Genomic DNA, 56,720 nt, shown 5'->3' on the forward strand with positions numbered 1-56,720 from the left:
GTCGCTAGAAAAATCGTCGTCCTCGCCAATCGCCTCGTTGCCGAAAATCGAACTTGGTCCCCAATCCATGCTTGACCAACAAGACAGATGCTCGACTTCGCTCGAAACGAACGGAGGTTGTGGTGAATGAAAAAAAAGGCCGGAGCAGGTTACCCCGCTCCGGCCTTTTTTCCGAAGTGCGACCCTCGGCTTTATTCCGCTTATTCCGCGACCGGCTGGTCGGGCAGCGCATGGGTCACTTTCGATCCCCATAGCGCGTAGAACAGGATGTAGAGTTCGCACGCTGCGGTCAGAAGGAACGACCATTGCAGGCCATATTCATCCGCCAGCTTGCCCTGCACCACCACCAGCGCGCCACCGGCGATCGCCATGATCAGCAGGCCGGATCCTTCCTCGGTCAGCGGCCCAAGCCCCTTGATCCCCAGCGTGAAGATGGTGGGGAACATGATCGAGTGGAACAGCCCGACCAGGATCAGCGCCCACATTGCCATCGGCCCGGTGGTGAACACCGTCACCAGCATGACGATGAACGCGCCGATCGAGAAGGCGGCCAGCACATGGCCTGCATCGAATTTCTGCATGATCGCAGAGCCGGCGAAGCGGCCGACCATCATCCCGCCCCACAGGAGGCTGAGATAATTGCCCGCCTGCTCATGGGTCAGATTGGCGATGTCGGGCTGGCTGACGAAATTGACGAACAGGTTGGCGACGCCGATTTCCGCGATCAGATAGATGAAGATCGCCGGGATGCCGAACACCAGATTGCGATGCGCCCAGAGCGAGTGCTTCTTGCGCTCTTCCTTGCTGTGGCGCGATGTGGCGTTGCCCATGGCGGGCAGCGGGAAACGGGCGATGATGACGGCCAGCACCACCAAAATGACGGCAACGATGATATAGGGCAGGATCACCGATTGCGCGTCGGCCAGACGTTCGGCTGGCGTGAGGACGACATCGCCCTGCGCCGTGCCGCCCTTTGATCGGCCCAGGATCAGATAGGCGCCGAACAAAGGCGCCAGCATCGTGCCCGCCGAATTCATCGCCTGCACCAGATTGAGGCGCGAAGAGGCAGTTTCGGGCTTGCCGACCACCGCGACATAGGGGTTGGCCGCGACCTGCAACAAAGTGATGCCACTGGCGATGACGAACAGCATGACCAAAGTCACGCCATAGGAGGGGATGGATGCCGCCAGCGTCATGCCCGCTGCGCCCGCCGCCATGATCAGCAGCCCGGTCACCATCGACTTCTGGTAGCCGACCCGCTCGATCAGCTTGGCCGACGGGATGGAGGCAAAGAAATAGGCGATGAACCAGACCGATTCTATCAGCGTCGTCTGGGTGTAGCTCAGGTCAAACACGCTGCGCAGATGCGGCAGCAGCGTGTTGTTGATGACCGTGATGAAGCCCCACATGAAAAACAGGCTGGCCAGCAGGCCAAGCGCCGGGCCGTAGCGCGTGCCGGGATTATGCGTCACCGTCGGCGCGGCGGTCGAGGAAACTGGTCCTGCCATTCATCCGTCTCCGTAAAATTCCAGTGCGGCACAGCCGCTTGAGGGGTTGCATCCGCTTATTTTGTCTGAGTATATTCCCTGAAACGACCCGTCAATGGGTCACGGTCACCAGAGGAAGCCCCATGCGCAACGTCGCTACGATCAAAACAACGCTGTCATACGCAGTTGCGCTGGCACTGACAAGCGTGTCCGCCTTCGCTGCCGAAGCCAGCCGCGCGCCCGCCGGCACGCTGGCGGACGGATCAGGGGTGGAGGTGATCAGCCTGACCAACAAGCAGGGCGTATCGGCGAAAATCCTGACCTATGGCGCGACGCTCCAGTCGCTGTCTGCGCCGGACAAGGATGGCAAGATCGCGGACGTGCTGCTCGGCTATGATGCCCTCAAAGACTATGTCGATCATCCCAATTATTTCGGCGTGACCGTGGGCCGCTATGCCAATCGGATCGCGGGCGGTGCCTTCTCGCTCGACGGCAAAACCTATCAATTGCCGCTCAACGACAAGACCAACACGCTGCACGGCGGCGGCAAGGGGTTTGACAAGCAGGTCTGGAAAGTCGCGTCGGTCAAGAGCGGACCGGTCGCAACGCTGGTGCTGACGCTGACCAGCGCGGATGGCGATTCGGGTTATCCTGGCAAGCTGGACAGCAGCGTCACCTATACGCTGGACGAAGCGGGTAATCTCGGCATCACATTCAACGCGAAAACCGACAAGCCCACGATCGTCAACATGACCAACCACGCGATCTTCAATCTGGCAGGCGAAGGATCGCCCGACGGTGCGCTCGGCCATCTGCTGACCATTCCTGCCAAGGCCTATACGCCGGTCGATGGCGCGCTGATCCCGACCGGCGAATTGAAGCCGGTCGACGGTGGCGTGTTTGATTTTCGCGCCCGCCGTCGCGTCGCTGACGGCATTCGCGACGGGCGCGATCCGCAGATCGTTGCCGGGCGCGGCTATGACCATAATTGGGCGCTGGACAAGGGCGTGACAAAGACGCCGGAATTGGCCGCGCGGCTGGAAGATCCGGCATCGGGCCGGGTGCTGGAGGTGCTGACGACCGAGCCGGGGGTGCAATTTTACGCGGGCAATTTCCTGGACGGCACGCTGGTCGGCAAGGGCGGGCATCTCTACCGTATGGGCGACGGCATCGCGCTGGAGCCGCAGAAATTCCCCGACGCGCCCAACAAGCCCCATTTCGTGTCGGCGCGGGTTGATCCGGGCAAGCCCTATCATCATGCGATGGTCTATCGCCTTTCGGTAAAGCGCTGACCCATGGCACAATGGCGGATGATCGAACGCGATGTGGCCGACACGCTGGGCGAAGGGACGCTTTGGTCGGCGCGCGACAATGCGGTCTATTGGGTCGATATCCTTGCGCCCGCGCTCAACCGCCTGTCGCTTGACGGCGGCGCGGTCGAACGCTGGGTGATGCCCGAACCGCTGGGCTGGGTGGCCGAGCGCGCGGGCGGCGGCTTTATCGGCGGCTTCAAGAGCGGTTTTGCCGCGGTCAGCCTGAACCCGTTGACCATCACGCCCATCGGCGACCCGGAACCTGACCTGTCCTATAACCGCATGAATGATGGCAAGGCCGATGCGAACGGATATATCTGGTGCGGCACGATGGACATGGAGGAAGAGCGCGACAGCGGATCGCTCTATCGCCTCGCCCCCGATTTGCGCTGGCAGCAAATGGACAGCGGTTATCGCGTCACCAACGGCCCGGCCTTCTCGCCCTGCGGCAAATGGCTTTACCATAGCGATACGTCGCGTCGGGTCATGTATCGCTTCACCCGGACGGCCGACGGGATCGCCGATCGCCAGCCCTTCATCCGTTTCACCGATGCGGACGGTTATCCCGACGGCATGACTGTGGACGCGGACGGGCATATCTGGGTCGCCCATTGGGGCGGCGGACGAATCAGCCGCTTTACGCCCGACGGCGCACTCGACCGCGCCATCGATCTGCCCGCGCGGCAGGTCACCAACATCACCTTCGCCGGACCCGATCTGGACCGCATGTTCGTCAGCTCCGCGGCGATCGGCCTGGACGCGACGCCCTTTGACGGCGGCTTCTTCGAAGTCGATAGCGGCGTGTGCGGTATGCCGACCAACCTGTTTGCGGGCTGAGGCGCGATCGACGCATGACTTGAAAAAAAAGGCGATTGAACTGGGCGCGGGAATCTGCTTAATATGCCTGGACAGCGTTGTCATGCCCTCTCCAATGCACACAACGCTGTAATCCCGGACAGCCATGCGGCGAACTGCACGCGCCAAAGGCTGTCCGGGACGATTTTTCCCTTCACATATGTCCGGCTCACTGTCGGTTTATCAGATCCATCGCCAGCGCGACCGCGCCCAGCGGCCCGGCCTGATCCCCCAGCACCGGCGTCCGAACGATCGTGGCAATGCTGCCGGCATCGACAAAGGGCAGGTAGCCGCCAAGCTGCGCGACCACCTTTGCCCGCACCCGGTCGAGCAGGTCGGCCCGGCCCATGCCCACGCCACCACCGATCAGCACTTGCCGTGCCGCCGTCGTCAGCAATATCGTGCCGACCAGTTGGGCGATGTCATGCGCCACATCGTCCCAGCGCGGATCGTCCGCCGCAATTCTGTCGCCCGGCACACCGAAGCGCGCCGCCAGCGCCGGGCCGCTCACCAGCCCCTCGATACAATCACCATGGAAGGGGCAGGCACCCGCGAAGCTGTCGCCCGGCGCCCGGCGGATCAGTATATGCCCCAGTTCCGGGTGCATCGCGCCATGCAGCGCTTTGCCATGCAGCGCAAAACCGCCGCCCAGGCCAGTGCCGATCGTCAAGTAGCATAAGCAATCGGACGGCGCGTCCGCTTCCGCGCCCGCCCCCCAGCGCGCCTCGGCCAGCGCCGCGCCGTTGACGTCGGTATCGATCGCCGCCGGGCAGGGCAGGGCAGCGATCAGCACGCCGTAAATATTCGCGCCGGTCCAGCCGGGTTTGGGGGTAGGCAACATATGGCCGAAATCGGCTGCGTTTCGGTCCAGCCGCAGCGGGCCAAACGACCCGATGCCCAGCGCCGCGAACGCCTCTTCCGCCTGCCAGCGGGTCAGCAGTTCCACCCCCGCGCCCAGTGTTTCCGCCGGACTGGTGGTGGGGATCGTCACCCGATCGACAATCTCCCGCCCGCGCGCCCGCAGCACCACCATCTTGGTGCCGCCCAGCTCAACCCCGGCGACCAGCGGGCCGCTCATGCCGCGACCCCTCCGCAATCCCCGTCCAGCCAGAGGCGCAGGAAGGGCGCAAAAGTGCCGCCAAAACGGCGCGCCTTACCACCACCCCAATTGTCGATGAAGCTGGTAACGCTCAGGTCCGGCAATACCATCCAGCTATAGCTTTGCGCCGGGGCAGCGGCCGGATTGGCGAACAGCAGTCCGCTGCCGTTGACCGGTCGCCAGGGACCAGACACCGCCGGGGCTACCATCGCATAAAGACCGGTGGGACCGGTCGGGCCGTCAGAATTGAACACATGGCGCTGGGTCGACCAGAAGAGATAATATTTTCCCTGATGAACGACCATATGCGGCCGTTCCAGTTCATTGTTCAGGCCATCAGCCGACAACAGCGGCGGCGCGATCACCCAGTCATCCGGGGTCGCCGGATCAGCGCGCGCCATGCCGACCACGCCATTATAGGCGCTGGCCGATCCGGCCTGCGACGCGGCGAAGAAGAGATAGTGGCGGCCATCGGCGGGATCGCGGAAATAGGCGGGATCGCGGAACGCCTTGATCGTGCCGATGCCACCCCCCTCGCGGGTCGACATATAATGATCCGGGTCGATCGTGACGATCTCTCGCAAATCGTGCCAGTCCGTCAGCCCACCAGCCTCCGTAAGACGGGCGCGGGCGCTGAACATCCGCTGTTCAAAACTGGGTGCGGCTTCGCCCTTGCGACCCGCTGCGGTGAAATAAAGGATTATGTCGCCGCTGGCCTCATCCCATATCGCCGAACCGGACCATTCGCGGCTGCCAGGCGAAAACCCATCCGGCATCGCCACGCCGACATGCGACCAGCGCTCGTCCAGAAAATGGAACAGATGGATCCGCGCATGACCATGGCGCTCGTCCGGGTCGGGGAAATGCGGGGCGGCCAGCGCCATCCACAACTGCGCGCCGTCCGCCAGTGTGATCGGCGTCCCGTCACGCTGTTGCACCGGCCATGCATCCCAAATGTCGAGATTGTCGGCAACCGGACGGACATGATGCGCGCCGATCATCGGCGCGGTCGACGCGTTGGGCGCGATGGCGGCGACATGCGCTGCGGTCCAGCTGCTCATTCTCTCAGGCTTCCTCTCAGGGCGAGAAGGAAGGCGCCCTCAAGCGTGCAGTCCTGCCGGCGCCTTCCTCCCCAATTCCAGCCAGATGGGCACCTGACCGAAATGCTCTTTTGGACCCAAACCTGTCGGTGGTTTCGGGCCATGGAGGATGCATATAGTGATTAGGCAAACGTTTGCAAGAGGAAAATTGGTGCGTGGTTCAGGCACGCCTTCCCGGCATTCGCGTCGGTGGATCGCGACGGGTCCAGCGCGGGGCGACACGCACCGGTTTCCAGAGATCGGGTCCCAGCAGCAGCAGCGTCATCCCCAGGCTGGCGCTGAGAAAGGCACTGGCGGCGACCGTGAACTGCGCCAATGTGACGCCAACCGACCGGTCGACCAGCTGGTGCAGCAGCCGCCCCTGCGGGCCAAGGCTGGCGATCAGGCCAAGGCCAAGCAGGCGCAGGCCGATCCGCGCGGCGGGACGGGGATGCCAATGGGACATGAAAACCAGCCTCTGCAATGTCGAACAAGGAGGCATCTCATTTACCGATGACCGCATAGCAAAACGAGAGCGGGAACGGGCAGGCCGCGTTGAAATTGCGTAGGAATTGGTACGTATAGCCATGCTATGGCGCAAAATCATACGCAGATACTATGCCAAAGCGCCGTTCCTGCCGTGGAGATCGAATGTATTTCCATGTCATGTCGGCGGTAACGGGTGGAACAAGGACATATGGCGATGCAATCGCAAGCGGACGGGATATTGGCCGAGGCGGCATCGGCCGAGCATAACGGACCGCAGGCTGGCCTGCCCACGCTGGCGCTGGGGGCGCTGGGCGTGGTGTTCGGCGATATCGGCACGTCGCCGCTCTATGCGCTCAAGGAAAGTTTTGTCGGCCATCATCCGCTCGCCGTCGATCCGCTGCATATTTATGGCGTCTTGTCGCTGATCTTCTGGACCATGATGCTGGTCGTCACGGTCAAATATGTGTTCATCGTCATGCGTGCCGACAATCATGGCGAGGGTGGCAGCATGGCGTTGCTGGCGCTGATCGGGCGGCGCATGGGGGAGACGCGCTGGACGCCGGCGATCGCGATGCTGGGCGTGCTGGCGACCGCGCTCTTCTATGGCGACGCGATCATCACCCCCGCCATTTCGGTGCTGTCGGCGGTGGAAGGGTTGACCGTGGTGCAGGCCAGCCTGACGCCGCTGGTGCTGCCCATCGCCATCCTGATCCTGATCGGCCTGTTCCTGATCCAGCGCCACGGCACCGCGAAGGTCGGCGCGCTGTTTGGGCCCGTGATGGTCGTCTATTTTCTGGTGCTGGCGGTGCTGGGCATCACCAATTTGTGGCGGCACCCGGAGATTATCGGGATCGTCAATCCGCTCTATGCCGTGCATTTTTTTACGCTCGATCCAAAGCTGGCTTTCCTGGCGCTCGGATCGGTAGTGCTGGCGGTGACCGGGGCCGAAGCGCTCTATGCCGATATGGGCCATTTCGGGCGCAAGGCGATCAGCCTGGCCTGGCTCTATGCTGCCCTCCCGTGCCTGCTGCTCAACTATATGGGGCAGGGGGCGCTGATGCTGGACGATCCGGCGACGGCGGCCAACCCCTTCTTCCTGATGGCGCCGGACTGGGCGCGGTTGCCGCTGGTGATCCTGGCTACGCTGGCGACGATCATCGCCAGCCAGGCGGTGATTTCCGGGGCATTTTCTGTGACGCAACAGGCGGTGCAGCTGGGTTTCCTGCCGCGTCTGCGTATCCTGCACACCAGCGCCAGCGCGGCGGGGCAAATCTACCTGCCGCTGGTCAACATTGTACTGCTGATCCTGGTCATCCTGCTGGTGCTGGGCTTTGGCAGCTCGACTAATCTGGCCGCCGCCTATGGTATCGCGGTGACCGGCACGATGGTCATCACCACCGCCATGATGGGGGTGCTGACGTTCGCAGTATGGCGTTGGCATCCCTTGCTCGCGGGCGGCCTCACCGGCCTGTTCCTGGTCATTGATGGCCTGTATTTCGCCTCCAACGCGACCAAGATTCCCGATGGCGGCTGGTTCCCGCTGCTGGTGGCGGCGGTGGCTTTCGTCATCCTGACCACCTGGGCCACCGGGCGGCGGATCATGCGGGAACGGCTGCGCGACGGAGCGATGGAGCTGGATCTTTTCATCCGGTCGACGCGCAGTTCGCTGCCGCGGGTGCCGGGCACTGCGATCTTCCTGACATCCACGCCCGAAGGCGTGCCGCCGGCCCTGCTCCACAATGTGAAGCACAACCGCATCCTGCATGAACGCAACATCATCCTGACAGTACGCACGCTTGGCGTGCCGCATCTGCCGCTCGATGGCCGGGTTCAGGTGGTGGATCATGGCGATGGCTTTTACCGCCTGATCCTGCGCCATGGTTTCATGGAGGAGGTGGATATTCCCGCCTCGCTCAAGGCGGTCGGCGACTGTGGCGGGCCGATCCGGGTGGCGGACAGCAGCTATTTCCTCAGCCGCCAGACGCTGATCGCGTCGCAACGGCCCGGTATGGCGATCTGGCGGGAAAAACTGTTCGCCTGGATGATCCGCAATGCGGAAAGCCCGATGGATTTCTTCAAGCTGCCCACCAACCGCATCGTCGAACTGGGTTCGCAGGTGGAGATTTGAGATAGGGGCGCAACCCCCTTCCCTGCGCGCGGCTTCCTGCTAAAGCGCGCCCATGCTCAATCTTAACGGTATCACCGTGCGCCTTGGTGGCCGCATCATCCTCGACCGCGCCAGCGCGGCGCTTCCCCCGCGCAGCCGGGTCGGCCTGATCGGGCGCAACGGCGCGGGCAAGTCCACGCTGATGAAGGTCATGATCGGCCAGCTCGATCCTGACGATGGCAGTTGTGACATGCCACGCGACACGCGGCTGGGCTATATCGCGCAGGAAGCCCCCAGCGGCACGGCGACCCCGTTCGAGACAGTGCTGGAGGCGGACAAGGAACGCGCCGCGCTGATGGCGGAGGCGGAGCATACCGAAGATCCCGATCGCCTTGGCCATATCTATGAGCGGCTGACAAGCATCGACGCCTATACCGCGCCCGCCCGCGCCGCGCGTATCCTGGTCGGCCTTGGCTTTGACGAGGAGATGCAGGGTCGCCCGCTCGACAGCTATTCGGGCGGATGGAAGATGCGCGTGGCGCTTGCCTCCCTGCTCTTCTCCAATCCTGACCTGCTGCTGCTCGACGAACCCTCGAACCATCTCGACCTCGAAGCGACGATGTGGCTGGAAAATTTCCTCAAAGCCTATCGCGGCACGGTGGTCGTCATCAGCCATGAGCGCGACCTGCTCAACAATGTCGTCGATTACATCCTTCATCTTGAGGGTGGCAAGGTCACTCTCTATCCCGGCGGCTACGATGCGTTCGAGCGGCAGCGGGCCGAGCGCCTGGCCCAGCTTGAATCGGCACGGGTCAAGCAGCAGGCCGAGCGGGAGAAGTTGCAGGATTATGTCGCGCGCAACTCCGCCCGCGCCTCGACCGCCAAACAGGCCCAATCGCGCGCCAAGGCACTGGCGCGGATGCAGCCGATCGCGGCGGCTATCGAAGATCCCACGCTGGCGTTCAGCTTTCCCAGCCCGCCCGAACTGCGCCCGCCGCTCATCACCATGGACATGGCGGCGGTCGGCTATGGCGAAACGCCGATCCTGCGCCGGGTCAATCTGCGCATCGACCCGGACGACCGGCTGGCGCTGCTGGGCCGTAATGGCAATGGCAAGACGACGCTGGCCCGCCTGATCGCGGCGCAACTCGCGCCGATGGAAGGGCAGATGCAAAGCTCGTCCAAGATGCAGGTCGGCTATTTCACCCAATATCAGGTGGAGGAACTGGACGTTACCGACACGCCGCTGGAACATATGACCCGCGTCATGAAGGGGGCGACCCCCGGCGCGGTGCGGGCGCAGCTGGGGAGGTTCGGCTTTTCGGGCGAGCGGGCGATCCAGAAGGTCGGCTCCATGTCGGGCGGCGAGCGGGCGCGGCTGGCGCTGGCGCTCATCACCCGCGATGCGCCGCATCTGCTGATCCTTGACGAACCGACCAACCATCTCGACGTCGACAGCCGCGAGGCGCTGGTGCAGGCGCTCAATGATTATAATGGCGCGGTGGTGATCGTCAGCCATGACCGGCACATGATCGAACTGGTCGCCGACCGGCTGGTGCTGGTCGATGGCGGCACCGCCCAGCCGTTCGACGGCAGCCTGGAAGATTATACCGACATCGTCCTGCGCAAGGCTGACGGCAATAGCAGCAGCGACGCGCCCAAGGTGGATCGCAAGGCCGACAAGAAGGCGGCGGCGGAATGGCGCGAAAAGCAGAAGGCGCTCAAAAACGCCGTGTCACGCGCCGAAAAGGAAATGGCGGCGCTGATCGCCGAGCGCAAACGGATCGACGCCGTGCTGTTCGATCCCAAGGCTGCGACCGGAGCCGAGGCGAAGATGACCACCAGCGAGTTGATGGTGAAGCGCGCGGCGGTGGAAAAGAAGCTGGAAGCCGCCGAAGAAGTGTGGATGGAAGCGGGCGCGGCGCTGGAGGCGGGCTGAGCCGTCAGCGCCCGACCAGAATGAACGGTGCCCAGATATAGGGTTGGGCCGCGTCGGATCGGTCTGATCGCATCAGTTTCAACATCGCCCTTTGCAGGGCAACCGCGCGCGGGGTTCCCCCATTGGCGGCTTTCACCGTCTCCAGCGTGACGAAGGCGCTGGCATCGTCGCGCACCGGCCAGTGCGACACCAGCAGCGATCCTGCTCCCGCATAGCGGAACGCCTGCGCCAGTCCCGAATAGGCCGGTGCCTGGGCGCTGTCGCCCGCCGCCGTGTTGCAGGCGGACAGGATCACCCAGTCCGCGCCGATCCGCATTGCCGCGACCTCCGAAGCGGTCAGCAACCCGTCGTCGCCGGTGCCGGGGGCGGGCGGGGACAGGACCAGCGCCGGTTCGGTCACCCCCTCCATCTGGCCGCTGACCAGCCCGTGGGTTGCAAACAGGATGACGGAATAGGGGGCCAGATCCTGTCCGCGCAGCGCCGCCTCGCTCGCCTGCGCGCCAACCAGCAGGGTGGCGCGGTCGGTGCCGAAGCGATCCGCCACGGCGCGCAGCTCGACCAGCGATCCGGGCAGCGGCGGCAATTCGGACAGCGCAGTTGCATCCGCCGTGCCACCGCGGAAATAATGGTTGGCGGCGAGCAGGATGGGCGTGGCTGGCTTGGTTGCGGCGGCAAAGGCGTCCGGCGCGCCGACGCCCAGAAAGCTCTGGTTGCGCATCGCGATCCGCTGCGGTGCCGCGGTGCTAGTAGCAAAGCCGGGCTGCACCTCGATCGCGAAGCGGCGAATCAGCCAGGACGTGTCCCGGCCCACCGCCACGACCGGCCGCTGCGGCAGCATCGCAAAGGGCAGCGAGGCGAAGGCACCGGTCGGTATGATACGCAACGCCTTGGCCTTACCCAGCCGGGCGAGGATCGTGGGCGTGAAAATCTGGGCATAGAGATTATGCGCCGCAGTCCGGTCGAAGCCGCTGGGGGTCATCGCGCCGCGCAGCCGGTCGATCAGCGCGACCATGGCGGCGCGCCCCAGCCCCGTGCGTTCGACGGTCGCGCCATCGGCATTGACCGCCAGCAGATAGACACCGTCAAAGGCCGGCATCACCGCCAGCAGCGCTTCATCCTGCGCCAATCCCGCGCGCAAGGTCGCAAGGTCGGGCCGCACGCCGCCGCGCGCCTCGACCCAGCGGGGATAGTCGCGGGCGATGGCGGCGCGTTCGGCCTCGGCGATGGTCTCCACCGTGGCGCGAGCCACGCGCGCGGCCTCGACATCCTTGTCGGTCGCCAGTGCCTTCAGCAACGCGCTGTCCGCGCTGGCCAGCGCCTTCAGTCTGTCCTGCAAGGTGCGGACCTGCGCGGCGAGGGCGGGATCGGCGACGAGACGTTCCGCGACCAGCCGGTTGGCCTGGGCAATGCGCGACCCCGCCAGGATCGCCATCGCGTCCAGCGCCAGCGCCGGGTCATGCGCCTGCACCGCGATCTTGAGGATGGTATCGAGCGCGGCGCGCTGATCTTCATTCAGGTCGCCATCATCGTCGAGCGACTGGCTTTCGCGCAGCAGTCCGGCCATTTGCCGCGCCGCCGCGACGGCATCGCCCCCCAGCGCCCAGGCCGCCAGCATCGCGGCATTGGCCAGCGCAAAGGCAGGCGCATTGTCGATCTGCCGGGTTTCGCGCAGATAATCGGCGGCGGCGACCCGTGCAGCATCCCCTTGCCCGGTGGCGATCAGCGCCGGGATCAGCAGGGGATAGACACGCTGGCCCATGTCGCGATCGCTGGCCGTCGGGGTGCGGACGCGGGCCATGGCCGTGCGCGCGCGCTCGATCGCTTCGTCCGGCCGTCCTGAAGCCGCGCTGGCGAGTGCAGCGAAGGCCAGCGCGCGGGCGCTTTGCGGGCTATTCTCCCCCTCGACCGCCCGAAAGCCGCGCTCGGCCTCCAGAAACAGCGGTTCGGCGTCGCTATAGCGTTCCATCGGCAGCAGCACGCCGGCCATATTATAGAGGCCGAAATGGTAGAAGAGGCTCTTCGTCCCCATCGTCTCACGCTTGATGGCGATGGCGCGCTCCATATAATCCAGGCTCTCGGCCCGTCGCCCGGTCCGCGCCAGCAGCAGCCCCAGCATTTCCAGCGACCGATGATAGCTGGGATGCTTGCGATCGACATGGTCGGTCGCGGTGTTGACCGCCAGCCGCGCATATTTTTCCGCCTCGACCAGCCGCGCCGCGCGATAGAGCATCTGCGCATAGGTGTAGGTAGAGGCAACCGTGTCGGGATGGTTGGGACCAAGGCTGGTGGTCCGCGCCTCCAGACTGGCGCGCTGGGCATCGACCGCCTCGCCATTGCGCCCCAGCCGGGACAGCGCCTGCGCATGGGAAAAGGCGATGTTGGACTTGAGCATATAGTCCGCTTCGCTGAGCGCCTTTGGCCCGACACGGGCGAAATAGCCGTCGGCATAGGCGCTCGCCTGCGCCAGCGTCTCCGCCCCGGCGGCGACATCACCGATCATGGACTGGACATAGCCCTTGACCGACATGCCTTCCAGCCAGGGGATGGGATAGGCGTCGCGGAACGGCGCGATCAGCGCCAGCCCCTTGTCGACATTGGCCAGGGCGGAGGGGTTCTTGCCCTCAATCTGATCCATCGACCCCAGCTTGATCAGGCCGACGCCCGCCGTCGGGTGCGGATGGCCCGCGACCCTGACCTTCATCCCCGCGTCGCGCAGCGCGGCCCAGGCGTCGCGGGTCTTTTGCGACATCGACAGAGCGAAATCGTCATTCTCGAACAGCGTGGTCGCTTTTTGGTCGAGCGCGCGCAAATGAGCGTGGCGCGGATCGGCGGCACTGAAGCCCGCGACCGTCTCGGCGGCAGCAGGCAGCGACGGCACCGCCGCCAGCGCCAGCATCATGGCTATCCTGCCTGCCCAAAGCCCCATCGCCCGTCCCCCGACTCTGCCCCTGCGACATGCTTTGCGGGCGCGGAGGCTTTGGCGTCAAGTTACAAGCGTGTGGGCCGGGATGTCACGCCAGGGTCAGACGCCAGTCCCAGCACAGGTGATCGCCGTCCATCACATCGACCCCGCGCGCGATCAGGGCGTCGCGTATCTCGTCCGACAGAGCGAAATCCTTGTCGGCGCGGGCGGCGTCGCGGCGTTCGAGTTCCGCGTCAATCTCCTCCGGCGTGATCAGCGCATCCTTGGGCTGGACGCGCAGGTCGGCGCGGGTGAGGGTCATGAGGTTGAGGCCCAGCGCCGCGTCGAAGGCCGCGATCAGGCAGAGTTTCTCATCCACCGGCACTTTCTTGAGCGCGATCGCCTCTTCCAGTAGCGGCAGTGCGCGCGGCGTCATCAGATCGTCGCTGATCGCTGCGTCAAATTGCTCCAGCAGCGGTGCCAGCTTGGGGTGCATATTGGCGCGCAGATAGTCGAGCCGGGGCGATTGCCACGTCACCCCTTCAGCGCGGGCCTTCAGACCCTCCACGCCCATGACCAGCCGCTTCAAACGGGTCAGCGCTGCGCCGACACCCTCCGCGCTGAATTCCAGTTCGCTGCGATAATGGGCGCCCAGGCACAGCAGGCGATAGGCCAGCGGATGCACGCCTGCGTCGATCAGGCTGAAGAGGGTGGTGAAACCGCCCTTCGACTTGCTCATCTTGCCGCTGCGATCAACGAGGAAATTATTGTGCATCCACCAGCGCGCGCCGGTGAACCCGGCTTCCGCCGCATCGACATCCGGCCCGCAGCAGGCATGAAAGGCCTGATTTTGGGCAATCTCATTGGGATGATGGATTTCGCGATGGTCGATGCCACCGGTATGGATATCGAACGGGTGACCAAGGCGCGCTTGGCTCATCACCGAACATTCCAGATGCCAACCCGGCGCGCCCGGCCCCCAAGGGCTGTCCCATTCCATCTGCCGCTGTTCGCCGGGCGGAGACTTGCGCCAGATCGCGAAGTCGGACGGATTGCGCTTGCCCGCGACCGGATCGATCCGGGCGTGCGCAGCATCGTCCCGCCCACCGGCCAGCGCGCCATAATCGGGCACGGTCGCGCTGTCGAAATAGAGCCCACTGTCTAGTTCGTAACAATGATCAGGAGCGATTTTCTCAGCAAATGCGATCATCTGCGGCACATAGTCGGTGGCGACCGTCCATTCGCTCGGCGCGAGGATGTTGAGGTCGGCGATATTCTGTTTGAACGCTTGCGTGTAATGGGCGGCAATGTCCCAGATGCTCTTGGCGCTGGCGCGCGCCGCCGCCTCCATCTTGTCATCACCAGCGTCCGCGTCGCTGGTCAGATGGCCGACATCGGTGATGTTGATGATATGGGTGACCGACAGCCCTTTCCACAGCAAGGTCCGCCGTAGCGTGTCGGTAAAGACATAGGCGCGCAAATTGCCCAGATGCGCATAATTATAGACGGTCGGGCCGCAGCTATAGACACGCGCATGATTGTCCTCGATCGGCGCGAAGGCTTCGATCGTGCGGGTCAGGCTGTTGAACAGGCGCAGCGGCGCTGTGATATGCTGGTCATCGGACATGGCGCAAAGCGATGGCGCGAAGCGGCGCAGGGGTCAATCCTCCCTGTGCGCCCACCCATTTGTAATAAAATGTTGCGTCGGGGTCCGCCCCTTGCACCTAAGCGTTCCTCCCCCAATATGATCGATGCGGGCCGGGCCCCTCTGACGCGCTGGACTTCCCCCCTTGTTCAGCCGTGATGTCGGACCGCATCGGGTGCGCCCGGTGCAGGTTTTGTGGCAATTTCCCCCTAAATGCCGCAGGAGACCGCACCGGGCCACTCGAACCACAATTTGATGGATGGAGTGACCCCAAGTGAATAATCGCGTTCCTTTGCCGGGCTATGGTGCGAGCCGCACGGCGCAGACCGACGCCGGGCTGCGCGCGCACATGCTGGGCGTTTTCCGTAATATGGGCCTGGGTCTGGTGATCACCGGCTTGGTCGCGGCGTTTATCGGCAATACGCCGGTGCTGGCCGCCGCCATCTTCGGCACGCCGCTCAAATGGGTGGCGATCTTCGCGCCGCTGGCCTTTGTGTTCTTCTTCAGCTTCCGCATCGAAAAGATGACGACCGCTGGCGCGCGCATGGCCTTTTGGGCCTTCTCTGCCGTGATGGGCGTGTCGCTGGCCAGCATCTTCCTGGTGTTCACCGGCGGCAGCATCGCGCAGGCCTTTTTCTCGGCTGCCGTCATGTTCCTCGGCATGGCGCTGTGGGGCTATACCACGCAGCGTGACCTGACGAAGATGGGCAGCTTCCTGATCATGGGCCTCATTGGCATCATCGTCGCCAGCCTGATCAACATCTTCATCGGATCGTCGGCGATGGCGATGGTCATCTCGATCCTGGGCGTGGTGATCTTCACCGGCCTTACCGCCTGGGACACGCAGCGCATCAAGTCGGACTATTTTGCTTATGCGGGCCATGAAATGGCGGCGAAGATGCAGGTGATGGGCGCGCTGTCGCTGTACCTGAACTTCGTCAACCTGTTCCAGATGCTCGTCAGCCTGACCGGCGAGCGGGAGTAAGCGGATGCGGGATCAAGCGGCCGTATCGGCCATGCTCTGCCCGGTCTGTCATGTCGGATTGGCAATGACGGACCGGCAGGGGGTAGAAATAGACTATTGCCCGCAATGCCGGGGCGTGTGGCTGGACCGGGGCGAACTGGACAAGATCATCGAGCGGGCAGCGGGCGACACGGTTGCGCCCGCCCGGCCAGCGCCCTTCGCCCAGCAAAGCTACCGCCCGGACCGCGACTATCGCGACGACGGGCGGGGCTACCCGAAAAAGCGCAAGAAGAGCTTTCTGGAAGAGCTGTTCGATTGATGGAAAGGCCGGTCCTGCGGGGCCGGCCTTTTCTGTCCCCCCCCACCCGTCATCCCCGCGCAGGCGGGAATCCAACTCGCGTCAGTCGCCGGGCGGGAGATGGGTTCCCGCTTTCGCGGGAATGACGGAAATGGAAGTGTTGGTCGTCTCCGTTTCAGCCGATCAATGCGCTGCGCCCCAACTCGGCCCCGTGCCGATCTCCACGCCCAGCGGCACGCTCAGCTTCACGATCGGCTCGGCGGCGCTTTCCATCACGCTGCGGATCACCGCACTGGCCGCGTCCACGTCGCCCTCCGGCAGCTCGAACACCAGTTCGTCATGCACCTGCAACAGCATCTTGACGCCCGGCAGGCCCGCTGCCTCCAGCGCCGGTTCCATGCGCGCCATGGCTCGCTTGATGATGTCGGCACTGGTCCCCTGGATCGGCGCGTTGATCGCGGCGCGTTCGGCGCCCTGCCGTTCGTGCTGGATCGATGCGCGGATGCGCGGGAACCAGGTCTTTCGCCCGAACAATGTCTCGGTATAGCCGCGTTCCCGCGCCTTCTCGATCGTCTCGTTGATGTAGATGCTGATGCCGGGGAAGCGTTCATAATATTTGGCGATCATCTCCTGCGCCTCGTCCGCGCTGATCTCCAGCCGCCCGGCCAGCCCCCAGCGGGAGATGCCGTAGAGGATCGCGAAATTGATCGTCTTGGCCCGACCGCGCGTGTCGCGATTGACCTCACCGAACAGCTCTTTGGCGGTCGCGGCGTGAATATCCTCGCCCGCGGCGAACGCATCCTTCAGCGCAGGCACATCGGCCATATGCGCGGCCAGCCGCAGCTCGATCTGGCTATAATCCGCCGCCAATATGACATTGCCGGGTTCGGCGACAAAGGCATGGCGGATCTGCCGGCCGACTTCGGTGCGGATCGGAATATTTTGCAGATTGGGATCGGTCGAGGAGAGCCGCCCGGTCTGCGCTCCGGTCAGCGAATAGCTGGTATGGACCCGGCCCGTATCCTTGTTGATCTGCGCCTGCAGCGCGTCGGTATAGGTGGACTTGAGTTTGGAAAGCTGCCGCCATTCCAATATTTTGCTGGCGATCGGCGCGCCCTGCGCGGCCAGTTGCTCAAGGATGGTGACGTCGGTGGAATAGGCACCTGACTTGCCTTTCTTGCCGCCCTTATAGCCCATCTTGTCGAACAGGATCGCGCCCAGTTGCTGGGTCGATCCGATCGCAAAGGGTTGCCCGGCCAGTTCGTGAATCTCCGTCTCCAGCGCCGCGATACCCGCCGTAAATTCGCCTGACAGCCGCGCCAGATGCTCCCGGTCCACCTTAATCCCGCGATGCTCCATCCGCGCGATCACTGGCACCAGCGGGCGGTCGACCAGTTCGTAAACCCGGTTTGCGCCCTCATTGGCGACCCTTGTCTTAAACAGTTTCCAAAGACGCAGCGTGACGTCGGCATCCTCGGCAGCATAGGCCGTCGCCTTGTCCAGCGGCACTTCGCCGAATGTGATCTGGCTCTTACCGGTGCCGACCACTTCCTTGAAGCTGATGCATTCATGGCCAAGATGCGTGCGCGCCGCTTCGTCCATGCCATGGCCCGACAGGCTCTGTCCGGCGTCCAGGTCGAAGCTCATGACGATGGTGTCGTCAAAGGGGGTGATGGCGATGTCGTGCCGCCGCAGGACGGTCATGTCATATTTCAGATTCTGCCCGACCTTCAGGACCGCATCATCCTCCAGCAGGGGTTTGAGCTTCGCCAGCACCGTCGCCAGCGGTAATTGCGCCGGCTTTTCGGCAAACATGTCGCGCCCGCCATGGCCGACCGGGATGTAGCAGGCCTTGTTGGGACCGGTGGCGAGGCTGACGCCCACCAGCTGGCAGGACACGCAATCGAGCATGTCGGTTTCGGTGTCGACCGCGACAATCCCCTCCGTCGTCGCCTGCGCGATCCAGCGGTCGAGCGCTTCCTCGCTCACCACCGTTTCGTAGAGGCTGCGGTCGATCGGCGGTTCCTGCGGCGCGACCGGGGTGGCGACCGGTTCGCCTGTCGCGGCGGCAGCGGTAGCAACCGCGACGGCAGCCGCGGGCGCGCCCAGTCGGTTGAGTAGCGTCTTGAAACCATGATGGGTCAGGAAATCCTGCAACGGTTCCTTGGGAATGCCCTTGAGCGCCAGATCCTCCAGCGGTTCGGGCAGCGCCATGCTGTCGTGCAGCGCCACCAGCCGCCGCGACAGCCGCGCCATGTCGGCATGGGCGATCAGATTTTCCTGCATCTTGGACTTCTTCATCGCGGGCGCGGCCTCCAGCGCCGCTTCCAGCCCGCCATATTCGACGATCAGCTTGGCCGCCGTCTTGGGACCGATGCCCGGCACGCCGGGCACATTGTCCACGCTGTCACCCATCAGCGCGAGGACGTCGCCCAGCAGTTGCGGCTCCACCCCGAATTTGCCGACGACATAATCTGCCCCGCGCCGTTCATTCTTCATAGTGTCATACATGTCGACGCCGGGCTGGATCAGCTGCATCAGATCCTTGTCCGAGCTGACGATGGTGACATGCCATCCCGCTGCAACGGCGGCCTTGGTGTAGCTGGCGATCAGGTCGTCCGCCTCATAGCCCGCCTCCTCGATACAGGGGAGGGAGAAGGCGCGGGTCGCGTCGCGGATCATGGGGAATTGCGGGACCAGATCTTCGGGCGCGGGCGGGCGGTTCGCCTTATACTGGTCGTACATGTCGTTGCGGAAGGTATGCGATCCCTTGTCCAGGATCACCGCCATATGGGTCGGGCCTTCCGCTTTGCCCAGTTCCTCGGCCAGCTTCCACAGCATCGTCGTATAGCCATAGACCGCGCCCACCGGCTGGCCATGCTGGTTGGTGAGCGGTGGGAGCTGGTGATAGGCGCGGAAAATATAGCCGCTGCCATCGACGAGATAGAGGTGATTCTGGGTCATGGGGAAGGGATAGAGCATCGCGCAGAAAAGTGGGAACCGCTTTTCTGCTTCGGCGATGCGACCATAAAATTGCCGGTTATGCCGTCTCCCTTCAGTCGTCAGGCCGACAGAAAGCCCGACCGCTGGAGCCGATCGACCGAATCGCGCGCCACCGGCACGCGCAGGCCATTGTCTAGCCGAATTTCCCGGTTGCGCCCGCTGCCCAGCGTTTCCGCCACCGCGTCGCGCGCCACCCACCAGCTGCGATGGGTTTGCTCGCCCGGCGTCGCATCCATTTCCGCAATGGCGTCGCGCAGCCGGATCAGCAGCAATTCGCTCTGCCCCCGGCCATGGACGCGGACATAATGATCCTCGCTTTCCAGCGCGGCAATATCGCCGGTAAAGCGCGGGCTGAGCCGGGCGTAGAGGCGTGGACGGCTGGCAGCCGGGACGCAGCCCTGCGGAGGCGTCGCGGCCGGGATGATGCGCCGGGACATGGTGCCATCGTAAAAGCGCAGCAGATGCGCGTCCGCCCGATCGGCCCAGGCGGCGACGACCATGATCAGCGCCGCGCACAGGGCGGTGAAGGGAAGCAGGCCGCTAAAGCCGCCCAGCTGGCGCACTTCCTCCATCCCTGCCCATTCCCACAAAAGCGCCATGGGAATGCTCGACAACATCAATCCGCAAAAGACGATGGTGCCGTGCGGCAGCGCAGTCGCGCGGGCCAGCCAGCTCCAGAAGATCATCGTCGGCCGCACGACAATATAGGCACCCAGCAACAACAGGCCCCAGCGCCCGGTGCGATGGACGAAGTCGCCGGCCAGATAGGTGCCGAACGGTCCCAGAAAGCCAGCGATCGCCGCGAGCGGCAGCATCGCCCATAGTTCCAATATCGTCCGCCGCAGCCGTTTCACGGATCGTTCCCTCCCGTTCGCGAAGCGCGAACCGCCACTGTCGCGCTTTTCTGCGGATTTTGAAAGGGAATCGCTGCGTGACGCAATCGGGCTTGCGCGCAAATCGCCGGGGCGCAGGAGCCGTCGGGCAACAGGGTGTCGCCGGATGGTCCGGTTACCCACATTATCAGAAGGATGGTTTCATGACCCAGTATCTCAAGCCCGCCAATATGCTGATCGCTCTTGGCGTCGCCTTCCTTGGCCAGGTCGCGATGTTCGCGCTGGTTCTCAACTGATGCGACAGGGCGGATAAGGGGCGGGCGTCATCCGACGCACGTCCCTTATCTCATTTCGGCTCGTGGTTCGCCGCGACCGCCTTGGCCACCGCCTGCATCAGCGCCCAGCGTTCGGGGATGCCGACAGTCGTGCTGCCGATCATCACCGCCACCGCATAGCTGGTGCCATCGGGCGCGGTCATGATGCCGATATCATTGAAACCGGTGGAGCGTGGCGGCAGGTCCTGCCCGGTCCCGGTCTTGTGCAGATAGGACCAGCCCGGCGGCACCCCGCCCTTGATCCGTTGCGGCCCGGTCTTGGCTTCCGACATGATCGACAGCAACAGGCGCGATGAGGCGGATGACAGCATCTCGCCCTGTTTCAGTTTGGCCAGCGCCTGGACGATCGAGGCGGGGGCCGCGCCGTCGGGCGGGCTGGCGAGATAATTGTCCAGCGCCTTCACCCGCGCCGCCATCGGCAGTTTGGCGCGGGCGGCGTAGAAGTTGCGCCCGATCGCATAATCCTGCCGCCAGTCGAGACCCGCCGTCGCCGATTGCAGCAGCCGTTCGCCCGGACCAAAGCGAATGTCCCGGATCATCCGCCGCGCCAGAAAGCCGCGCACCGCGTCCGGCCCGCCAACTGCGCGCAGCAGCGTATCGTTGGCGGTATTGTCGCTCTGGGTCATGGCCCGGCGCATCAGGTCGGAGTAACTGGTGGTCCAGCCACTGGTCCCCACCATCGCGGCGGTCGGCTGGTGGAACAGGGTCAGGTCGTTGCGGGTGATGGTGGTCGTGTCGGTCAGGCGCAGCTTGCCCCGGTCGACCGCGTCCAAGAAGGTCATCGCCACCCAGAGTTTCGACACGCTTTGCTGCGGGAACAGCGCATTGCCGTTCCAGGCGACGGTCCAGTCTGCGCCGACCCGTCGCACCGCAATGCCGACCTTGCCCCGGAAATTCTGGCCCAGATTACGCACAACGCTGACCAGCGCGGGGGAGGGCGTTTCGGTCTGGTCAATGTCACGATAGGGCAGCGGCGGATTGGCGACCTCACGGATCGGCCATGTATTGGTCGTGGGCTGCACCCGCTGCGGCGCGGCAGCGGCGGCCTGCGCCGGGCGCGGTTCGGGGGCGCTGACACAGGCGGACAGTGCCACCATCAACAGGACCAGGCGCGCGGAACCGCCCCGGCTATCATTCGATCTCATTCCATTCCCCGCACTCTGCAAGCGCCATTTAGGGGCAGCCACCCTATAAGCGGGCAAGGCTGATGCGACGAATGATTCCACAAATGCGATGTAAGGAGGCTGAACGGGCAACCGGGATAGAGCAACGTCCGCTCAGTTGCGGTTAAGCGGCGGAGCGGCAATAGAGCGGCATGATGGATCAAGGCATGGACAGGCGGGCGCTGCTGGGCGGGGCGCTGGCAGCGGGCGGATTGATGTGGAGCGGGGCGGTGCAGGCTGCACCCTTTGCCTCGCGCCGGATCGCCATGACGGTGCGGGGTTCGGGCCGTGATGTATTGCTGATTCCCGGCCTTGCCAGCGGTCCGGGCATCTGGAACGGCGTGCTGGGCGCGCTGCCGGGCTATCGCTTCCATCTGGTGCAGGTGCGCGGCTTTGCCGTATTGGCGGCGGAGGGCAATGCCCGCGGCCCGCTGGTCCAGCCGCTGGCTGAAGAGATCGCTCGCTACATCACGGCGTCGGGCCTGAAGCGCCCGGCGATCGTCGGCCATTCGATGGGTGGCACGCTGGCGATGATGCTGGGGCTGAAGGGCGTGGCGGGCCGGGTGATGGTGATCGATATGCTGCCGGCCGGGGCAGCGATGGTCGGCGGTACGGCCAGTGGGCTGGGTTTTCTGGCCGATCAGCTGGGCGGTTATCTGACCGGGACAGTGGCGGGGCGGCGCTATCTGGCGCAGATGGTCGGGCAGGCGCCCGGTGCGAAGGGGAGCGACCCCGATGTCATCGCCAGCGCCTTGCGCGATCTGGCCAATATCGACCTTGGCCCGCAACTTGCGCGGCTGAACGTCCCGCTGGAAGTGGTCTATGCTGTCGGCGCGGACCGGGAGCAGGCCGCCATCATCGCCAGCCGGTTCCGCGCCGCCTATGCCCCCAAGAAGGATGCGGTGCTGCGGGCGATTGGTCCCAGCGGCCATATGGTCATGGCCGATCAGCCCGCGCGCTTTCATGCGACACTCGGCACTTTCCTCAAGGATATTTGACGCGCGTCAAAGCGGGTCGCGGCGGACCAGGCTAGAGCGGAGATACCGGAAGCGCTTTCAGCGCCTCCCTCCTCCACCTTCAGGCGCGGCGCTGACCCGGCGACCGCGCCGTTTTTTTACGGCGCCAGTACCGTATCCACCGCAGCCTCCAGCGTTTCAGGATAGTCGAGCGTATAGTGCAATCCCCGGCTTTCCTTGCGATGGAGGGCAGACCGGACGATCAGCCGGGCGACCTCCAGCAGGTTGCGCAATTCGATCAGGTCCGGGGTCACGCGGAAATTGCCGTAATAATCATCGACCTCCTGCGCCAGCAGGGCCACGCGGTGCTGGGCACGTTCCAGCCGCTTGGTGGTGCGGACGATGCCGACATAATCCCACATGAAGCGGCGGATTTCCTTCCAGTTGTGCTGGACGATGACCTCTTCGTCGCTGTTGGTGACGCGGCTTTCGTCCCATGGCCGGATCGGCGGCGGGGCGGGCAATTCGTCCCAATGGGCGCGGATGTGGCTGGCCGCGGCTTCCCCGAACACGAAACATTCGAGCAGCGAGTTGGACGCCAGACGGTTCGCGCCGTGCAGCCCGCTTTCGGTCACTTCGCCTGCGGCATAAAGGCCGGGCAGGTCGGTGCGCCCGTCAAGGTCGATCACCACCCCGCCGCAGGTATAATGCTGCGCGGGGACGACCGGGATCGGCTCCTTGGTGATGTCGATATCCAGATCGAGCAGCCGGGCATAGATGGTCGGGAAGTGATGCTTCACAAATTCCGGCGGTTTGTGGCTGATGTCGAGATGGACATAATCGAGCCCCAGCCGCTTGATCTCATGGTCGATGGCGCGGGCCACCACGTCGCGCGGGGCCAGTTCCTCACGCGGGTCGAAGCGGGGCATGAACCGCTCGCCACCGCCAGGCACGCCGGGGGGGAGTTTCAGGTGGCCGCCTTCGCCCCGCACCGCTTCGGTGATCAGGAAATTCTTGACCTCCAGATTATAGAGGCAGGTCGGGTGAAACTGGTTCATTTCCATGTTCGACACGCGGCACCCCGCGCGCCATGCCATGGCGATGCCATCACCGGTCGCGCCGCGCGGCGCGGTGGAGAAGAGATAGGTGCGGCCCGCGCCGCCGGTGCAGAGGATCGTCGCCTTGCCAAGCAGCGCGTCGACATGCTTGGTCTTTTTGTTGAAGGCATAGACGCCCCAGACATGCCCGTCGCCCGAATAGCGCTCGCCATGGCGGGAGGTGATGAGGTCGATGGCGATCAGATCCTCGACCAGGGTGATGTTGGGATTGGCGCGGGCGGCTTTCAGCAGCGCGACCTGCACCGCATGGCCGGTGGCGTCATCGACATGGACGATGCGGCGATGGCTATGCCCGCCCTCCCGCGTCAGGTGCCAGCGGTCGCCAAAATCCTCGCCAGCGTTGAACGGGACGCCGAGTTTGGCGAGGCGCTCGATCGCGGCGGGGGCTTCGGACACGACGAACTCGACCGTGGCACGATCGTTCAGGCCCGCGCCTGCGACCATCGTATCTTCGACATGCGCCTCGAAACTGTCACCGGCGTCGAGTACCGCGGCAATGCCGCCCTGCGCCCAGTTGGTGGACCCGCCATCCAGCGCGCCCTTGGCCAGCACCAGCACCTTGCGATCCTGCGCGAGGTTGATGGCTGCGGTCAGGCCCGCTGCGCCGGAACCGATGATGATGACGTTGTGGGTGGTGGTGGGCATTATGCGATTGGCTCCCCTCCCGCTTGCGGGAGGGGCCGGGGGTGGGCCTTCGCAAGGGTGGTTTTGATATGCGTTACGACGCCTTCAAGATTTTCCATCACATCGGCATTGGAAAAGCGCAAGATTTGATAGCCTTGGGTGCGACAGTAATCGTCTCGCCGCGCGTCATATTCTGTGGTTTGGTTGTGGCTATCGCCATCCAGTTCAATGAGGAATTTCAATTCGCGGCATAGAAAGTCTGCGAAGTAGGGGCCGACCGGCATTTGGCGGCTGAATTTATGGCCGAGTTGTCGGTTGCGGATTTGCTGCCATAACAGGCGCTCGGGCGTCGGGGCAGTATTGCGCAGCGCTTTTGCGCGTGAGGTGTTGCGCGGTTTGAAAGCTGGCGCTGGCCCACCCCCTAGCCCCCTCCCGCTTGCGGGAGGGGGGACAGAAGGGGCTTGGTCATTCACTCGGCAGCCGCCGTCAGATTGAGGAACACATCCTCCAGGTCCGGGTCGCGCGTCACCACGTCCACGATCGCCAGACCGCTGGCCTGCACGGCGCTCAGCACCTGGCCTGCATTGGCGCGGTCCTTGAGATAGGTGATGGTGAGCGTGCGGTCGCCCGATTGTTCGACCTTCTCGAAACAGGGGGCGTCCGGGGCCACCACGATGTCGCGGTCCACCGTTACCTGCACCACCTTTTCCAGCGCCATGTCGACCAGTTCGCGGGTCGGCTTGTCAGCGATCAAGCGGCCATGGTTGATGATGCCGATGCGGTCGCACAATTCCTCGGCTTCTTCGAGATAATGCGTCGTCAGCACGATGGTGACGCCCAGTGCGTTCAATTCGCGGACATAGGCCCAGAGCTGCTGGCGCAATTGCACATCGACGCCCGCGGTCGGTTCATCCAGCACCAGGATCGGGGGTGAGTGGACCATCGCCTTGGCCACCAGCAGGCGGCGCTTCATGCCGCCCGACAGCGTGCGGGCATAGGCGTGCGCCTTGTCCTCCAGATGGACGGCGCGCAGCAGTTCCATCGATCGGCGCTTGCCCTTGGGCACGCCATAATAGCCGGCCTGATTTTCCAGCGTCTCAAAAGGGGTAAAAAAGGGATCGAACACGATTTCCTGCGGCACGATGCCGATCGAGTTTTTCGCGTTGCGCGGATTGACGTCCGTGTCGAAGCCCCAGATGCGGGCCGTGCCCGACGTCTTGTTGACCATGCCCGCGAGGATATTGATCGTGGTCGACTTGCCCGCGCCATTCGGCCCCAGCAGCCCATAAATCTGGCCGCGCGGGATCGACAGGCTGATCCCGTCGAGCGCGCGTTTGCCGCCCTTATAGACTTTGGTGAGGTTGGTGATCTCGATTGCGGGGGCGGGGGTGTCGGTCATGGCTCCACTCTATGGGGATCGCAGGCGGGGAAGGGAAGGGGGCGAGACGTTGATGCCGTGAGGCTTCGACACCCTCCCCCAGCTCCGACTAGGCAGCAAGCTGCCAAGTCTGCGCAACCCTCCCCCTCAAGGGAGAGGGATAAGTCGTTAAAACTCGTCGGCAATATCCATGAGGCTGAGCAGCTTGCGCGGGGCGACCTGCCGCCAGCTGTCATGCAGGCGTTGCGCGATATGGTCCCAGTCGGTGTCGCCAAGATCCAGGCGGATGCCGACCCAGTCATTACCGAAATAGGCGGGGCGGTAATAGCGGTTCGGGTCGGCTTCGATCAGGCTGGCCTGTTCTTCGGGCGCAGTGGTTTTCACCAGCACCGCGACGATGCCGTCGCCATGATGGTCGCGGGTGAAGTAGGCGAATTTCTTGCCCTTGACGATGCCGAAGCAGGGCATTCCGTGCGAGACGATTTCGTCCGCTTGCGGCAGGGCCAGCGCGCTTTCGCGGACCTTGTTCAGCAGCCAGTCGGGCTGGCGTTCGCGGGTGACGAAGTCGGCGAGGGTGCGGGAATAAAGCTGATGCTCGGCGATCAGGATGCGGGCGGCGAGGCTGCTTTCGGTGTCGTCCGGCAGGATCGCCACCGGGGTCTGGCCCAGTACCGGGCCGTCATCCAGTTCTGCCGTTACGATATGGACCGAGCAACCGGCATGGCTGTCGCCCGCGTCGATGGCGCGCTGGTGAGTGTCCAGCCCCTTATATTTGGGCAGCAGGCTGGGATGGATGTTGAGCATCCGGCCTTCCCAACCCGCCACGAATTCGGGCGACAGGAGGCGCATATAGCCCGCCAGCGCCACATATTGCGCGCCCGCCGCGCGCAGCTGCGCGTCGATGATCTTGTCGAAGTCGGCACGCTTTAGGCCTTTATGGCTCTGGCCGAAGGTGGGGATGCCCTCGGCTGCGGCCAGCGTCAGGCCGGCAGCATCGGGATCGTTGGCGGCGACCAGCACGATCTCATAGGGGCAGTCGTCCGCCTTCGCTGCATAAAGCAGGGCCGCCATGTTGGAGCCGCGACCGGAGATCAGGACGCCGACTTTTGCCTTTTGCATATCCGACATGCCCTCCCCTGACCCCTCCCGCAGGCGGGAGGGGGATTTGGTTGCTTATCCCAGATGCGTCGCGCGCCAATCGGCCTTGGCGCTCCATGTCTCGGTCGAGCCGCGCACGGTGCAGCCCTTTTCGCCCGCCTGGACTTCGCCGATGCGGTGGACGGTTTCGCCCGCTGCTTCCAGCGCCGTTGTGACGCCCGCAACATGGCCTTCATCAACGCTAAGCACCATGCCGATGCCGCAGTTGAAGGTGCGCGCCATTTCGCCCGGTTCGATATGACCCTGCGCCTGGAGGAAGGCCATCAGGCGTGGCTGATCCCATGCATCGGCATCGACCATCGCATGGCAGCCATCGGGCAGGACGCGGGGGATATTTTCCAGCAGGCCGCCGCCGGTAATGTGCGCCAGCGCATTGACCATCCCTGCGCGCACCAATGGCAGCAAGCTTTTCACGTAGATTTTCGTGGGCGCCATCAGCGCGTCGATCAGTAGCACGTCCTGATCGAAGATCGCGGGGCGATCAAGCTTCCAGCCCTTGTCGGCAGCGAGGCGGCGGACCAGCGAGAAGCCGTTGGAATGGACCCCGGACGAGGACAGGCCCAGCAACACGTCGCCGACCTTCACGCGATTGCCGGTCAACGCCTTGTGCCGTTCGACCGCGCCGACGCAGAAGCCCGCCAGATCATAGTCGCCCGGCCCGTACATGCCTGGCATTTCAGCGGTTTCGCCGCCGATCAGCGCGCAACCGGCGATGCGGCAGCCTTCCGCGATCCCGGCGATGACGCGCTCGGCGACGCCGCTCTCCAGCTTGCCGGTGGCATAATAGTCGAGGAAGAAAAGCGGCTCGGCCCCCTGCACGATCAGATCGTTGGCGCACATGGCGACCAGGTCGATGCCGACGCCGTCATGGCGATCATGGTCGATCGCCAGCTTCAGCTTGGTGCCGACGCCGTCATTGGCCGCGACCAGCAATGGATCGTCATAGCCAGCGGCCTTGAGGTCGAAAAAGCCGCCAAAGCCGCCCAGTTCAGCGTCGGCACCGGGGCGACGGGTCGCCTTGGCAAGCGGCGCAATGGCGCGGACAAGGGCGTTGCCAGCGGCGATGTCGACGCCAGCCTTGGCGTAGCTGTAGGATTCGTTCTCACTCATGGGGGAGCGCCCTAGAGCAAAGGTGGGCAAAACGGAACCTTCGACTTCGCTCAGGGCGAACGGAGTGTGTCCGTGATGCGTTGGCGCTTGGCATCCTGGGCAAATCTCGCCAAAAGGGCGCGCGTGAGCCTGAGCCAGACCCTTAACCGCCTGCCGTTCCAGTCCGGCGCCATCCTGCGCGCCGTGTCGCGCCCGGTCCAGATCCTTCTCGCCATCGCGATCGGCCTGGTTGCCGCCGCGCTGTTTGCGCAGATGGAGGGGGAGCGGGGCGTGCCGCCGATCGCCAGTGGCGGCGATTTCGAGGTGCGCGGGGTCAAGGTCGACGTCGTGGCCAAGGATGCCGACAGCGCGCGCTATGCCGGGTGGCGAATGGCGCAGCGGCAGGCGTGGCGGATGCTGTGGACGCGCACCCATGGCGGCGGCGGCGCGCCTGCCCTGTCCGATTCGCAGATCGAGGCGATGGTGTCGGGCATCGAGATTGATTTTGAGCAGGCGGGGCCGACCCGTTATGTCGCGACATTGGGCATATTGTTCGACCGGGCGCGCACCGGGCAATTGCTGGGCGTGTCTGGCAATGTCATGCGGTCGCCGCCCCTGCTGGTGATCCCGGTATTGTGGGATGGCGGATCGGCCGTGTCCTATGAACGCACCAATGAATGGCAGAAGGCCTGGGCGCGCTATCGTACCGGCGACAGCGCGATCGACTATGTGCGCGTCGCGGGATCGGTGGCGGACCCCATATTGCTGAACGCCGGGCAGACCGGGCGGCGCGGGCGGCTGTGGTGGCGGGTGCTGCTCGATCAATATGGCGCGGCCGACGTGGTGATCCCGATCGCGCGGCTGGAGCGGGCCTATCCCGGCGGGCCGGTGACCGGCACCTTCACCGCGCGCTACGGCCCGGACAACAGCCTGATCGGCAGCGTGACGCTGCGCGCGTCGAACGCCAGCGGCATTGCGCAGATGCTGGACGAGGGTGCGCGGCGGATTGACGAGCTGTATATTCGTGCGCTCAACGATGGCCGCCTGCGGCCCGACCCGTCGCTGATCATCGAAGAGCCGGTCGATCCCGATGCGCTGGCGATCGAGAATGCAGCCGACGCGGTTGTTGAAACGACCGATCTGCCGACGGCGACGGCCACCACCGGCACCACCAGCTTTGCGATCCAGTTCGATACGCCCGATGTCGGGTCGATCGGGGCTGGCGAATCGGCGGTGCGGGCGATCCCCGGCGTACGGTCGGCATCGACCAGCAGCCTGGCGCTGGGCGGCACATCGGTGATGCAGGTCAGCTTTGACGGCACGGTCGATATGCTGCGCAACGGATTGCAGGCGCGCGGCTATAATGTTGCGGTGTCCGGCACGACCCTGCGCATCACGCGCAGGCAGGCACCGCAGCCTCCACAATGAGCCAGATCAGCCTGCCTTTCGACTGGCATGGCGCGGCCAGCGGCGGGGATTTTCTGGTCAGCGACGCCAATGCCCAGGCCGTCGCCCATCTGGAACGCTGGCGCGACTGGCCCCTGTCGGTCAGTGTGCTGACCGGGCCGCCGCTGTCGGGTCGATCGACGCTGGCACGCCATTTCGCGCAGATGAGCGGCGGCAGTGTGATCGACGATGCGCAAGGGCAGGACGAACATGGCCTGTTCCATGCCTGGAACGAGGCGCAGACCAGTCACCGCCCCCTGCTGATGATCGGCCATGCGCCGCCCGCCAGCTGGACCGTGGCGCTGCCCGACCTGCGATCGCGGCTGGCCGCCGTGCCGCATGTCGCGATTGCCGAGCCGGACGAGGCGCTGGCGCGCGCGCTGATCGAACACCAGCTGGGCGCGGCGGGGGCACGCTTTGCCGCCGATTTGCCCGACTGGCTTCTCCGCCGGATCGAGCGCAGCTATGGCGCAATCGCGGCGGTGACGCACTTGCTCGACCGGGCGGCGCTGTCATCTGGCCGTAAGATTTCCGTCGCAATGGCAAAAGACTGCCTGCAAGGCGCTGGCTTTCTGCCTATAATAGCGTCCAACCCTTCCCTCGATCCGTGCGAGTGACCCCAGTGGCCGAAGCCGATCCCGCGACCAGCCTGACCCTGCCCATGGGGCGTTATTTCAACCGCGAGCTGTCCTGGCTGGCGTTCAACCAGCGCGTGCTGGAAGAGGCGATGAACCGCGCCCATCCGCTGCTGGAGCGGCTGCGTTTCCTGTCGATTTCGGGGGCCAATCTGGACGAATTCTTCTCCGTCCGGGTGGCGGGCCTCAAAGGCCAGCAATTGCAGGATGTCGACATGTGTTCGGCCGACGGGCTGACCGCCGGGCAGCAATTGACCGCCATTGCGGCGGAAACCGACCGGCTGATGCTGGCGCAGCAAAAGGTTTGGGGCATCGTCCATGGCGAGCTGGCGCAGGTGGGGATCGAGGTGGTCGGCCCGTCCAGCCCGATCGACCCGCTGAGCGAAGCCTGGCTGCGCGACCATTTCCTCAATCAGATTTTCCCGATCCTGACGCCCCAGGCGCTCGATCCCGCGCATCCCTTCCCCTTCATCCCCAATGAAGGCCTGTCGATCGTGTTCGACCTGCAACGCCTGTCGGACAAGCAGCCGATCCGTGAGCTGGTGATGATCCCCGCCTCGCTGGCCCGCTTTGTCCGTATTCCCGGCGAACCGGCGCGCTATATGGCGCTGGAGGCGGTGATCCGGCGTTTTTCGGGCGATCTCTTCCCCGGTTACAAGGTGCGCGAAAGCGGCGTGTTCCGCATCATCCGCGACAGCGATATCGAGATTGAGGAAGAGGCCGAGGATCTGGTCCGCCACTATCGCAGCGCGATCAAGCGCCGCCGCCGGGGCCGCGTCATCCGCATGGAGATAGAGGAGCGCATCCCCGAACCGGTCGAGGAGATGTTGCAGGACATGCTCCAAGGCCATGAAGCGGTGGTGGTCGAGGTGGAGGGGTTCATCGGCATCGGCGACCTGTCCGGCATCGTGGACGAGGACCGCCCTGACCTGAAGTTCGAGCCTTATGTCCCGCGCTTTCCCGAACGTATCCGTGAATATGGCGGCGATTGTTTCGCCGCGATCCGGGCCAAGGATATTGTCGTCCATCACCCCTATGAGGCGTTTGACGTCGTCGTCGCCTTCCTAAAGCAGGCGGCGGTCGATCCCGATGTCGTGGCGATCAAGCAGACGCTCTATCGCGCGGGCAAGCAGTCGGCGATCATCCGCGCGCTGATCGACGCGGCGGAGGCTGGCAAGTCGGTGACTGCCGTGGTCGAGCTGAAGGCGCGGTTTGACGAAGAACAGAATCTGATGTGGGCCGACGCGCTGGAGCGGGCGGGGGTCCAGGTCGTCTATGGCTTTATCGACTGGAAAACCCACGCGAAAGTGTCGATGGTCATCCGGCGCGAGGGCGACCAGTTCCGCAGCTACTGCCATTTTGGCACCGGCAATTATCACCCGGTCACCGCCCGCATCTATACCGATCTCAGCTTCTTCACTGCCGATCCGGCCTATAGCCGCGATGCGGCGGCGCTGTTCAACTACATCACCGGCTATGTGGAACCGCAGGGGCTGGAAAAGCTGGTCATGTCGCCGCGCAGCCTGCGCGATCATCTGTGCGCGATGGTGGACAAGGAGATCGACCATGTCCGCGCCGGTCGCCCCGGCACCATCTGGGCCAAGATGAACAGCCTGGTCGATCCGGCGCTGATCGAAAAACTCTATGCCGCCAGCAATGCGGGCGTGCAGATCGACCTGATCGTGCGGGGTATCTGCTGCCTGCGGCCGGGCGTGCCGGGCATGTCGGAGAATATCCGGGTCAAATCTGTGGTCGGCCGCTTTCTGGAACATAGCCGCATCACCGTGTTCGGCAATGGCAAGGCGCTGCCCAATAATGGCGCGAAAGTCTATATCAGCTCGGCCGACTGGATGCCGCGCAACTTCGACCGGCGGGTCGAATTTCTGGCGCCGATCGAGAATCCGACCGTGCATGACCAGATATTGGACCAGGTGATGGTCGCCAATCTGATCGATAGCGAACAAAGCTGGACGCTGGACAGTACGGGCCATTACACCAGGCTCGATCCGGGCGACAAGCCGTTCAACCTGCACCGTTATTTCATGACCAACCCGTCGCTGTCGGGGCGCGGCGCGGCGCTGGACAATGAAGCGGTGCCGACGTTGCGCCTGCGCGGGCGGACCTGACCCCCATGAATTCGATGCTCAGCCGGGTCCGCGATGTTGCGCATAATATGGCGACATCGCCCCAGCCGACGACCGGTCGCACCGCGATCATCGACATCGGCTCCAACAGCGTGCGTCTGGTGGTTTATGACGGGCCGCGCCGTATTCCGTTCATCCTTTTCAATGAAAAGGTGATGGCAGGGCTGGGCGCGGCGCTGGCGCGGACCGGGCGGATCGAGCCGGAGGCGATGGAGCGGGGACTGCGCGCAGCCGAGCGCTTTGCCCATCTCTGCCGGCAGATGAAGGTTGCCGACATACGCTGCGTCGCGACGGCTGCGGTGCGCGACGCGACCAACGGCCCGGAATTCATCGCCCGTGCTGCCGCCATGGGTTTGACCGTGGAATTGCTGTCGGGTCGGCAGGAGGCGGTCGGCGCGGCGATGGGCGTGCTGTCGGGCATCCCCCATGCGGACGGCATTGTCGGCGATCTGGGCGGCGGCAGTCTGGAACTGGCGCGGATCAGGGACGGGCAGGTGCATGAAACCATATCCCTGCCGCTGGGCGTGCTGCGCCTGCCGCAGATACGGGCCAAGGGGCCAAGGCTGCTGGAACGGCAGGTGACCAAGATGCTGGTCAAGGCAGGCTGGCGGCAGGAGCCTGACCTGCCCTTCTATATGGTCGGCGGGTCGTGGCGGGCGCTGGCGCGGTTCGACATGCAACTGACCCAGTTTCCGCTGCCGGTGGTGCATCAATATGACATGCCTGCCACCCGCGCCGAACAGCTGATCCGCATCGTGTCCCATGTCGATCGCGCCCGGTTGAAAGATATTCCGGGCATGAGCGGATCGCGCGTGCCGACGCTGACCGATGCGGCGGCGTTGCTGTCGGTGGTGGTGCGCCAGCTGCGATCGAGCCGCCTGATCGTGTCGGCCTATGGCCTGCGCGAAGGATTGCTGTTCGAAGGGCTGCCGCCGGAAATTCGCGCGCATGATCCGTTGCTGGTTGCCGCCGAAGCGGAGGGCGAGGCGCAGTCGCGTTTTCGCGGCCATGGCGACCGGATCGAGCGCTGGATCGCGCCGCTATTTGCTGACGATACTGCCGCCGCCCGTCGCATCCGCCGCGCCGCCTGCCTGCTGGCCGATGTCGGCTGGCGCGCCAATCCCGATTTCCGGGCCGAACGCGGGATGGAAATTGCGCTTCATAGCAATTGGGTAGGCATCACTGCGGCGGAGCGGGCGATGCTGGGGCAGGCGCTGTTCAGTCATTTCGGCGGTGGTACGGCGATTGCGCCGGGGCTGGAGCGGCTCGCCAGTCCCGACGCGCTGCGCCGGGCGATGCTCTGGGGGCTGGCGATCCGGCTCGCCCAACGCCTGTCGGGCGGGGTTGAACGACCGCTGACCCATACGCGGCTGGCGTTGCGAGACGGGCTGCTCCTGCTGGAACTCGACAGCGACGATGTAGCGCTGGGCGGCGAAGTGGTCGAACGGCGGTTGCGGCATCTGGCGCAGACGCTGGGGGTCAAATATCGGTTGGTGCGGGGTGAGGGGTAGGAAACTGAAGCGATGGATGCCATATTCCAATATGCCGTCATCGCGGACTTGATCCTCGATCCAATATACCTGACTTTGATCGTGCTCTTTCACCGTTGAGCCAATGGATGCCGGGTCAAGCCCGGCATGACGGAAGAGGGTGAAGCAATCCGGCACCCTCCACCTTCCCCTGCCGCGTAATTGTGGCTAAGCCCCGGCGATGACATCTTCTCCCGCGCCGCTCAGCCGCTCGCTCTTTGGCTTTTCGATCTTTTATGGCGGCATGGTCTGCATCGCAGGCGTGCTGGGCAACAAGCAGGTGACGCTGGGGCCGGTGTCGGCGATCGGGCCTGCACTCGGCCTTGGCCCGCTGGCGGTGGAAGCGGGGATTTTCGCTTTCCTGCTGCTGGTGACGATTTCCAGTGCGGTCGCGGAATTGCATGGCCGCGCGGTCGCCAACCGGCTGGTGCAGATCGGTTTCCTGCCATTGATCGCCTCGATCCTGCTGTCGGTCCTAGTGCTGGCCGCGCCTGCCGCGGGGGACATGGACCCGGCGCGGGCGCAGGCCTTTGCCATGATGATGGGCGGCACGCCGCGCATCTGGGCGGGCGGGATCATCGCCTATGGCGTGTCGCAGACGTTGAACGTCACCCTGTTCGCCATGCTCAAGGGGCGGGAGGGTAGCCGCCTGTTATGGCTGCGCGCGGCAGTGGCCAGCATCTTGTCGCAGATCGCCGATACGCTGCTGTTCGTGACCATCGCCTTTTACGGGGTATTCCCGATCGGCGAATTGCTGCTGGGGCAGATGCTGGCCAAGGTCGTGCTATCCGCGCTGCTGGTGCCACCGGTCATCTATCTGCTGGTAGGGCTGGGGCGGCGGCTCGATCGCTAGAACTGGATAAGAGAAGTTCGACAGTGAACACGACATATGTGGCGAATTGCGCGGATGTGATTAGTTAGCCAACTAATCGAATTTCTGTTGCGGGACGGGCGGTGTGGTCCGGCAAGGAGGTGGCCGGTGCGTTGCGGGTTTGTTGCGCTTGCCTGTTGCGCGCTATCCAGACCTGGAAACTTGCCCAACCCGTCCTTTGCCCCTATGCGCCCGCGCATGACCAGTTCGCATGATCCCGTCCCGGCGCTGCTCGCCAAGGCTGAAACCCTCGTCGAGGCGCTGCCCTATATGCAGCGCTATGCAGGCAAGACGTTCGTGGTGAAATATGGCGGCCATGCGATGGGCGACCCGGAAGCGGCGCGCGATTTTGCCGAGGATGTCGTGCTGATGAAGGCGGTCGGCATCAATGTCGTGGTCGTCCATGGCGGGGGGCCGCAGATCGGCGCGATGCTGAAAAAGCTGGGCGTCGAGTCGGAATTTATCGGCGGACTGCGCGTGACCGATGCGGAAACCGCCAAGATCGCCGAAATGGTGTTGGCGGGATCGATCAACAAGGAAATCGTCGGCTGGATCGCCGGGGCTGGTGGCCGGGCGGTCGGCATTTCGGGCAAGGATGGCGGGCTGGTCATCTGCGAAAAGGTGCTGGGCAAGCGCGAGGCGGACCCCAATTCGGGGATCGAGCGCAATGTCGATCTGGGCTTTGTCGGCGATCCGGTGAAGGTCGACCGGCGCATTCTCGACACGCTGACGCAGGATGGCATCATTCCTGTGGTCGCGCCGGTGGGCATCGGCGCGGACGGCCATACCTACAACGTCAATGCCGACACGATGGCAGGCGCGATCGCCGCTGAACTCGGCGCGTCGCGCTTTTTCCTGCTGACCGATGTGGCGGGGGTGCTGGACAAGGACAAGAATTTGCTCACGGACCTGGACCCGGCAGCCATCGAGGTGCTGCAACAGGATGGCACGATCAGCGGCGGCATGATCCCGAAGCTGGAAACCTGCGTCAAGGCGGTCGAGGGCGGGGTGGACGCCGCCGTCATCCTAGACGGGCGGGTGCCGCACGCGATGCTGCTGGAAATCTTCACCAAGCGCGGAGCGGGCACGTTGATCCGCAAATAGAGCATATATGGCCCGCAAACATTCCAAACATGGTCGCCATGATGACGTGCATCTGGACGAGGATGAGGCTCCGGCGGTGGTGCCGCCTTGCTGGCTGTGCGGCCGACCCACGGGCGAGACGATCATCTGGCATCATCCTGTGCCAAAGAGCCGGGGCGGGCGCGATGTCGTGCCGATGCATCCCATCTGCCAGCAGATGCTGATCAAGAATTTCACCAATTCGCAATTGCAGCGTCACGGCATGGATGCCACCGGCCTGCTGGCTGACCCCGCCGTGCGCAAATTTGTCGACTGGGTCGCGAACAAGGCGCCCGATTTCACCGCGACCATGACCAAGAAGCAGCGCTGAGCGTTCGTCTTGTCCGCCCCTGACGCTGACGGCGTCATGTTATATGTCACAACGATCCCCCATTTGGAGAGCCGATCCATGTCGCTGACCCATCTTCTCGTCCCGACTTTCGTGCAGATGCTCAAGGGTCTGTCCGCCTGGCTGGCGAAGGCGCAGGCTACTGGCGGCGATGATGCCGATGCGCTGCTGTCCGCGCGGTTGGCACCCGACATGTTCCCGTTATCAACGCAGATCCGCTTTGCCTGCGTGCAGGCGCAGGAAGCGGTCTATCGGCTAAAGGGGGAGGATTTTCCGGCCGCGCTCGGCGGACTGCTCGACGAAGGGCGCAATGGGGCGGAGCATCCCGGTTCGATCGCGGATGCACAGGGCCGGATCGCGCAAACCGTGGCGTTGCTGGAGGCGCTCGGTCCCGATGCGCTGGATGCTGCCGCTGGCACGATGATCGCCCATGCCCTGCCCAATGGGATGATTTTGGACCTGACCGCGGAGCAATATGCGCGGGACTGGAGCCTGTCCCAATTCTATTTCCACCTGATGAGCGCCTATGCGATCCTGCGGGGCAATGGCGTGGAATTGGGGAAAGCGGACTATGTCGCGCACATGTTCCCCTATATCCGGCCGGGGACGATGCCGACGGGCTGATCGGGAATCACGGGGGCGAGCAGCCATTGCATGGCTTCCGGCTCGGTATCGAAGCAGGCCAGTTCGTCGCGATTGAGGATGCGTCGGGCCTGCATCCAGGCCAGCGAACTGCCCGTGACCATGGCGAGCTTGCGGCTTCTGATGTCGCCTTCGCCCAGCACCTGCTGGAAGGCGGCGACGGATTCCTGCGATTGCAGGCTGCAACCGGCAATGTCGCATAGCGTGATATGCTGGTTGCGCGCGCAGCCAAGCCGGGCGATGACCGGATAACGCGCTGCGCCGAACGCCCGGATCGTTTCGATGTCGAAAAAACCCGTCAGGGTCATGCGGATCAGGTCATGGGCCGGTTCGGCCTCGATTGTGTAGCTGCCTCTCATCCGCACACCATGCAGGAAAAAGCTTTCCGAAAGCTTGCGGCGATGCTTGTCCCCCGGCCATCGGACGGGGTAGAGAGAGGCAACGTTTTTCGGAGACCTCATGGCCTACGCGCTTTATCAGATCATCGTCATCCTGCTCGACGTGCTGTGGTGGATCATCATCATCCAGGCGGTGATGAGCTGGCTGATTGCCTTCAACATCGTCAATATGGGCAGCGATTTCGTTCGCACCGTCATGACCGCGCTCGACCGGATGACCGCGCCCATCTATAATCCCATCCGCAAGATCATGCCCGATCTGGGCGCGCTGGACCTGACGCCGATGGTCGTGTTGCTGGCGATCCTGATCATCCGTCAGGCGGTATTGCCCCCCTTATTCGGGCTGGTGTGACCGTCTGGGTTCAGGCGGGCGACGACCTGATCCTGGCTGTCCGGTTGACGCCGGGCGCGGCCAAGGAGATGGTCGGCGGCGTCTGGACCGATGAGAAGGGCGCGCAATGGCTGTCCGCGCGGGTGCGGGCGGTGCCGGAAAAGGGCCGGGCCAATGATGCGCTTGTCGCGCTGCTCGGCAAATATCTGGATTGGCCCAAGGGGGCGATTTCACTGGAATCGGGGGACAGCAACCGGCTAAAGCGGCTGCGCATCCGGGGCGGCGCACAGCCGCGCCTGATCAGCATCATCGAACAACAGGTTGACGTGACATGACCATCGGCAAGATCATCGACGGCAAAGCTTTCGCGGCAGGGCTGCGCGACAAAGTGGCCGAGGGCGTCGCCGCTTTCGTGGCGCAGGCGGGGCGCAAGCCGGGGCTGGCGGTGGTGCTGGTGGGCGAAGATCCGGCGAGCGCCGTCTATGTCCGCAACAAGGGCAAGATGACGGTCGCGACCGGCATGGAAAGTTATGAGTTCAAGCGCCCGGCCAGCATCGGCGCGGACGATCTGCTCGACCTGATCGAGGAGCTGAACCATGACGACCGGGTCGATGGCATTTTGGTCCAGCTGCCGCTGCCCGCCCATATCGACGAAAGCGCCGTTCTGGCCGCGATCGACCCGGCCAAGGATGTCGATGGCTTCCATGTCGTCAATGCGGGCAGACTGGCGACGGGGCAGGAGGCGCTGGTGCCCTGCACGCCGCTGGGTTGCATCATGCTGCTGAAGGATGAGCTGGGCGACCTCAGCGGTCTGGAAGCCGTGGTGGTGGGCCGGTCCAACATCGTGGGCAAGCCGATGGCGCAGCTGCTGCTGGCGGAAAGCTGCACCGTGACGATCGCCCATAGCCGCACCCGCGACATTGCCAGCATCGTCCATCGCGCCGACATCGTCGTTGCCGCCGTCGGGCGTGCCGAAATGGTCAAGGGCGAATGGATCAAGCCGGGCGCAACGGTGATCGACGTCGGCATCAACCGGGTGGCCGATACCGAAGATGGCAAGAGCCGGATCGTGGGTGACGTCGCCACCGCCGAGGCGCTGGCCCATGTCCGCGCCATAACGCCCGTGCCGGGCGGGGTCGGGCCGATGACGATCGCGGTGCTGCTGCGCAATACGCTGGTCGCGGCTCATGCCCGCGCGGGGCTGGCCAAGCCAGACGGGCTGTGAGGGTGCGGCTGGCGTTGCTGGTGGCGCTGGGCGCGGCGGCATTGGTCGCCGCGAAGCCGCCGCTGCGTTTCCAGCCTGATCCCAGCTCCGTCATCGCCGCCGAAATCGCGTTCAGCCGGTTGGCGCAGGAAAAGGGGCAATGGACTGCCTTTCGCGCCACCGCCGCTGACGATGCGGTGATGTTCGTGCCGCAGCGGGTGCTGGCGAAGGACTGGCTGAAAGGCCGTGCCGACCCGGTGGCACCGGTCAAATGGTCGCCGTCGATCGTCTATGTCTCGTGCGACGGCGATCTGGCCGCCAGCACCGGCAACTGGACGCGACCGGACGGGGCGGTGGGTTATTTCACCACGATCTGGCGGCGCGACAAGAAGGGCGCGTGGAAGTGGATCGCCGACCATGGCGATACGCTGGCCAAGGCGCGCGATGTGCCGGAATTTCTGAGCGGGAAGGTGGCGACCTGCAAGCGGGCTGAGCGTCCCGATGGCCCGCCGCCTGGCAAGGACGCACCGCCGCCTCCGCCTGACGACAGCCTGCTCTGGTCGGCGCAGGTCGCGACCGATGGCAGCCGCCGCGTGACCGTGCAGATGTGGAATGGCAGCGGCTATGATATTGTGATCGACGACAGGGTAGGGGCGGCATCATGATCGAATTGTTCATTTCCGCCTTCGTCACCCTGTTCGTGGTGATCGATCCGCCCGGCTGCGCGCCCATCTATGCCAGCCTGACCGGCGGGGCCAGTCCGGCGCAGCGCAAGGCGATGGCGATCCGCGCGGTCGGGATTGCCGCCGCGATCCTGCTGGTGTTCGCCCTGTGGGGCAAGCAGTTGCTGGGCGTGCTGGGGATCGCACTCGACAGTTTCCGCATTGCGGGCGGCATCATGCTGTTCATGATCGCGATGGACATGGTGTTTGAAAAGCGCACCCAGCGGCGCGAGGACCGGGCGCAGAAGATCAGCGCCGAAGAGCCGCATGTCGAGGATGTGTCGGTATTCCCGATGGCGATGCCGATGATCGCCGGGCCGGGATCGATCGCGACCGTCATGCTGCTGATGTCGCGCGCGGACGGCATGGGCGAACGGATGGTGGTGCTGGGCGCGGTCGTCGTGACGCTGCTGCTGATGCTGGGATCGCTGCTGGCGGCGGGGCCGCTGATGGCGCTGCTGGGCCACAAGATCGAGGCGGTGATTACGCGGCTGCTGGGGGTGCTGTTGGCGGCGCTGGCGGCGCAGTTTGTGATCGACGGGTTGAAGGCGAGTTTTTAAGGATAGGGGGTGGGGCACGCCCCCACCCCAACCCTTCAAACGAGTCACGTGCCTCGTTTGAACCTGAAGGGGAGGGGCTTATTGGGACTTAACCCCGCACGTCGGCTTCGGTGACCGGCGAGATCTTGATTTCGACGCGGCGGTTGGCGGCCTTGCCTTCTTCGGTGGCGTTGGACGCGATCGGCTGGGTTTCGCCATAGCCGCGGGTGCCGATGCGGGCGGACTGGACGCCGCGACCGATCAGATAGTCGGCGACGGAGCGGGCGCGCCGTTCCGACAGGGTCTGGTTATAGGCGTCCGCGCCGTCGCTGTCGGTGTGGCCCAGCACGTCGATATAGGTTTTGGGATATTGCGCCAGCACCGCCGCGACATCGTTCAGCGTCGGCTGGAACTGGGGCTGCACATCGGCGCGATCATAACCAAAGGTGATGCCGGACGGCATCCGCAGCAGCAGATTGTCGCCATCGCGAATCACGTCAACGCCGGTGCCGGCGGTTTCCTCGCGCAGTTTGCGTTCCTGAGCGTCCATATAGGCACCGATGCCCGCGCCCGCGACCGCGCCGATGCCTGCGCCCAGGATCTTTTCGGTCCGGTCGTTGCGGCCGCCGACCAGATCACCCAGCAGGTAACCGCCCAACGCGCCGCCAATGCCGCCGATCGCCGCCTTCGATATGGAGCGCTGACCCGTGGTCGGATCGGTGGTGCAGGCGGTGGTGGCCAGCATGGCGGCCAGACCTGCGGCGCCGATGATGCGGTGAGGAATATTCATGATCCTGTTCCCTTGTCTTTTTGCGTCCGTGTGAGACGAATAGCCCACCAAATGGTCGAACGGTGCGTTTGTTCCACAAGCGAACTGAACCGGTGATGATGGGGATGTTGTGAAATTGAAAGAATAGCGGCTATAGGAGGTCGCTGACCGCCATGGCCACGATCCCCCTTCCCAATCCGACGCCCTTTCCCTGGGCCGATCTTTTCATCATCCTTGCGCTGGTGGCGCTGAACGGCGTCTTTGCGATGTCGGAACTCGCCATCGTGTCGGCGCGCAAGCCGCGCTTGCAGGGGCTGGAGAAGGCGGGGCGCAAGGGGGCGACGACCGCGCTGAAGCTGGCCAGCGATCCGGGCAAATTTCTGTCGACCGTGCAGATCGGCATCACCCTGATTGGCATCATCGCGGGCGCCTATTCAGGCGCGAGCCTGGGCGGGCCGGTGGGCGAGCGGCTCCATGCGCTGGCCCAGAGCGTGGGTTTGGGCCTGTCGGTCAATGCGTCGGAAAATCTGGGCTTTGCACTGGTCATCGGCTTTACCACCTATGCGTCGCTGATCATCGGCGAACTGGTGCCCAAGCAATTTGCGTTGCGCGCGCCCGAACCGATCGCGGTGATCATGGCCGGACCAATGCTGTGGCTGTCCAAGGCGACTGCGCCGATCGTGTGGGTGCTGGACGGGTCGAGCGCGCTGATTTTCAAGCTGCTGCGGATGAACCGCGAATCGGAGCATCATGTGACGGCGGAGGAGCTGCACCTGATCGTTGCCGAAGCCAGCAAGTCGGGCGTGATCGAGGAAAGCGAGCGGGCGATCATTTCGGGCGTCGTGCGGCTGGCCGACCGGCCGGTGCGCGAGGTGATGACGCAGCGGATGGATGTCGACTGGATCGACATTGGCGCGGACGATGCGACGATTCGCGCGCGGCTGCTGGAAACGCCCCATACCCGCCTGCCGGTGGGGCGCGGGTCAGTGGAGGATATTATCGGCATCGTCCAGGCGCGCGATATCATGAGCGCGCTGTTCCGGGGCGAAACGCTGAACGTCGGCGCGCTGATGCGCAAGGCGGAGGTGGTGCCGGACCAGGTCGACGCGATGGACGCGCTGGAAGTGCTGCGCCGGTCGGACGTGCCGATGGTGATGGTCCATGACGAATATGGCCATTTTGAAGGGATCGTGACCCCTGCAGACCTGCTGTCCGCGATTGCGGGCCATTTCGCGTCGGACCGCGACGCCTATGACGAACCCGACATGGTCGAGCGCGAGGATGGCAGCCTGCTGGTGTCGGGGCAGATGCCGATCGACCAGCTGGCCGAGCGGATCGGCATCGACCTGTCGGAGGACCGCGATTATGCGACCGTGGCAGGCCATGCGCTGTGGCTGCTCAAGCGCCTGCCCGAAGTCGGCGATTATGTGGACGATCAGGGCTTCCGCTTCGAGATTGTCGATATGGACGGGCGCAAGATCGACAAGGTGCTGGTCGCGGCGCGCTGACGGGCGGCGTCGCTTTTAATTGCTACGCGGCGGCGGGTGGAGTGGCCATCGCTTCAGGACTGCGGGGTGACCAGCGGTGGCTGCAGTGAGTAATGCGCGTGTACCAAACGCCAATCGCGCCTGCTTGTCCGCACATAGACCTGACTTTCGCGGCCGCCGCGCGTGTGAAGTTCCTTACCGTTCGTCATGACGCCGTCGAAATCCCACATGAATTCCACGATCACCGTGTTTCCAAAAACCTGTATTGCGGGGCTGGCGACCAAGCGCAGGTCTCTTGTGATAAATTTATCACGGAAAAAGGAATGGACTGTCCTGTTGATCGCGGGCCAACCCTTATGAATGCCGGAGGTGTTGATGAAGGTGATGTCGTCGCTGTCATTCCAGAGCATTTTAGCCGCTTCAACGTCGCCGCTGTTGATGGATGCAATATAGCGGTCGATCTGGTGCGCGACTGCCACCTGAGCCTTCGTCGCTGGCTCGGCCGGCATATTGGCTGACATGCCTTGCGCGACAGCCTGGCCGACAGGCGGGACAGCGACGCATAGGAGGGCTGACATGATCCTCAAGCGAACATCCATCGTCACACTCCATGCTCGGCGCAACATAACGCTACAATATAGCGCGGCATCCTGCCGCATGGTCGCGGTGACACCTAGATGACAGAATTATGCTGCCTGGCATGATGGCCAGGCTGCTGAGGCCGGTTGGCATGGCCTTTCTTGCCCTCCCGCCGTCCCAGCGGAACGGCACGGATGCTTTCATCGCCCAAACGACGAAGGGCGCAGCAACCGTGCTGCGCCCTTTGTCAATTTGAAATTCGCTCCCGACCTTGCCGAAAAATGTGGCGAATTTCAAATCCACCACATTAGCGATGCTTATTCGCTGGCGTTGGCGGCGTTCGCTGCCGGGGCTTCCGCGGCATTGGCGGCGTTGCCCGCTTCGGCGGCGTTGGCACCTTCGGCAGCCGGGGCTGCGTCGGCGGCGGGCAGCGGCAGGTTGGACCCCTGCGTATTCAGCCAGGCGATCAGGTTGGCGCGATCGACCGGGTTGCCAAGGCCAGCAAAGGTCATCTTGGTGCCGGGCGCATATTCACGCGGGCTTTTCAGCCACTTGTCCAGCGCCTCGAACGTCCAGTTGCCCGGCACGGACTTGAGCGCTTCGGAATAAGCAAAGCCTGCGACATGGCCATGCGCCTTGCCCACGGCGCCATACAGGTTGGGACCAATGCCATTGGCACCGCCCGATGTGACGGTGTGGCAGGCGGCGCATTTGGCAAACACCTTCTCGCCCGCTGCAACGTCCGCGCTGGCGAGCAGGGTGTTGAGACCGGGACCGGCAGCAGCGCCTTCGCCTTCGGCTTCGACGCCTTCGATCGCATAGCCCATGGTTTCGGGCCGTTCGTCATGGAAGAATTTGGAACTGACGATCGCGCCGCCGAGCGCAATAATGCCCGCGAACAGCGCCCAGCCCGCTACGGTATTGAAACGATCGCCCATTTCGCTCGATTTCCCTTGCATTTCTGTTCGGGCGGCTGTCTTGGCGCCCCCTCTTGGCCGTTGCCATAATGGCGGACACGCGAACGTGCAACCCGGCTTGACGCCACAAATGCGCGAGCCGGCCAGCTTGCCGTCCTGCCGATGCTTGCGTGGCCCCGCGCAACTGCCTAAGCGCGCAGCCATCCATGGAAAACTATCCCGCCCCCGCGCGCGCCATTGTCGCGCAACTGGCTGAAAAAGCCGCTACAGACCCGGCCCGTGCCGTCGCCTATCAGGGCGCGCCGGGGGCCAATTCGCATCTGGCGGCGCTGGGTTACGCGCCCGATTGCGTGCCTTTGCCCTGTTTCGCGTTCGAGGATGCGATCGATGCGGTGCGCAATGGACAGGCTGCCCGCGCGATCATCCCGATCGAAAACAGCCTGCACGGGCGGGTCGCGGACATGCATTTCCTGCTGCCCGAATCGGGCCTGTCCATCGTCGACGAATATTTCCTGCGGATTCGCCATTGTTTGATGGCGCCGGACACGACGCCGGTGAAAAGCGCGATCAGCCATCCCCAGGCGCTGGGCCAGTGCCGCCATTATCTGCGCGAACGGGGCATCCAGCCGGTCGCCTATGCCGATACGGCGGGCGCAGCGGCGCTGGTCGCGGAAAACCGCCTGCCCGGCGAAGGGGCGATCGCGCCCTATCTGGCGGCGGAACTCTATGGCCTGCGCCTGATCGCCGAGAATATCGAGGATAGCGACGACAATATGACGCGCTTCCTGGTGCTGGCGCGGCAACCGAAAATGCCGGTCCCCAATGTCGGGCCGGTGATGACCACGTTCCTGTTCGAGGTGAAGAATGTCCCCGCCGCGCTCTACAAGGCGATGGGCGGCTTTGCGACCAACGGCGTCAACATGACCAAGCTGGAAAGCTATCAGCGCGGGGCGAGCTTCGCGGCCACCGAATTTTTCTGCGATATTGAGGGGATGCCGGGCGATCCGGCGGTCGACCGGGCGCTGGCGGAACTGGAGTTCCACACCAAATGGGTGCGGATGCTGGGCAGCTATCGGCAGGCGCGGCCACGCACCTAAAGCGGACACGTACGCTTTCGCGCGGGCATAATCCTGCGTATAGGCGCTGGATGGTCGCAGCTATTCTCTGGTCCGCTTTGGCGATGAGTGCCATTGTCGGCATACGCTATCTGCTGGCGAGCGGCGGCTTTGCGCTGGCGACGCGGGTGCGGCAGCCGGGCCTGTATCAGGGGCTGGAGCGGCAGATGCGGCGCGAGATTGGCTGGTCTTTGCTGTCCGCGCTGATTTACGGCATCCCCGCCGGGATCGTCGCATGGGGATGGCAGGCGCGGGGGTGGACGCGCATCTATACCGATGTCGCGGCGTTGCCGCTCTGGTATCTGCCCATATCGGTGCTGCTCTATCTCGCCGCGCATGACACATGGTTTTACTGGACCCATCGCTGGATGCACCGGCCCAAGCCCTTTCGCATTGCCCATGCCGTGCATCATGCCAGCCGCCCGCCGACCGCCTGGGCAGCGATGAGCTTTCATCCGTGGGAAGCGCTGACCGGGGCGGTGGTGATCCCGGCGCTGGTGTTCATGATCCCCATCCATGTCGGCGCGCTGGCCGTGGTGCTGACGATCATGACGATCATGGGGGTCAGCAATCATATGGGGTGGGAGATGTTTCCGCGCTGGATGGTGCGCGGGCCGCTGGGTGGCTGGCTGATTACCGCGACCCATCATCAGCGGCATCACGACCTGTATAGCTGCAATTACGGCCTTTATTTCCGGGTCTGGGACCGATTGTGCGGCACTGACCGGGGGCTTGGCGATTTTACCGCGAAGGCGCGCGCGTGACGGGTCGGTTGTGGGGATTGTGCGCGCTGGTCCCGGTGCTGCTGGGTGCGGCCCCGATCGGCCAGCCGCAACCGCTCAGCATGGCGCTGGAGGGACTACGGTCGACCAAGGGGCAGATATTGGTGTGTGTAACGCGGGTGCCGCGCTATTTCCCCGACTGCAGCCATGATCCCGACAAGCGGCATTTCGCTGTGCCGGCGAAGGGCGGGGCGGTGACGATCGGCGCTGTGACGCCAGGCAATTATGCCATTGCGATCGTCCATGACGAAAATGGCAATGGCAAGCTGGATACGTTTGCGGGCATCCCGCGCGAAGGGGTCGGCTTTTCGCGCAATCCGGTGCTGCGCTTTGGCGCGCCCAGTTTCCGGTCGGCCAGTTTTGCGGTCGCAGGCGCGCCGGTGGAGCAGGACATCCGCCTCAAATATTTCCTGTAGGAATGCCAGGCGGAACCTGTAACCGTCGTGAAACATTCTTGGGCCGACCGACATTGGCTGAACAGGGGCCTTATGAACCAGCTTTCCCGCATTCTTCTCCTCACCCTTCCCTTCATGGTGGCCGCGCCCGCGCTGGCGCAGGAGGCACAGGATCGCAGCAGCCTGACCATCGGGGTGGGGGTCGCGTCGGTCCCGACTTATGAAGGGTCGGACGATTCGCGGCTGATTGTCGGTCCGCAGTTGCGCGGCAAGGTGAAGGACCATGCCTTCTTCACCCGCGGACCGATGTTGTTTTTCGACGCTATTCCCAACCGGGATGATAGCGGCATCGACTTTCAGGCCGGCCCGGCCGTGGGGGTCAGGCTGGACCGAACCAGCCGCAAGCAGATCAAGGACAATGCGGTAGAGGCGCTGGGCAAGCGGGACACTGCAATCGAGGTCGGCGGCTATGTCGGCATCGGCAAGACCGGGATCATCACCAGCGCCTATGACAATCTGAGCGCGCGGGTCGCCGTGACCAAGGATGTCGCGGGCGCGCATGAAAGCTATATCGTCACCCCCGCGATCGAATATTTCACACCGCTGTCGATCCGCAGCTTTGCGGGGATCGGCGTGTCGGCGGACTATGTCGGCAAGAAATTCGGCCGCTATTATTCCGATATTGATGCAGCCGGTTCGCTGGCGAGCGGACTGCCGGTCTATACGCGCGGCGGTGCCGATTCCGGGTTCCGGCGGGTGAACGCCAATCTGACCGGCGGCTATTCGCTGTCGGGCGACATTCGCAAGGGCTGGGTGATCGTCGGCGCGCTTGGCTATTCGAGGATGCTGGGTCGTTATGCCGATTCGCCGGTGGTGTCGATTGCCGGGTCGAAGGACCAGTTTCTGGGCGCGATAGGGATCGGCTATACCTTCTGAGACGTTTTTGAAAAATGCGCGAAAGAGCGCATTTTTGTTGCCGCACCGGCCCGCTCCCCCACCCGGCCACCCATAGAATACTGGCGTTGGGCGTCCGGGCGGGGGAGCGGGCCAGTTTCTTGCAGCGCGCGTATCTCCTGCCTTGCGCGGGGAGGGTGACGCTCCCCATATTGCGGGCTATGGAGGCGGCGACATACCGCAGTGGCAGGAGATGAAAGCGTGGCGACCCTGGGAATGAGCGAGGCCGACAAGCTGGCCGTGGAGGCGTTTCGCCGCGATGTGGTGGACCCTTCGCGCACGCAGTTGGTGATCGTGGATTTCTGGGCCGAATGGTGCGGCCCGTGCAAGCAGCTGACGCCGATCATCGAGAAGGTGTGCGCCGATTATGCGGCCAAGGGCGTCAAGCTGGTCAAGGTCAATGTCGACGAAAATGGCTTCATCGCCAGCCAGTTCCGGGTCCAGTCGATCCCGACCGTCTATGCCGTGTTTCAGGGTCAGCCGGTCGCCGACCTTTCGCAGGCGCGGACCGAAGGGCAGCTCAAGCAATATCTCGACCAGTTGCTCGGCCAGTTGCCGATCGAATCGGACGAAAAGGCGCAGGAACTGGAAATCGCGCCGCTGATCGCGATGGGTGAGGAAACGCTGGCGGCGGGCGATGCCGAGCGCGCCCTGTCGATCTTCACCCAGATTGCCGAGATGGTGCCTGACCATGCCGATGTGGCGTCGGGTCAGGCCCGCGCGCTGGTGGCGCTGGGGCAGCTGGACGAGGCGGAGACGGTGCTGGACGCGCTGCCCGCTGATGTGGCCAAGGATCAGGCGGTGGATCGCGCGCGTGCGGCGATTGCGCTGGCGCGTGATGCCAAGCCGGTGGCGGACCTTTCCGGGCTGGAGGCGAAGGTTGCGGCGGACCCCGACGATCATGAGGCGCGGTTCGAGCTGGCGGGCGGGCTGATGGCCAATGGCGACCGTGAGGGCGCGGCAGAGGCGCTGCTGGAGATCGTCCGGCGCGACCGGGCGTGGAATGACAGCGCGGCGCGGACGCAATTGCTGACCCTGTTCGAGGCGGTCGGGCTGGAAGATCCCTGGGTATCGGCGCAGCGTCGCAAGCTGTCGCAGATCTTGTTCGCCTGACGGCCGGGCCGGTGCCACTCGCCCGCGTCTCGATATTCCCGCTGTCTGGCGCTTTGCTGTTGCCGGGCATGGATTTGCCGCTGCATATTTTCGAGCCGCGGTATCGCGCGCTGATCCATGATGCGATGGCGCGCGACCGGCGGATCGGGATGATCCAGCCGCGTGGAGAAGGCCCGGTGCCGCCTTTGTTCGACATGGGGTGCCTGGGCCATGTCAGCCATATCGAGGCGCTGGACGACGGGCGGTTCAACATCATCCTGACCGGGCTGGCCCGGTTCAAAGTGGTGCGCGAATTGCCGGTGACGACCCAGTTTCGCCAGATCGAGGCGGACGTGATGCAGGCACCGCAGGAGGATGAGGTGCTGCACGCGGTCGAGCGCGCGGCGCTGGAGCAGGAATCGCGCCGCTTTGCCGATGCGCTGGGCTATGTCGTGGACTGGACCGCAGTGTCGCGGCTCGATGATATGGCGCTGGTCAACGGCATTGCCCAGATCGCGCCGTTCGATGCCGCGGCCAAGCAGACGCTGCTGGAGGCCGATACGCTGGGCGAGCGGTCGGAGCTGATCATCCAGCTGATGCAGATTTTCGGTCGGATCGAGCGCGATGGCGGCGCGACGATGCAATGACTGACGCAGGTGCGGGCGCGCAGGTCGATCCCTGGTTGCTGGCCAAGCTGGTCTGCCCGGTGACGCGCACGCCGCTGCGCTGGGATGGCGCGCGCGGGGCGCTGGTCTCCGATGCGGCGGGGTTGGCCTATCCGGTGCGTGATGGGGTGCCGGTGCTGCTGGTGCGTGAAGCCAGCCCTATTTGAACGCGGCGATACATTCCACTTCCAGCGGTGCGCCCAGCGCCAGCCCGTCCGCGCCGAATGCGCTGCGGGCGGGCAGGCGTTTGCCCTTGAAATAGGGCAGATAGGCCGCGTTGAAGCGGGGCCAGTCGGCCATATCGTCCAGCATCACCGTGCATTTGACGACATGGCCAAAGTCGAGGCCATTGTCGGCCAATATCCTGCCGATCGAATCCATGGCCTGCCGGACAGCCGCGTCAAAGCCGTCGCTATGCGGGTCCATGCCCTGGGGCACCTGTCCGATCTGGCCGGACATATAGAGTATGTCGCCGACGCGGACGGCCGGGGAGAAGGGCAGGGTGGCGGGCATCGCCTGCGGCGCGGGCGCGGGTTGGGCGAGCGCTGGCACAGATGCCAGCATCAGGGCAGCAAGGATCAGGCGGCGCATCTTTATCTCCGGTCAGTCAGGCGCGGGGCAGGGCGGCGAGCAGGCGGTCCACATCTGTGCCATCGTTGAACACAGATGGCGAGACGCGCAGATGATGGTCATGCAGCGATACGCGCACGCCCGCTTTGGCCAGCGGGTCAGCCAGGCGGGCTTTGGCGTTCGGCAGCAGGGCGGTGAGCAGCGGCGCGGTGGTGCCGGGCGGGGTGATGATCGCATAGCCTTTGGCGCGCAGGCCTTCGCGCAAGGGGTCGATCAACCCTTGTGCGTGGGTCTGGATCGCTGCCACGGTCAGGCCGCTGATATAGTCGAGCGAATGGTCGATCGCCGCGACAATTGCCTGGGCATAGGTGCCGGTCGCGAAATGGCCAAGTGAGCCGGGGCGGACGGCGTAGCTGACCGGGGCGTCGCCGGGTGGGTCGAGCGGGTAGGCGTGGGTCTGCGGCGGCGACAGGGCGATGCCGGGCGGCGCGCCCGGCGCGGCAAAGCCATAATAGCCATATTCGGTGCGTGGCAGTTGGTCCCACACGCCGCGCCGGGCGTAGAGAAAGCCAAGGCCGAAATCGCCCATCAGCCATTTATAGGTGGCGCAGGCGGCAAAATCGACGCCGCTGGCGTGGAGATCGACCGGGACGGGCCCGGCGGCATGGATGATGTCGGCATAGACCAGCGCGCCTGCACTGTGGGCCATGTCGCACACAGCCTTCAGGTCATGCTGAAAGCCATTATAGGTGGACACAGCTGAAAGGCTGACCAGTGTCGTGCCCGGCGTGATGGCGCGGGCCATATCCTCCAGCTCGATCCGGCCGTCGCGTGCCTGCACCCAGGCGACATCGACGCCCTGTTTGCCCATTTCCAGATACATGGGAAAGGCGGCATAGAAATGCAGCGTGTCGGTGACGATGCGGGCCTTGTTCGCGGGGAAACCAAGCGCGCGTAGCACGGCCTGTTCGCCCATGGTGGTGGACTGGACCCAGGTGATTTCGTCCGCATCGGCGTTTATGAGGCGCGCAAATTTGGCGATGACCCCGGCGCGATCGACCGGTTTGCGCGCTAATGCAGCGGGATCGAGCGTGCGGGCGGCGACATAAGCATCCATCGCGGCGCGCGCGCCCAGACTCACGGGATGGGTCGATGCGCTGTCGAGATAGGCGACCGGGGTGGCGGCGAAGCTGGCCTTGTCCGGCAACGATGATGTGCGCTGTGTGGGCGCTGGCGATGCAGACGCCATGGCCGTAGCCCCGACCGCGCCCAGCATCAGCGTGCGGCGGGACAGGCTGTCGGTTGGTCGCGTCATACAGACCCCTTCATAGCAAAAGGGCCGGTTCGTTTCCGAACCGGCCCTTCCTTCGTGACGACAATCAGAATTTGAAGTCGATACGGGCGTAATAATAGCCCCCCGATGTGCCATAGGCGCCATGGCCGTAGGGGCTGTTATAGGAGCCAGCACCATTCTGGTAGGGCGACACGCCGGGGTTTACGACCACGCCCGTGCCGGACACCAGCTTGGGGACTTCGGGGATCTTGTCGAACAGATTGTTCGCACCGATCGAGAAGGTGACATTGTCGGTGAAATCATAGCCGACTTCCAGATCGGTGATGATCGCCCGTTTCACCACGCCGTTGAAGTAGAGCTGGTTGGCATTGACGCCGTTCACCAGCGCGCCGTCGGCGATCAGGAAACCGCCATCGGGGATGACGCCGCTGCCGACGCCCGGACGGACCAGCACGCTGGTCTTGGCATAAAGGGTTTCGCGCAGGTTGACGGTCAGCTTGTCCGCCTTGAGCAGGGCACCGAAGCCGACCTTATATTTCGGCGTCGTATCCTCGATATTGCTTTCCGACGCGGCGTTGAACAGCGGGTAGCCTACCTTGTTCTTGGTGATCTTGGTCTTGTTGTAATTACCGTTCAGCGACAGGTTGAGCGTGCCGAAGTCGAGCGCCACCGGATAGCTGGCGGAGAAGTCGATGCCCTTGGTCTCTGTGTCGATGCCGTTGGTGAAGCTTTGCACGCCGACCTGTTGCAGGGCGGTATCAAGGACGATCCCGGCGGCGGCCAGTGCGCTGAAGATCGCCGCTGCGCCAGGCTGGATCACGCCGCCCTGGACGGCGTTACGCGATGCGGTGGCGGCGATGCGGTCCTTGATCTTGATAAGATAGGCATCGACCGTGATCGCCAGCTTTGGCACGGGGCGCAGTACGACGCCTGCCGAGAAGTTTTTCGATTTTTCCGGGCCAAGCGAGTCGAATCCGAGCAGTGCAGCAGCGGGCGTACCAGCGGGAAGCTGGGCGACGGCGCTGGTCGGTCCGACGTTGATGGTCGAATATTTCTGTTCGGCCAGAGTCGGGGCGCGGAAGCCGGTGCTGGCGGTGGCGCGAACGGCGAAGGCATCCGAAATATCGTAGCGGGTCGTGATCTTGCCGATCAAAGTGTCGCCGAAATCGGTATAATCTTCGTAGCGACCGGCCAGATCGACCGTCCAGCCTTCGACCGGATTGGCGATGAAGTTCAGGTAACCGGCGCGTGAGCTGCGCTTGAACCGCCCGGCATCGGTCGCCTTGTAGCCGGGGAAGGACTGAACCCCGGTCTTGTAGGTCGAATAGAAATCGCCCTGGACGATTTCATAGGTGTCCTTGCGATATTCGCCGCCGAAGGCGAAAGTCAGCGGGGTAGCCATGCCGAGGTCAAATTCCTTGCGGATGTCGGCGGTCACCGTGGTCTGGCTCAGGCGGAAGCCGCCATCATAGGCCTTGTCGGGCGTGTTGGGGACGCCGACGCCCAGAAGCGATGCGGCAAAGCTTTCCTGCCACACTTCGCGATGGGCGGACTTTTCGGTCCAGATGTCGTTCTTCTGATTGCCGTAAGTGGTGCTGAGGTCATAGTTCCAGCCTGCCGCTTCGCCGCGCGCACCGACAGTGAAGCTATATTCATCCTCGATCACATGCTGGAGCGGAACCATGCCGTTGATGCCGGTGTCGCTGTAGCAGATATTGGGGTTATAGGCCGCGGGCGTGACACCGCCGCCCAGATTGCCGGTTTCGTAGCAGATGCGCTTGGGATGACGGTAGCCCTGCTTGGCCCAGCCTTCGCGGCGGGCGAGGCTGCCAAAGCTGTACACTTCGACACCGCCAAAATCATATCCGGCATTGTAGAAGAGCAGATTGAGTTCGGTCTTGGGCTGGCCACCGTTGATCCCGGCCAGCGCGTCGCCTGTCAGGTTCGACCATTGAGCAGGGGCATTGGGCTGGAGCGTGCCATCCGGCTTTGTGACCTGCACCTGCCCTTCGCCCAACGTCGTATAATCCTGACGGCGGTGGAACAGGGACAGGTTGATATAGCCGTCCTCACCCAGTTTGATGCCATAATTGCCGGAGATGGAGAACAGCTCGCCTTCGCTGTCATAATATTGACCGCCGGTCAGCTTGATCGAGCCGCCCTCTGGATCATCCTTGAGGATGAAGTTGATGACGCCTGCAATCGCATCGGTGCCGTACACAGCGGCAGCACCTTCCTGCAACACTTCGACGCGCGCTACCGAATCAGGCGGAATCAGGTCGATGCTGGGCGCCGCCGAGCCAGAGAAGGCACCGAGCACCTGAAGGATGCCGTTGCCGTGGCGGCGCTTGCCGTTGACCAGCACCAGCGTGTGGTTGGGGCTGAGGCCGCGCAGGCGAGCCGACAGCGAGAAGCTGGAAAGGTCGGTGCCCTGCGTCTGCGCGGTGAAGCTGGGGACGATCTGGGTCAGCACCTGGTTGAGGTTCGGCTGGCCGACATGGGTGAGCGCATCCTGGCTCAGCACGGTGACCGGTGCGGCGCTTTCGGTCGCCTGCATCCCGACCGCGCGCGTGCCAGTGACGATGATCGCCGTGCCGTCGTCAACCTGGGGTTCCTGCGGCGCGTCCTGCGCGATGGCGCAGGCGGACCAGGACGATGCGAGGATCAGTGAGAGTTTAAGCGCCGACAACCGTGTCATTCATGCCCCCTGTTTAGCTTTATCGATGACAGGGGGAATGACGAATGCGCGGCACCAATCCTCTATTGCGCTGCACAAAAATTATAGTTTTGTGAATTGTTTCCAGATCGTTTCCATCCGGGAAACACGCTGTTTATGATCTATCGCAGCGCAAGAAACGGATTTTGCAGCTGCGCCAATGGGTGCCGGATCAGGATGCCATGGCCGCGTCGATCAGCGCCTTGGCTTCCGCCCCTTCCCAATCCATCGCGCCGATGACGCGGACCATTTCCTTGCCCTGCGCATCATAGAGGACGGTGGTGGGCAGCAGGCCGGTGGCATAGTCGAAGCCGAAATGATTGTCGGGGTCGGCCCAGCCTTTGAGGTGGGGCAGGGGGTGTTTGGCGAAGAAGGGTTTGACCGCCTTCGCGCCCTGCGTGTCCTGCGAAATGGTCAGCACCGCCAGCCCCTTGGGACCGTAGCGTTCCGCAATCCGATCGAGCGTGGGCATTTCCGCGACGCAGGGCGTACACCATGTCGCCCACAGATTGACGAGCAGCGGGCGGCCGGCAAAATCCTGCAAGGTCGCCTCCCCCCCGTCGGGATTTTGGAAGGCGAAGGTCGGGGCGGGGGTGCCAGCCTTGCTGCGGTCCAGCCGGTAGCTGAACTCGCCGTCTCCCTTTGTCGCATTGCCCGATGCGGGAACCTCACCGCTCATGCTTGCATTGGCTTGCCCAGCGGGCGGCGATTGCCTATCGCAGGCCGCCAATCCGGCGGTCAGGAGCAGTAACATCAGCGCGCGCGAAACAGGTTCCAAGGGGGAAGGCTCCAACAGCATGTGGGGTGGCCGGTTTGCGGCCGGCCCCGCTTCGATCATGCGCGGGATAAATGCCTCCATCCCGTTCGACAAGCGATTGTGGAAGCAGGACATCGCAGGATCGAAGGCGCATGTCGCGATGCTGGCGAAACAGGGCATAATCGAGGGTGAGGATGCGCAGGCGATTACCGAGGGCTTGAACCGGATCGCGGCGGAATATGAAGCCGATGGCGTGCCGGTGGACCTGGACCTGGAAGATATCCACATGGTCACCGAATCGCGGCTGGCGCAGCTGATCGGGCCGAGCGCCGGGCGGCTGCACACCGCGCGCAGCCGCAACGATCAGGTGGCGACCGATTTCCGCCTGTGGGTGCGCGACGCGATTGACGAGGTGCAGGCGGGGCTGATCGGCCTGCAACGCGCTTTGCTGGCGCGGGCAGACGAGAATGCCGACGCGGTGATGCCGGGCTTCACCCATTTGCAGTCGGCGCAGCCGGTAACGCTGGGGCATCATCTGATGGCCTATTATGAAATGGTGCGGCGCGACCGCAGCCGCTTTGCCGACGCGCGGGCGCGGGCCGATGAATGTCCTCTCGGTGCAGCGGCGCTGGCGGGGACGGGCTTTCCGATCGACCGGCACGCGACGGCGGCGGCTCTGGGCTTTGCCAAGCCGACAGACAACAGCCTGGACAGCGTGTCTGACCGCGACTTCGCGCTCGATTATCTGATGGCGGCGACGCAGGCGTCCTTGCACCTGTCGCGGCTGGCCGAGGAGTTCATCATCTGGGCCAGCCAGCCCTTTGGTTTTGTCAAACTGCCCGACGCCTATTCGACCGGCAGCTCGATCATGCCGCAGAAGCGCAATCCCGATGCGGCCGAGCTGGTGCGCGGCCATGCCGGGCGGATCATGGGCTGCATGACGGCTTTGTGCGTGACGATGAAGGGGCTGCCGCTCGCTTATTCCAAGGATATGCAGGACGACAAGCCACCAGTGTTCGAGGCGCACGACTTGCTCGCTCTGTCGATCGCGGCGATGACCGGCATGATCGAGACGGTGACGTTCCGCACCGACCGGATGCGCGGACTGGCCGAAAGCGGCTTTGCCACCGCGACCGATCTGGCCGACTGGCTGGTGCGTGAAGGGGGCATTCCGTTCCGTGAGGCGCATCATATCACGGGGCGCGCGGTGGCGGCGGCGGAGGCGGCGGGCGTGCCGCTCGACCAGTTGCCGATCGCGACCCTCAAGGAGATTGACGCGCGGATCGACGATCGCATCTATGCGGTGCTGACGGTCGATGCCTCGGTCGCCAGCCGGATGAGCCATGGCGGCACTGCGCCGGCGCAGGTGCGGGCGCGGATCGCGCAGGCGCAGGAGGAATTGGGATGAGACACATTCGGACGATCGTGGGGCTGGCCTGCGCGGCGCTGGCGCTGGCATCCTGTGGCGGGCGGCAACCGTTGAAGCCCTTGGCGGGGCAGGAATTGCCTGCGGTGCCGGTGGGTGCGACGACCGCGCCGACGGGCGCGCAGCTGATGACGCCATCGACCCAGGCGCGGCCGCAGCGCAACGTGGAATTGCTGACCCAGTCGGAAAAGCGGCAGGCGGACGAGTTCGACCTGCCGCCCGAAAAGCAGCCCCAATAAGAGACTAAGGACGCGATTTTGGACCATTTCGACTATGTGGACGGTGCCATGCAGGTGGAGCAGGTGCCGATGGCGGCGATTGCCGATGCGGTCGGCACGCCGGTCTATGTCTATTCGACCGCGACGCTGACGCGCCATGTCAGCGTGTTTCGTGACGCGCTTTCGACCCTCGACAATCCGCTGATCGCCTTTGCGGTCAAGGCGAACCCGAATGCGGCGGTGCTGGCGACGCTGGCGAAACTGGGCCTGGGCGCGGACGTGGTGTCGGGCGGCGAATTGCTGCGCGCGATCGCTGCGGGGATACCGGCCGACCGCATCGTCTTTTCGGGCGTGGGCAAGACGGCTGAGGAAATGCGGTTGGCGCTGGACCATGGCATTTTCCAGTTCAATCTGGAAAGCGAACCGGAAGCGGAAATGCTGTCCGAAGTCGCGCTGTCGATGGGCAAGCGCGCGCCGGTGGCTTACCGGATCAACCCGGATGTGGACGCTGGCACTCATGCCAAGATTTCCACCGGCAAGTCGGAAAACAAATTCGGCATCCCCTATGACCGCGCGCTGGAAAGCTATGCCGCCGCGCGCGACCTGCCGGGGCTGGATGTGCAGGGTGTCGCGGTTCATATCGGTAGCCAGCTGACCGATCTCGCGCCGCTGGAGGCGGCCTTTACCAAGGTCGGCGCGCTGGTCGCGGCGTTGCGGGAGGCTGGGCATGATATTCGCACCGCCGATCTGGGCGGTGGCCTGGGTGTTCCCTATGACCCCGCTTTGCCGGTGCCGCCAAGCCCGGCGGCCTACGGCGAAATGGTGTGCCGGGTGACGCAGGGCTGGCCGGTGCGGCTGATGTTCGAGCCGGGCCGGGTGATCGTGGGCAATGCGGGCGCGCTGCTGTCGCGCGTGGTGCGGGTGAAGCAGGGCGCGCAGGCTCCGTTCGTCATTGTCGATGCGGCGATGAACGACCTGCTGCGCCCCAGCCTCTATGACGCCTGGCATGATATTCGCGCGGTGATCCCGGTGGGGCAGCGCGCGGCGGCCAATGTGGTGGGTCCGGTGTGCGAGACCGGCGATACTTTCGCCATGGGCCGTGACATGGATGTGGTGGCGGCGGGCGATCTGGTCGCCTTCATGACTGCGGGCGCTTATGGCGCGACTATGGCGGGGACATATAATAGCCGCCCGTTGACCCCTGAAGTGCTGGTGTCG

The 56,720-nt window shown here is 64.3% G+C and carries 53 protein-coding genes (1 of these 53 running past the window's edge); 31 read left to right on the top strand and 22 right to left on the bottom strand.

What is annotated here, in order from left to right; genetic code table 11:
- Window positions 1-200: 200 nt before the first annotated feature.
- Window positions 201-1,508, bottom strand: a complete 1,308-nt coding sequence (locus tag Q0D44_RS04780; protein ID WP_294133238.1) for a sugar MFS transporter — start codon at window positions 1,506-1,508, stop codon at window positions 201-203.
- A gap of 122 nt (window positions 1,509-1,630) precedes the next feature.
- Here Q0D44_RS04780 and Q0D44_RS04785 point away from each other — a divergent pair, with 122 nt between their 5' ends.
- Entirely contained in the window at window positions 1,631-2,779 is a 1,149-nt protein-coding gene (locus Q0D44_RS04785) for an aldose epimerase family protein (RefSeq protein ID WP_294133240.1), read from the top strand.
- 3 nt (window positions 2,780-2,782) lie between these two features.
- A complete protein-coding gene (locus Q0D44_RS04790) occupies window positions 2,783-3,637 on the top strand; it encodes an SMP-30/gluconolactonase/LRE family protein (RefSeq protein WP_294133250.1) in 855 nt (284 codons plus the stop codon).
- Between the two features lie 187 nt (window positions 3,638-3,824).
- Here Q0D44_RS04790 and Q0D44_RS04795 read toward each other — a convergent pair whose 3' ends face one another.
- The 3 genes from Q0D44_RS04795 to Q0D44_RS04805 all read right to left on the bottom strand — a co-directional run bounded on the left by Q0D44_RS04795 (window position 3,825) and on the right by Q0D44_RS04805 (window position 6,299).
- Window positions 3,825-4,733: an ROK family protein gene (locus Q0D44_RS04795; protein ID WP_294133253.1), complete on the bottom strand. Its 909-nt coding sequence runs from the start codon at window positions 4,731-4,733 to the stop codon at window positions 3,825-3,827.
- Window positions 4,730-5,815 carry a glycoside hydrolase family 68 protein gene (locus Q0D44_RS04800; RefSeq protein WP_294133256.1) on the bottom strand — a complete coding sequence of 362 codons (1,086 nt, stop codon included), beginning with the start codon at window positions 5,813-5,815 and terminating at the stop codon, window positions 4,730-4,732. The genes Q0D44_RS04795 and Q0D44_RS04800 overlap by 4 nt, the downstream gene beginning before the upstream one ends.
- 199 nt (window positions 5,816-6,014) lie before the next feature.
- Window positions 6,015-6,299 carry a hypothetical protein gene (locus Q0D44_RS04805; protein ID WP_294133259.1) on the bottom strand — a complete coding sequence of 95 codons (285 nt, stop codon included), beginning with the start codon at window positions 6,297-6,299 and terminating at the stop codon, window positions 6,015-6,017.
- A gap of 321 nt (window positions 6,300-6,620) precedes the next feature.
- On the opposite strand from Q0D44_RS04805, the gene Q0D44_RS04810 reads away from it, so the two are divergent.
- Window positions 6,621-8,450 (top strand): potassium transporter Kup, encoded by a 1,830-nt coding sequence (locus Q0D44_RS04810; protein WP_294133947.1) that lies wholly within the window; start codon window positions 6,621-6,623, stop codon window positions 8,448-8,450.
- 52 nt (window positions 8,451-8,502) lie between these two features.
- The gene (locus Q0D44_RS04815; protein ID WP_294133262.1) at window positions 8,503-10,368 is read left to right on the top strand and encodes an ABC-F family ATP-binding cassette domain-containing protein; all 1,866 of its coding nucleotides are present in this window, start codon (window positions 8,503-8,505) and stop codon (window positions 10,366-10,368) included.
- Between the two features lie 4 nt (window positions 10,369-10,372).
- Here the strand turns inward: Q0D44_RS04815 and Q0D44_RS04820 are convergent, their stop codons facing one another.
- Both Q0D44_RS04820 and Q0D44_RS04825 read right to left on the bottom strand, forming a co-directional pair.
- Entirely contained in the window at window positions 10,373-13,264 is a 2,892-nt protein-coding gene (locus Q0D44_RS04820) for a CHAT domain-containing tetratricopeptide repeat protein (protein ID WP_366009070.1), read from the bottom strand.
- A 115-nt stretch (window positions 13,265-13,379) separates the two neighbouring features.
- A complete protein-coding gene (locus Q0D44_RS04825; protein WP_294133267.1) occupies window positions 13,380-14,897 on the bottom strand; it encodes a cysteine--tRNA ligase in 1,518 nt (505 codons plus the stop codon).
- A gap of 292 nt (window positions 14,898-15,189) precedes the next feature.
- On the opposite strand from Q0D44_RS04825, the gene Q0D44_RS04830 reads away from it, so the two are divergent.
- On the top strand, window positions 15,190-15,900 hold the full coding sequence (locus Q0D44_RS04830; protein WP_294133269.1) for a Bax inhibitor-1/YccA family protein: 711 nt from the start codon (window positions 15,190-15,192) through the stop codon (window positions 15,898-15,900).
- 4 nt (window positions 15,901-15,904) lie between these two features.
- Window positions 15,905-16,198: a zf-TFIIB domain-containing protein gene (locus Q0D44_RS04835; protein WP_119746371.1), complete on the top strand. Its 294-nt coding sequence runs from the start codon at window positions 15,905-15,907 to the stop codon at window positions 16,196-16,198.
- A gap of 162 nt (window positions 16,199-16,360) precedes the next feature.
- On the opposite strand, the gene polA is transcribed toward Q0D44_RS04835, so the two are convergent.
- From polA to Q0D44_RS04850, 3 genes are all read right to left on the bottom strand, one after another.
- A complete protein-coding gene (polA, locus tag Q0D44_RS04840) occupies window positions 16,361-19,141 on the bottom strand; it encodes a DNA polymerase I (protein ID WP_294133282.1) in 2,781 nt (926 codons plus the stop codon).
- Window positions 19,142-19,239: 98 nt separating this feature from the next.
- Window positions 19,240-20,034 (bottom strand): LytTR family DNA-binding domain-containing protein, encoded by a 795-nt coding sequence (locus tag Q0D44_RS04845; protein WP_294133285.1) that lies wholly within the window; start codon window positions 20,032-20,034, stop codon window positions 19,240-19,242.
- Window positions 20,035-20,359: 325 nt separating this feature from the next.
- Complete coding sequence (locus Q0D44_RS04850) at window positions 20,360-21,493, bottom strand: serine hydrolase (protein ID WP_294133288.1); 1,134 nt, start codon at window positions 21,491-21,493, stop codon at window positions 20,360-20,362.
- A 170-nt stretch (window positions 21,494-21,663) separates the two neighbouring features.
- On the opposite strand from Q0D44_RS04850, the gene Q0D44_RS04855 reads away from it, so the two are divergent.
- Window positions 21,664-22,509: an alpha/beta hydrolase gene (locus Q0D44_RS04855; protein ID WP_294133291.1), complete on the top strand. Its 846-nt coding sequence runs from the start codon at window positions 21,664-21,666 to the stop codon at window positions 22,507-22,509.
- A 116-nt stretch (window positions 22,510-22,625) separates the two neighbouring features.
- On the opposite strand, the gene nadB is transcribed toward Q0D44_RS04855, so the two are convergent.
- The 5 genes from nadB to purM all read right to left on the bottom strand — a co-directional run bounded on the left by nadB (window position 22,626) and on the right by purM (window position 27,855).
- Window positions 22,626-24,230, bottom strand: coding sequence for an L-aspartate oxidase (gene nadB / locus Q0D44_RS04860; protein WP_294133294.1), 1,605 nt, complete (start codon window positions 24,228-24,230; stop codon window positions 22,626-22,628).
- Window positions 24,230-24,682, bottom strand: coding sequence for a DUF559 domain-containing protein (locus Q0D44_RS04865; protein ID WP_294133296.1), 453 nt, complete (start codon window positions 24,680-24,682; stop codon window positions 24,230-24,232). Before Q0D44_RS04865 ends, nadB begins: the two co-directional genes overlap by 1 nt.
- Window positions 24,679-25,608 carry an ABC transporter ATP-binding protein gene (locus tag Q0D44_RS04870; protein WP_294133301.1) on the bottom strand — a complete coding sequence of 310 codons (930 nt, stop codon included), beginning with the start codon at window positions 25,606-25,608 and terminating at the stop codon, window positions 24,679-24,681. The genes Q0D44_RS04865 and Q0D44_RS04870 overlap by 4 nt, the downstream gene beginning before the upstream one ends.
- A gap of 147 nt (window positions 25,609-25,755) precedes the next feature.
- Window positions 25,756-26,706 carry a phosphoribosylglycinamide formyltransferase gene (purN, locus tag Q0D44_RS04875; RefSeq protein ID WP_294133950.1) on the bottom strand — a complete coding sequence of 317 codons (951 nt, stop codon included), beginning with the start codon at window positions 26,704-26,706 and terminating at the stop codon, window positions 25,756-25,758.
- 54 nt (window positions 26,707-26,760) lie between these two features.
- Window positions 26,761-27,855 (bottom strand): phosphoribosylformylglycinamidine cyclo-ligase, encoded by a 1,095-nt coding sequence (purM, locus tag Q0D44_RS04880; protein ID WP_294133304.1) that lies wholly within the window; start codon window positions 27,853-27,855, stop codon window positions 26,761-26,763.
- 123 nt (window positions 27,856-27,978) lie between these two features.
- Between purM and Q0D44_RS04885 the strand changes: the two genes are divergently transcribed.
- The 8 genes from Q0D44_RS04885 to Q0D44_RS04920 all read left to right on the top strand — a co-directional run bounded on the left by Q0D44_RS04885 (window position 27,979) and on the right by Q0D44_RS04920 (window position 36,554).
- Window positions 27,979-29,262, top strand: a complete 1,284-nt coding sequence (locus Q0D44_RS04885; RefSeq protein WP_294133307.1) for a heavy-metal-associated domain-containing protein — start codon at window positions 27,979-27,981, stop codon at window positions 29,260-29,262.
- Entirely contained in the window at window positions 29,259-29,897 is a 639-nt protein-coding gene (locus Q0D44_RS04890) for a chromosomal replication initiator DnaA (RefSeq protein WP_294133310.1), read from the top strand. The genes Q0D44_RS04885 and Q0D44_RS04890 overlap by 4 nt, the downstream gene beginning before the upstream one ends.
- A 5-nt stretch (window positions 29,898-29,902) precedes the next feature.
- Entirely contained in the window at window positions 29,903-32,041 is a 2,139-nt protein-coding gene (locus Q0D44_RS04895; protein WP_294133313.1) for an RNA degradosome polyphosphate kinase, read from the top strand.
- 5 nt (window positions 32,042-32,046) lie between these two features.
- Window positions 32,047-33,570, top strand: a complete 1,524-nt coding sequence (locus tag Q0D44_RS04900; RefSeq protein WP_294133316.1) for a Ppx/GppA family phosphatase — start codon at window positions 32,047-32,049, stop codon at window positions 33,568-33,570.
- A gap of 199 nt (window positions 33,571-33,769) precedes the next feature.
- On the top strand, window positions 33,770-34,441 hold the full coding sequence (locus Q0D44_RS04905) for a queuosine precursor transporter (RefSeq protein ID WP_294133319.1): 672 nt from the start codon (window positions 33,770-33,772) through the stop codon (window positions 34,439-34,441).
- A 204-nt stretch (window positions 34,442-34,645) separates the two neighbouring features.
- Complete coding sequence (argB, locus tag Q0D44_RS04910) at window positions 34,646-35,563, top strand: acetylglutamate kinase (protein ID WP_217672883.1); 918 nt, start codon at window positions 34,646-34,648, stop codon at window positions 35,561-35,563.
- Between the two features lie 7 nt (window positions 35,564-35,570).
- A complete protein-coding gene (locus Q0D44_RS04915; protein WP_294133322.1) occupies window positions 35,571-35,912 on the top strand; it encodes a hypothetical protein in 342 nt (113 codons plus the stop codon).
- A 78-nt stretch (window positions 35,913-35,990) separates the two neighbouring features.
- A complete protein-coding gene (locus Q0D44_RS04920) occupies window positions 35,991-36,554 on the top strand; it encodes a DUF1993 domain-containing protein (RefSeq protein WP_294133327.1) in 564 nt (187 codons plus the stop codon).
- Here Q0D44_RS04920 and Q0D44_RS04925 read toward each other — a convergent pair.
- Window positions 36,521-37,033: a hypothetical protein gene (locus Q0D44_RS04925; protein ID WP_294133331.1), complete on the bottom strand. Its 513-nt coding sequence runs from the start codon at window positions 37,031-37,033 to the stop codon at window positions 36,521-36,523. The genes Q0D44_RS04920 and Q0D44_RS04925 overlap by 34 nt on opposite strands.
- On the opposite strand from Q0D44_RS04925, the gene Q0D44_RS04930 reads away from it, so the two are divergent.
- From Q0D44_RS04930 to Q0D44_RS04950, 5 genes are read left to right on the top strand one after another with little or no spacing between them, the layout of a single operon-like run.
- Window positions 37,032-37,322 (top strand): YggT family protein, encoded by a 291-nt coding sequence (locus Q0D44_RS04930; RefSeq protein WP_119746334.1) that lies wholly within the window; start codon window positions 37,032-37,034, stop codon window positions 37,320-37,322. The genes Q0D44_RS04925 and Q0D44_RS04930 overlap by 2 nt on opposite strands.
- Window positions 37,319-37,636 carry a DUF167 family protein gene (locus Q0D44_RS04935; RefSeq protein WP_294133340.1) on the top strand — a complete coding sequence of 106 codons (318 nt, stop codon included), beginning with the start codon at window positions 37,319-37,321 and terminating at the stop codon, window positions 37,634-37,636. Before Q0D44_RS04930 ends, Q0D44_RS04935 begins: the two co-directional genes overlap by 4 nt.
- On the top strand, window positions 37,633-38,526 hold the full coding sequence (gene folD / locus Q0D44_RS04940; protein ID WP_294133344.1) for a bifunctional methylenetetrahydrofolate dehydrogenase/methenyltetrahydrofolate cyclohydrolase FolD: 894 nt from the start codon (window positions 37,633-37,635) through the stop codon (window positions 38,524-38,526). The genes Q0D44_RS04935 and folD overlap by 4 nt, the downstream gene beginning before the upstream one ends.
- A complete protein-coding gene (locus tag Q0D44_RS04945) occupies window positions 38,523-39,170 on the top strand; it encodes a hypothetical protein (RefSeq protein ID WP_294133347.1) in 648 nt (215 codons plus the stop codon). Before folD ends, Q0D44_RS04945 begins: the two co-directional genes overlap by 4 nt.
- A complete protein-coding gene (locus Q0D44_RS04950) occupies window positions 39,167-39,787 on the top strand; it encodes a MarC family protein (protein WP_119746328.1) in 621 nt (206 codons plus the stop codon). The genes Q0D44_RS04945 and Q0D44_RS04950 overlap by 4 nt, the downstream gene beginning before the upstream one ends.
- A gap of 88 nt (window positions 39,788-39,875) precedes the next feature.
- Here the strand turns inward: Q0D44_RS04950 and Q0D44_RS04955 are convergent, their stop codons facing one another.
- The gene (locus Q0D44_RS04955) at window positions 39,876-40,556 is read right to left on the bottom strand and encodes an OmpA family protein (protein WP_294133357.1); all 681 of its coding nucleotides are present in this window, start codon (window positions 40,554-40,556) and stop codon (window positions 39,876-39,878) included.
- A gap of 152 nt (window positions 40,557-40,708) precedes the next feature.
- On the opposite strand from Q0D44_RS04955, the gene Q0D44_RS04960 reads away from it, so the two are divergent.
- A complete protein-coding gene (locus tag Q0D44_RS04960; protein ID WP_294133358.1) occupies window positions 40,709-42,043 on the top strand; it encodes a hemolysin family protein in 1,335 nt (444 codons plus the stop codon).
- A gap of 53 nt (window positions 42,044-42,096) precedes the next feature.
- Here the strand turns inward: Q0D44_RS04960 and Q0D44_RS04965 are convergent, their stop codons facing one another.
- Both Q0D44_RS04965 and Q0D44_RS04970 read right to left on the bottom strand, forming a co-directional pair.
- Window positions 42,097-42,543, bottom strand: a complete 447-nt coding sequence (locus Q0D44_RS04965; RefSeq protein ID WP_294133361.1) for a nuclear transport factor 2 family protein — start codon at window positions 42,541-42,543, stop codon at window positions 42,097-42,099.
- A gap of 375 nt (window positions 42,544-42,918) precedes the next feature.
- Window positions 42,919-43,539 (bottom strand): cytochrome c family protein, encoded by a 621-nt coding sequence (locus Q0D44_RS04970; protein WP_294133364.1) that lies wholly within the window; start codon window positions 43,537-43,539, stop codon window positions 42,919-42,921.
- Between the two features lie 185 nt (window positions 43,540-43,724).
- On the opposite strand from Q0D44_RS04970, the gene Q0D44_RS04975 reads away from it, so the two are divergent.
- The 7 genes from Q0D44_RS04975 (at window position 43,725) to Q0D44_RS05005 (ending at window position 48,688) form a co-directional block, all read left to right on the top strand.
- Window positions 43,725-44,615 carry a prephenate dehydratase gene (locus Q0D44_RS04975; protein WP_294133367.1) on the top strand — a complete coding sequence of 297 codons (891 nt, stop codon included), beginning with the start codon at window positions 43,725-43,727 and terminating at the stop codon, window positions 44,613-44,615.
- A gap of 50 nt (window positions 44,616-44,665) precedes the next feature.
- Window positions 44,666-45,397, top strand: coding sequence for a sterol desaturase family protein (locus Q0D44_RS04980; protein ID WP_294133371.1), 732 nt, complete (start codon window positions 44,666-44,668; stop codon window positions 45,395-45,397).
- Window positions 45,394-45,831 (top strand): DUF2141 domain-containing protein, encoded by a 438-nt coding sequence (locus Q0D44_RS04985; protein WP_294133375.1) that lies wholly within the window; start codon window positions 45,394-45,396, stop codon window positions 45,829-45,831. The genes Q0D44_RS04980 and Q0D44_RS04985 overlap by 4 nt, the downstream gene beginning before the upstream one ends.
- Before the next feature lie 72 nt (window positions 45,832-45,903).
- The gene (locus Q0D44_RS04990; protein WP_294133379.1) at window positions 45,904-46,746 is read left to right on the top strand and encodes a MipA/OmpV family protein; all 843 of its coding nucleotides are present in this window, start codon (window positions 45,904-45,906) and stop codon (window positions 46,744-46,746) included.
- 219 nt (window positions 46,747-46,965) lie between these two features.
- The gene (locus Q0D44_RS04995; RefSeq protein WP_294133384.1) at window positions 46,966-47,877 is read left to right on the top strand and encodes a tetratricopeptide repeat protein; all 912 of its coding nucleotides are present in this window, start codon (window positions 46,966-46,968) and stop codon (window positions 47,875-47,877) included.
- Between the two features lie 11 nt (window positions 47,878-47,888).
- On the top strand, window positions 47,889-48,503 hold the full coding sequence (locus Q0D44_RS05000; RefSeq protein WP_119746310.1) for an LON peptidase substrate-binding domain-containing protein: 615 nt from the start codon (window positions 47,889-47,891) through the stop codon (window positions 48,501-48,503).
- The gene (locus tag Q0D44_RS05005; protein ID WP_294133393.1) at window positions 48,500-48,688 is read left to right on the top strand and encodes a Trm112 family protein; all 189 of its coding nucleotides are present in this window, start codon (window positions 48,500-48,502) and stop codon (window positions 48,686-48,688) included. Before Q0D44_RS05000 ends, Q0D44_RS05005 begins: the two co-directional genes overlap by 4 nt.
- Here Q0D44_RS05005 and Q0D44_RS05010 read toward each other — a convergent pair.
- From Q0D44_RS05010 to Q0D44_RS05025, 4 genes are all read right to left on the bottom strand, one after another.
- Window positions 48,681-49,112: a RidA family protein gene (locus Q0D44_RS05010; RefSeq protein ID WP_294133395.1), complete on the bottom strand. Its 432-nt coding sequence runs from the start codon at window positions 49,110-49,112 to the stop codon at window positions 48,681-48,683. The two genes, Q0D44_RS05005 and Q0D44_RS05010, sit on opposite strands and share 8 nt — an antisense overlap.
- A gap of 16 nt (window positions 49,113-49,128) precedes the next feature.
- The gene (locus Q0D44_RS05015; RefSeq protein WP_294133398.1) at window positions 49,129-50,406 is read right to left on the bottom strand and encodes an aminotransferase class V-fold PLP-dependent enzyme; all 1,278 of its coding nucleotides are present in this window, start codon (window positions 50,404-50,406) and stop codon (window positions 49,129-49,131) included.
- Between the two features lie 64 nt (window positions 50,407-50,470).
- A complete protein-coding gene (locus Q0D44_RS05020) occupies window positions 50,471-53,083 on the bottom strand; it encodes a TonB-dependent receptor (protein ID WP_294133402.1) in 2,613 nt (870 codons plus the stop codon).
- Window positions 53,084-53,273: 190 nt separating this feature from the next.
- Entirely contained in the window at window positions 53,274-53,855 is a 582-nt protein-coding gene (locus Q0D44_RS05025; RefSeq protein ID WP_217672861.1) for a TlpA disulfide reductase family protein, read from the bottom strand.
- Between the two features lie 43 nt (window positions 53,856-53,898).
- Between Q0D44_RS05025 and argH the strand changes: the two genes are divergently transcribed.
- The 3 genes in view from argH to lysA are tightly spaced (at most 18 nt apart) and all read left to right on the top strand, a layout consistent with a single transcriptional unit that may run on beyond the window.
- The gene (gene argH, locus Q0D44_RS05030) at window positions 53,899-55,266 is read left to right on the top strand and encodes an argininosuccinate lyase (RefSeq protein ID WP_294133405.1); all 1,368 of its coding nucleotides are present in this window, start codon (window positions 53,899-53,901) and stop codon (window positions 55,264-55,266) included.
- Entirely contained in the window at window positions 55,263-55,523 is a 261-nt protein-coding gene (locus Q0D44_RS05035) for a hypothetical protein (RefSeq protein ID WP_294133410.1), read from the top strand. The genes argH and Q0D44_RS05035 overlap by 4 nt, the downstream gene beginning before the upstream one ends.
- Window positions 55,524-55,541: 18 nt before the next feature.
- Window positions 55,542-56,720, top strand: partial view of a diaminopimelate decarboxylase gene (gene lysA, locus Q0D44_RS05040; protein ID WP_294133413.1) — the 5' portion only. The gene runs 87 nt beyond the window's last position; only the first 1,179 of its 1,266 coding nucleotides appear in the window; the start codon lies at window positions 55,542-55,544; its stop codon lies off the right edge, out of view.

This window comes from Sphingobium sp., from assembly GCA_023266575.1.
Classification (GTDB): domain Bacteria; phylum Pseudomonadota; class Alphaproteobacteria; order Sphingomonadales; family Sphingomonadaceae; genus Sphingobium.

Coding starts and splice junctions, on each gene's coding strand:
- Q0D44_RS04825 (WP_294133267.1), bottom strand. CDS start 14,897: ATGTCCGATGACCAGCATATCACAGCGCCGCTGCGCCTGTTCAACAGC.
- nadB (WP_294133294.1), bottom strand. CDS start 24,230: ATGCCCACCACCACCCACAACGTCATCATCATCGGTTCCGGCGCAGCG.
- Q0D44_RS04805 (WP_294133259.1), bottom strand. CDS start 6,299: ATGTCCCATTGGCATCCCCGTCCCGCCGCGCGGATCGGCCTGCGCCTG.
- Q0D44_RS04815 (WP_294133262.1), top strand. CDS start 8,503: ATGCTCAATCTTAACGGTATCACCGTGCGCCTTGGTGGCCGCATCATC.
- Q0D44_RS04900 (WP_294133316.1), top strand. CDS start 32,047: ATGAATTCGATGCTCAGCCGGGTCCGCGATGTTGCGCATAATATGGCG.
- Q0D44_RS04970 (WP_294133364.1), bottom strand. CDS start 43,539: ATGGGCGATCGTTTCAATACCGTAGCGGGCTGGGCGCTGTTCGCGGGC.
- Q0D44_RS04980 (WP_294133371.1), top strand. CDS start 44,666: ATGGTCGCAGCTATTCTCTGGTCCGCTTTGGCGATGAGTGCCATTGTC.
- Q0D44_RS04870 (WP_294133301.1), bottom strand. CDS start 25,608: ATGACCGACACCCCCGCCCCCGCAATCGAGATCACCAACCTCACCAAA.
- polA (WP_294133282.1), bottom strand. CDS start 19,141: ATGACCCAGAATCACCTCTATCTCGTCGATGGCAGCGGCTATATTTTC.
- Q0D44_RS04835 (WP_119746371.1), top strand. CDS start 15,905: ATGCGGGATCAAGCGGCCGTATCGGCCATGCTCTGCCCGGTCTGTCAT.
- Q0D44_RS04850 (WP_294133288.1), bottom strand. CDS start 21,493: ATGAGATCGAATGATAGCCGGGGCGGTTCCGCGCGCCTGGTCCTGTTG.
- purM (WP_294133304.1), bottom strand. CDS start 27,855: ATGAGTGAGAACGAATCCTACAGCTACGCCAAGGCTGGCGTCGACATC.
- Q0D44_RS05005 (WP_294133393.1), top strand. CDS start 48,500: ATGACTGACGCAGGTGCGGGCGCGCAGGTCGATCCCTGGTTGCTGGCC.
- Q0D44_RS05010 (WP_294133395.1), bottom strand. CDS start 49,112: ATGCGCCGCCTGATCCTTGCTGCCCTGATGCTGGCATCTGTGCCAGCG.
- Q0D44_RS04785 (WP_294133240.1), top strand. CDS start 1,631: ATGCGCAACGTCGCTACGATCAAAACAACGCTGTCATACGCAGTTGCG.
- Q0D44_RS05015 (WP_294133398.1), bottom strand. CDS start 50,406: ATGACGCGACCAACCGACAGCCTGTCCCGCCGCACGCTGATGCTGGGC.
- Q0D44_RS04780 (WP_294133238.1), bottom strand. CDS start 1,508: ATGGCAGGACCAGTTTCCTCGACCGCCGCGCCGACGGTGACGCATAAT.
- argH (WP_294133405.1), top strand. CDS start 53,899: ATGTGGGGTGGCCGGTTTGCGGCCGGCCCCGCTTCGATCATGCGCGGG.
- argB (WP_217672883.1), top strand. CDS start 34,646: ATGCGCCCGCGCATGACCAGTTCGCATGATCCCGTCCCGGCGCTGCTC.
- Q0D44_RS04905 (WP_294133319.1), top strand. CDS start 33,770: ATGACATCTTCTCCCGCGCCGCTCAGCCGCTCGCTCTTTGGCTTTTCG.
- folD (WP_294133344.1), top strand. CDS start 37,633: ATGACCATCGGCAAGATCATCGACGGCAAAGCTTTCGCGGCAGGGCTG.
- Q0D44_RS04930 (WP_119746334.1), top strand. CDS start 37,032: ATGGCCTACGCGCTTTATCAGATCATCGTCATCCTGCTCGACGTGCTG.
- Q0D44_RS04795 (WP_294133253.1), bottom strand. CDS start 4,733: ATGAGCGGCCCGCTGGTCGCCGGGGTTGAGCTGGGCGGCACCAAGATG.
- Q0D44_RS05025 (WP_217672861.1), bottom strand. CDS start 53,855: ATGTTACTGCTCCTGACCGCCGGATTGGCGGCCTGCGATAGGCAATCG.
- Q0D44_RS05020 (WP_294133402.1), bottom strand. CDS start 53,083: ATGACACGGTTGTCGGCGCTTAAACTCTCACTGATCCTCGCATCGTCC.
- Q0D44_RS04975 (WP_294133367.1), top strand. CDS start 43,725: ATGGAAAACTATCCCGCCCCCGCGCGCGCCATTGTCGCGCAACTGGCT.
- Q0D44_RS04955 (WP_294133357.1), bottom strand. CDS start 40,556: ATGAATATTCCTCACCGCATCATCGGCGCCGCAGGTCTGGCCGCCATG.
- Q0D44_RS04820 (WP_366009070.1), bottom strand. CDS start 13,264: ATGCTGGCGCTGGCGGCGGTGCCGTCGCTGCCTGCTGCCGCCGAGACG.
- Q0D44_RS04990 (WP_294133379.1), top strand. CDS start 45,904: ATGAACCAGCTTTCCCGCATTCTTCTCCTCACCCTTCCCTTCATGGTG.
- Q0D44_RS04790 (WP_294133250.1), top strand. CDS start 2,783: ATGGCACAATGGCGGATGATCGAACGCGATGTGGCCGACACGCTGGGC.
- Q0D44_RS05035 (WP_294133410.1), top strand. CDS start 55,263: ATGAGACACATTCGGACGATCGTGGGGCTGGCCTGCGCGGCGCTGGCG.
- Q0D44_RS04915 (WP_294133322.1), top strand. CDS start 35,571: ATGGCCCGCAAACATTCCAAACATGGTCGCCATGATGACGTGCATCTG.
- Q0D44_RS04890 (WP_294133310.1), top strand. CDS start 29,259: ATGAGCCAGATCAGCCTGCCTTTCGACTGGCATGGCGCGGCCAGCGGC.
- Q0D44_RS04965 (WP_294133361.1), bottom strand. CDS start 42,543: ATGTCAGCCAATATGCCGGCCGAGCCAGCGACGAAGGCTCAGGTGGCA.
- Q0D44_RS04960 (WP_294133358.1), top strand. CDS start 40,709: ATGGCCACGATCCCCCTTCCCAATCCGACGCCCTTTCCCTGGGCCGAT.
- Q0D44_RS04800 (WP_294133256.1), bottom strand. CDS start 5,815: ATGAGCAGCTGGACCGCAGCGCATGTCGCCGCCATCGCGCCCAACGCG.
- Q0D44_RS04920 (WP_294133327.1), top strand. CDS start 35,991: ATGTCGCTGACCCATCTTCTCGTCCCGACTTTCGTGCAGATGCTCAAG.
- purN (WP_294133950.1), bottom strand. CDS start 26,706: ATGCAAAAGGCAAAAGTCGGCGTCCTGATCTCCGGTCGCGGCTCCAAC.
- Q0D44_RS04925 (WP_294133331.1), bottom strand. CDS start 37,033: ATGAGGTCTCCGAAAAACGTTGCCTCTCTCTACCCCGTCCGATGGCCG.
- Q0D44_RS04950 (WP_119746328.1), top strand. CDS start 39,167: ATGATCGAATTGTTCATTTCCGCCTTCGTCACCCTGTTCGTGGTGATC.
- Q0D44_RS04855 (WP_294133291.1), top strand. CDS start 21,664: ATGATGGATCAAGGCATGGACAGGCGGGCGCTGCTGGGCGGGGCGCTG.